Below are 57215 nucleotides of genomic sequence, written 5' to 3' on the forward strand. Positions count from 1 at the left end.
TCCACGAGAAGAAGATCAGCTCGATGAAGGACCTCCTGCCGCTGCTCGAGCAGGTGGCGCGGGCCGGCCGTCCGCTGGTGATCATCGCCGAGGACGTCGACGGCGAAGCGCTGGCCACGCTGGTCGTCAACAAGCTGCGCGGCACGCTGCAGGCCGTGGCGGTCAAGGCGCCGGGCTTCGGCGATCGCCGCAAGGCCATGCTGGAGGACATCGCGATCCTCACCGGCGGCCGGGCGATCACGGAAGACCTCGGCATCAAGCTCGAGAACATCAAGCTCGATGACCTGGGCAAGGCGAAGAAGGTCACCATCGACAAGGACAACACCACGATCGTCGAGGGCGCCGGCACGCAGAGCGCCATCGAAGGGCGGGTCAAGCAGATCCGCACCCAGGTCGAGGAGACCACCTCGGACTACGACCGCGAGAAGCTCCAGGAGCGCCTGGCGAAGCTCGTGGGGGGCGTCGCCGTCATCAAGGTCGGCGCGGCCACCGAGACCGAGATGAAGGAGAAGAAGGCGCGCGTCGAGGACGCGATGCACGCGACCAAGGCGGCCGTCGAAGAGGGGATCGTCCCCGGCGGCGGCGTGGCGCTCATCCGCGCGGGCAAGGCGCTCGACGGCGTCAAGCTCGAAGGCGATCAGAAGGTCGGCGTCGACATCATCCGCAAGTCGATCGAAGAGCCGCTCCGCTGGATCGCGACCAACGCCGGCCAGGAAGGCTCCATCGTCGTCTCGCGCGTCAAGGACGCCAAGGGTGACGAGGGCTACAACGCCGGCACCGACAAGTACGAGAACCTGGTGGCGGCCGGTGTCATCGACCCGGTGAAGGTGGTCCGCACCGCGCTGCAGAACGCGTCGTCGATCGCCTCGCTCCTGCTCACCACGGAAGCGCTCGTCAGCGAGATTCCGGAGGAGAAGAAGGAATCGGCCGGCGCGGGCCACGGCGGCCCCGGCGGCATGGGAGGCATGTACTGATTGCCGACCGGCGATTGGCGATTGCCGATCGACGGATTGGCGATTGGCGATTGGCGATTGGGCCCGCTGGAGAAATCCAGCGGGCCTTTTTCATTTGCGCGGCCTGTTGAACAGGGCACGCGCGGCGAGGAACGCCGAAAAAGTCCCCGTGACGCCGAATGTGAGCAGCGTCGATACCCAGAGGAAAGCATCGCTCGTCTGTCCGATGCGGCCGCCGGCCAGGCCTGCGCCGCGCATGTGGAGGATCGAGACGCCCGCCGCCGCGATGCCGCCGAGCAGCATGATGATCAGTCCCGACCGGCCGCTGGCGAGCGGCAGCGCTCCGAACATCCAGGCCGCCAGAATCAGCACGCCGACATAGGTCGAGACGTTTCCCGGCTCGACGCCGTGGACGATCTCGATGGTCAGGTGCAGGACCAGCATGAGGATGGTGACCAGCGACGTGATGGTCAGCGTCACGGTGTCCTTCATGTGAAGCTCTCCTTCTCCACGCGTTCGGGCTCGAACCTCAGGATGTCGCCCGGCTGGCACGCCAGCGCCTCGCAGATCGCTTCCAGCGTCGAGAAGCGGATCGCGCGGGCCTTGCCGGTCTTGAGAATCGACAGGTTCGCCAGCGTCATGCCGATGCGGCCCGCGAGCTCGGTCAGGGTCATGCGCCGCTCGTGCAGCAGATCGTCGAGCTTGACGACGATGGCCATCTACACCGTCCCTTCGAGGTCCTCGCGCATGTGCGCCCCTTCGGCGAAGACGCGGGCGAGCAGGAACGTGAGCAGCACGGCGAGCCAGCCGTTGATCGAAAACCCGGCGTCGATGTCGACCGGGTACGCGGGCGTGGAGACCGCCCTGGCGATCGCGCCGATCACGATGCCGAGCAGCTGCAGCCCGAGCAGCGCCCAGCCCATCGTCTTGAGGCGCTGCGCGTTCGCGGCGACGAACGGATCGCCGGCGCGGACCGTCTCCACGATCGCCAGCAGCCGCTGGAGGAAGACGTAGTTCAGCGGGATCACGGCAAGGCCGAGCACCGCGATCGCGCGCAGGGCCATGATCACGCGATCCGCATCCGGAGACGGGGAGAGCTTGAACGCGCGCATGATCCATTGCTCGTGCGGCAGCGCGACCAGCAGCACGACAATCGCCGCCCCCCACAGCCAGTTCAGGGCAATGAGGATCCGAAGCAGGAGCCGCGCAACCGGCAGCGCCGGCGACGACGAGGACGGGACGGGCCGGGTCATGGTCCAACCTCCAGGTTTATCGAACATCAATACACTATTTATCGATTTACGACAAGTTGTGTATCGATGTTCGATAAATCAGGCTGTCCAAACCCGCCGCCGTCCCTCGCCCCTCGAACCTCGCCCGTCAGCGGTAACTGCATCCGTGCAGGTGATCGTTCACGAGTCCCATCGCCTGCATGAACGCATACATCGTCGTCGGGCCGACGAACGTCCAGCCGCGGCGGCGCAGGTCCTTCGACAGCGCGATCGACTCGGCGCTCGTGGACATCGTTCTGAGCAGGTCCCAGGTGAGCCTCTTCGGCCGGGAACGGCGCGGCGGCTCGAACCGCCACACGTAGTTCGACAGCGAGCCGAACTCCTCGACCAGCTCCTCACAGCGCCGGGCGTTGTTGATCGTGCTCTCGATCTTGCCGCGGTGGCGGACGATGCCGGCGTCCTTCAGCAGGCGGGACACGTCGCGGGCGCCGAAGCGGGCGACCCGCTCGATCTCGAAGTTGGCGAACGCGGCGCGGAAGTTCTCCCGCTTGCGCAGGATCGTGAGCCAGCTCAGGCCGCTCTGAAATCCTTCGAGACAGATCTTCTCGAAGAGCCGGCGATCGTCATGATGGACCGGCACGCCCCACTCGGTGTCGTGGTACGCGACGTATTCGGGGGACGCGCTGCACCAGGCGCAGCGCAGCCGTCGATCGGGCCCCTTCCAGAGGCCCGCCGCCACAGAGCTCATACGTTGAACTATAGCGGCGGGAGGCCGACACGGAAAGCCGAGACCGGGACGGCCGACGGCAGCGGCCGCATGGCCGCTGCCGTGGGTACGCCTCAGTCTCGTGTTGCTACCTACCTGGTACTGACCGGGTGCCGTCCTGTGACGCGATCCCAGGCATCGCGGACGGCGGCCTTCATCTGCTCCCACGTCGAGGTGCCGCGATGTTCGTACGAGTTCCACCCTCTCGAGAGATCGGACTCGACGTCGTTCCAGTCGCGCCCGTTGTAGCGGTTGGCCGACTCGTACCCGTAACGGTACGCGCCGCGCCACTGGTCGTAATTCGACGAGCCGGACGCATACGGCCGTGACGCGTAATTGCTGCGCCAGTACGTATCTTCGTCGTCCCAGCTGTGCGGTCTGCCTTCGTGCATGTTCAACGACCTCCTGGGGGATCCGGATGCAACCCGCGATCTCCCAGCCGTTCCCCGCCTCAGCCTGCAAAAGAAAACGGCCGTGGCGGATGCCACGGCCGTTCTGTGAGGTGACGCGATTGCGATCTTACGAGCGGGATGCCGTTTCCTTGACCGCGAACGACTTCGGAATCTCGAAGCCCTTGCGGTAGCCCGTCTCGCGCGTGAGCAGCTCGTTGGCCTTCTTGTTGTCCTTCACGGTTTCGGTCTTGCCGTCGAAGGTGATCTGGTCGCCGACGCGGTACGCGACGTTCGCCAGGTGCGGCAGCGTCGACGAGAGGTGGCCTTCGAGGATGTCGCAGGTGAGGATCTTCGGATCGTTCGCGACGATCGCGTCGATGAAGTTCCGGTAATGCGGCCCCTCCTCGGTGGTGAGTCCCGTCGGCTGGGCGTTCGGATCCTTCGTCTCGGAGCCCGGTCCCTTCTCGTTCTTGTCGCCGACGGCCCCCATGTAGGACTGCCAGCGGCGGCCGGTCTCGTCGATCCAGAGCCAGCCCTTCGAGCCGAAGAAGATGTTGCCGATGCGCACGCCCCCCTCGTCGGGGGTGTGCTCGCCGCGGGTGCCGAACTCCAGGATCGCGCCGTCGGCGTACTCGAAGAGCGCCGTCTGCATGTCGGGCGTTTCCTGCGAGGTCGGCTGCTCGCCGAAGTAGCCGCCCATCGAGCTGATCTTCACCGGGTGTTCGTTCTTGCCGAGCCCCCAGCGCGCGATGTCGAACTGGTGGGGTCCCTGGTTGCCGGTGTCGCCGTTGCCGTAGGCCCAGTGCCAGTGCCAGTTGTAGTGGAAGTGGTTGCGGTTGAACGGGCGCGACGGCGCCGGGCCCAGCCACAGGTTGTAGTCGACCTTTTCGAGATACTGCGCCGTGTAGGGACCGGCGCCGCCGCCGCCCTGCGCGAGGAACGAGTGTGCCTTCTCGCCGGGCGCCTGCGGGCCGTCCGGGTACTTGCCGATGTTCAGCCGCGGCTTGAAGCACAGGCCGCGCGCCATGTAGACCTTGCCGATGCCGCCGTCCTGCATGAACTTGATCGCCGCGCGCACCGCGGGGCGGCTGCGGTTCATCGTGCCGACCTGCACGATCTTGCTGTAGGCGCGCGCCGCGTTGGTCATCAGCCGGCCTTCGAGGACGGTGTGCGACGCCGGCTTCTCGACGTAGACGTGCTTGCCGGCCTGCAGCGCCCAGATCGTCGCCAGCGCATGCCAGTGGTTCGGCGTGGCGATGATCACCGCGTCGATGTCCTTGTCGTCGAACACGCGCCGCATGTCCTGGACGAAGTTCGGCTTGAACGCCGCGATGTCCTTCAGCTGCGGGTCGTTGATCCGCTCCGGCGCGAGATTCGCGTCGATGTCGCAGAGCGTCTTGATCTCGACCCCTTTCAGCTTGGCGAAGCCGCGCTTCAGGGAATTGCCCTGACCGCGGATGCCGATGCTGGCGCAGACGACGCGATCGTTGGCGCCCTGGACGCGGCTGCCGAACGGCGCCGCGCCGACGCGCGTTCCGAACAGGTCGGCACCGACGACCACGCCGGCCGCCGCGAGACCGAGCTGCGAAGTGAAATCACGCCGTGAAATGCCGTTGCCGTCCTTCGGTTCGCTGGCCACCGGAAACCTCCCTCTCTCGCGTCCGGACAGAAGACGCCCGGACGCGCGATGGTAGCACGTTAGCGCTAAAGCTGCCCAGTTTCGCGGCCGCTTCTGCTCGAGCGAACCCGTCCGGGAGGATCAGGATGAGAGACAGCGTCGGCGCAGCTCTGCCGTTGTGCGGCGGCATCCGCGCTGCGCGCCGGTCAGCGCAGCGTGAACGTCAATTCGACGCTGACGATGACGGGGACGGGCTGACCGAATGGCGTCCCTGAACAGCCCTCGCGGCGGGCGCACGTGCCGGGACGGAAGCGCCACTGCTTCACCGCGATGATCGCCTGCTGATCGAGACCGAAGGTGGAATCGAGCGAGCGGGTGATGCGGATGCGGTTCGGATCGACGGTGCCGTCGGGCATCACGATCGCCGTCATTTCGACCACGCCCTGCAGTTTCGCGCGCATGGCGTCGCCGGTGTAATTCGGCTTCACCTCACGCACCAGCACGGGGTTGGTGATGCCGCTGCCGGGCTCGAAGGCGCCGCCGCCGAAACCGCCGCCGGTGCCCGGACCCACGCCGGAACCGGTGCCCGTGCCGATGCCGGTGCCGCGCCCGCCGCCGCCCGCGCCGACGCCGGACGCGTCGACCGGGCTCAGCGTGCCAGGCAGCGTCTCGACCGCCGCCTGTGTCTGCACCGGCACGGTGATCTGCGGCGTCGGGATGTCGACGGGCTTCGGCGTCGGAATGGGTTCCGGCGCCTTGGCGGCCTTGATCTCCGCCTTCCTCGGCGGCTCCGGATCTTTCGGACGTCCGCCACCGCCGCCGCCAGGGCCGGGCTTCGGCGGATCGAGGAAGATGAAGTCCAGCTTCTCGCTGTTGGTCACCACCTGCACGATCTGGTCGCGATGGGTGTAGGCGTAGATCAGCGCGCCGAGGATCAGCGCGTGAACGACAATGGAGACGCCAGAGCTCTGCCACCAGCTCCGTTTGAACTGAGCTGGCGCCGGCATCTCCCCCGCCAGAAAGTGCGCGTTGGGACTGAACTCTGGGTCGTCCGCCATGCCTGGAACTGCTGTCATTGTGGCCGAGCCGATGAGGAACCGCAACTGCAATAAGGGTGCTAGGTTTTCCCGTCCATATTTTAGGACGCTCGAATCGACCAGTTGGTCGCGGAGTGCATCACGGTGTGTGAGGTACGTAAGTCCGATGTCGCAATCGTCGGGGCCGGGCCGGCCGGATCCATGGCCGCGCGCGAGCTCGCCCGCGCCGGCGTCCGCGTCGCGCTGATTGACGGCAGCTATCCTCGCGAGAAGCCGTGCGGCGGCGGCGTGACCGGCAGAGCGCTCGAGCTTGCCCGCCTGGCCGCTCCCGCTGCCGCGCCCGCACGCGCCATCGACCGGGTGACGTTCGAGGCTTCGAATCGCCGGGCCGCCGTGGAACTCACGTCGCAGCACGACCTCCGGGTGTTCAGCCGCGACGGTTTCGACACTGCGCTGCTGTCGGAGGCGGCGAATGCGGGCGCCGCACTCACGCGCGCCCGCGTCAACGCGATCGCGCGTCACCACGGAGCGTGGACCATTACCGCCGGCTCGACGATCGTCCGCGCGCCATGGCTGCTCGGCGCGGACGGCGCGGGCGGCGTCGTCCGCAAGCGCGTCTTCCGGCCGTTCGCGCGCGCCCAACTGTCGGTGGCCGCCGGATCGTACGTGGACGGCGTCGAGACCAGCGAGATCGTGATCGCCTTCGTCGATCGGCCGAGTGGATACCTGTGGTCGTTCCCGCGTCCCGGGCATCTGGCGGTCGGCGCCTGCGCACAGGCGGATGAAACCACGCCCGCCGCAATGCACGCGGTCACCGATGCGTGGCTCGATCGATACGCCCCGGCCGCCGGCCGGCCGCGCCGGCGCTACGCGTGGCCGATTCCGTCGCTTCGCGCGGCGGACATCGACGCCGAACGCCCGTCGGGGGACGGCTGGATGCTGCTCGGCGACGCCGCCGGGTTGGTGGACCCGATCACCCGGGAGGGCATCTTCTTCGCGCTGCGATCGGGGCTGCTCGCGGCGCGTGCGCTGCAGTCGTCGCGCCCGGCCGGCGCGTACGCATCCGCGGTGCGCGACGAGCTGCACGGCGAACTTCGCCGCGCCGCGCGGCTCAAGGCCGGCTTTTACCGGCCGCGCTTCACGCGCCTGCTGGTGGACGCGCTCGGCGAGAGCCGCGCGGTCCGCGGGGTGATGGTCGACCTGATCGCCGGCCGCCAGCCGTACGCGGGTTTGAAGCGCCGGCTGCTCGGTACGCTGGAGATCGGACTGATGGTCAGGCTGGTGCGGGCAGGCTCGACCTGAAGGTGCGGCTGCTGGTGGATCACCTGGCCAGGTACCCGTCCCGCGCCCGCACCGTGACGCCCGGCCGATCCACGCGGACCGTGATCGTGCGCCACTGCTCCTCTCCGCTGACAATCGGCCGCGACGGCGTGTAGCCGATGAGGTACTGATGCCGCAGCTCGCTGGCGATCGTCTTCATCGTCGCATTGAGCTGCGCCGCATCCCGCGGCTGAAACGAGCGGCCGCCGGTCAGCGAGGCCAGCTCCGCGAACAGCGCCGGCCGCTCGCGTCCGAAGGCGACGGGGTAGACCATCACGTCGGAGCGACGCGCGCGATCGAGCGCCGCGCCCGCGGACGCCTTGCTGTAGCGGTCGCTGCCGTCGGACAACAGAACCAGCGCCCGCCGCCCCTTCGAGGTCTGGATCGCGTCGATCGATTCGATGATGGCGTCGTGCAGGCCGGTCGTGCCCCACGGCTTCACCGACGACAGGATCCGCTGCTGCTCCGCGCGATCGGAGGAGAGCGGCGCGAGCACTTCGATCTCGCTCCCGATTCCGACGATCATCGACTGGTCCTGCGGCCGCAGCTCGCCGAGAAACGTACGGGCGGCGCTGACGGCCACGGGCAGCTGCCTGGCGCCCATGCTGAAGCTGCGGTCGAGCGCGAGCGCGACCGACAGCGGAAAGTCCCCTTCGGCGAACGCCGTCACCGACTGGGGACGGCCGTCCTCCAGAACCGTGAAGTCCCCCTGGCGAAGCCCCGTGACCGGGTTGCCTTGCGCGTCCGTCGCCGCGGCATACACCTCGACGATGTTGACCCCGGACGTGAATTGCGGCGCCGCGGCGGGGGCGCCGGCCAGCATGCCGGCCAGAAAGACGGCCAGCGCGACGGGAGTGCTACAATCAGCCCATCTCGGAAACAGGAAAGGCTGCACCATGTTTGGCCGTCTCGGCATCCCGGAACTCATCATTATCCTCGCGATCATCATCCTGATCTTCGGGGCAAACCGCTTGCCGGAGATCGGGCGCGGGATCGGCAAGGGGATCAAGAACTTCAAGGATTCGACCCGCGAGGGTCAGAACGACGGGAAGGCCTAGAGCACGATCCGCGCGTCTCCCGTCCGCCGGGTGACGCGCTCCCGGTCCAGCCACTCCAGCAGCGGGATCGCATACTTCCGCGAGATCCCGTAGCGCTCCTTGAAGCCGGCTACGTCCACCTTCGCCGGCGCCCCCTGCGTCTTCAGCGCCCGCACGTCCTGCTTCAGCCGATCGAGCGATTCGGCATGAAACAACAGCGTATCGAGTTTCACCAGCGTCTTCTGCCGCACGAGCAGCTTCGCCATCCGATCCGCGACCGCGGCTGAGACACCGGCCGCGGCGGCCGCGCCGGCCAGGTCCGGCGGGGCCATGCCCGCTTCGCGGAACACGCGATCGAGCGCATCGCGCGCGCGCGTCTCCTCGTCGTTCAGCGACACGCCGCGCCCAGGCAGCGCCAGCCGCTCGCGTCCCGTCAGCCGGCCGCCGGCCGACAGCTCCTTGACCACGCTGTCGAACAGCGCCGCCGGAGCGAGGCCGAACACTCGCTCGCGTGCCTCCTCCCGCGGCAGTCCTTCCGACAGCGGCTGCGCCTGGTGGTGGGCCGCCACCGCCGCGACCAGACGCTCCTCGAGCGACGACACGAACGCGGCGTCGAAGACCTCGCCGCCCACGATCCGCACCTTGCCGGCCGCGGAGAGCGCGTCGGTCAGCGACCGCACTTGGGACACCGTATGGCCAAGCCGGCGCGCCAGTTCGTCCAGCGCAAGTCCGGACGCGCGCCGCTCCTCGATGAACGCCAGCGCCGCGGCAGACCCGTCGCCGGCGAGGCGGGCGAACCGCCGCGCCGCCGACTCGCTCCGTATCGGCGTCCGTGCCGGGAGCGGATCCACGACCCACCCGCCGCCGATCGTGATCGGCGGCGAGTACTGCCGCAGGATGAAGCGGTCGCCGCGGGTCAGCACCGCCGGCCCCTCGAGCCGAATGCGCGCGAACGCGCGCTGCCCCGGCCGCAGCTCCGTCAATCCCCGGGCGTCGCCCGCGGGCTGCGCGTCGGCGGAGACGGCCAGCGCCACGCGGCCGAGGCGTTCCAGCGTTCCCTGGTGAAAGCGGATCCGCGCGCCGTGACGCAGCGGCTTCGCGTCGGGCAGCAGGTCCACCAGCGCGTCGAATCGCCGCGTCACGTCGAAGGCGCCGGCGCGGGTCAGCGTCTCCCCGCGGGTCACATCCGCCGCGTCGACGCCGCCGAGATTCACCGCGACGCGCCGTCCGGCGGACGCGATCGGCTGGACCGCGCCGTGGACCTGCACGCCGCGGACCTTCACGCGCCGGTCGGCCGGCAGGAGCAGCAGCTCGTCGTCCAGCGCCAGCGACCCGCTGGTCAGCGTGCCGGTCACCACGGTGCCGAAGCCGCGCATCGAGAACACGCGATCGACGGGCAGGCGCGTCAGGCCCGTCGACGCGCGCTCGGGCACGGCGGATGCGAGGCGCTCCAGCGCGCGGCGCAGCTCGTCGAGCCCTTCGCCGGTCTTCGCCGACACCGTCAGAATCGGCGCCGACTCGAGCCGCGAGCCGGCCACCAGCTCGCGGGCGTCCAGGCGGACGATCTCGAGCGTCTCGGCATCGACGAGGTCGGCCTTCGTGAGGACGATGAGGCCGGCGGGGATCTGCAGCAGCCGGCAGATGGCAAAGTGCTCCCGCGTCTGCGGCATCACCGATTCGTCGGCCGCGATCACCAGCATGACGGCGTCGATGCCGCCGACGCCCGCCAGCATGTTCTTGACGAAGCGCTCGTGTCCCGGCACGTCGACGAACGCAAGATCGGCGTCCCCGACCCGGGCATGCGCGAACCCGAGATCGATGGTGATGCCGCGCGCCTTCTCCTCTTTCAGCCGATCCGGATCGGTCCCGGTCAGCGCCAGCACGAGCGCGCTCTTTCCGTGATCGATGTGGCCGGCGGTGCCGACGACGATGGACCGCATCGACCGATCCTGCCACGCCGCACCGCCGGGGCCAACCTCGCGCCGCTACTGCGGCGTCCGGTACTGCACGGAGACGTTCCCGCCGGCGGGCGGTTGTGCGCACAGCGCGGACACCGCGATGCCGGCGGCGAGCCGTGTTCCAGGCGCGAACGAGGCGGCAATCGGGCCGCTGTCGGCGCCGGCGCCGCTCAGCGGCAGCGCAATGGTGCCTGCCGCAGTCCCGTCCGTGACCACCAGTACCGCGCTCCGCAGACACGCCGCGGGGGCGGTCGCAAAGCGTGCTTCGATGCGCGTCACGAGGACGGCGTGATCCGGCGTGAACGTCGACAACAGCGATGCGGATGTCGTCGACGGCACGAACAGGTTCCACAACTGGCTGCCCGCTGGACCGGCGAGCCCGGGCGGCCCCGGCACCCCCTGCGGCCCCTGCGCTCCGGGCGGTCCTTGCGGACCTTGGGGCCCGGGCGGTCCCTGCGCCCCCGGGGGTCCGGCGGGCCCTTCACCTCCGTCGCAGCCGGTGCGCGCGAGGAGATGGATCTCCGCGGCGGGCGCCGCATCGCCGCGGACGACGACCTCGTCGATCGCGCCGCTGAAGAATTGATTCAGCCCGCCGGCGTTGAAGACGGTCGCGCCGATCAGGAGCGGGTTCACTGTTGTGGTGTCCGGCATGCCGCTGCCGTCGGCCTCCGCCTTCAAGACGCCGTTGACGTACAGCCGCAGCGCCGGATACGTCCAGGTCACGGCCACGTGCGTCCACGCGTGCAACGGAAATGGATCGGGATCGCTCGCCAGCGCGGCGGCCAGGCCGGGCGCGGAGTAGTACGCCTCGGCGTGACCTGTGGCGGAGAGCCAGATCCGCGGATTGAAGCTGAAGGCCGTTTCCGCCTGCGCGACAATCACGGCGTCCGCAGCGGGAACACTCGTGACGCGCACCCACGCCGTGATCGTCGAAGGGGCATTGCGCGAGAAGGTCAGCGGAGCCGCCGTCATCGCGTAGCTGTCCACCCCATTGAACGACAGCGCCGCGCCGCACCGGCCGGCCACCCAGACGCCGCCGGCGATCGCGGCGTCGTTGCCGCTCCCCGACGTGTCATGGACGATCGTTCCCTGCCCCTCGTTGAACGTGAATCGGGCCACTGTCTGGGCACTTGCGTGGCGCCCCCCTGCCGCACTCAATGCCGCGGCGAACGCGGCGGCGCGCCACCAGATCGATCGAGTCATAGGCATCACCTCGTGCGGCATCGTCAGGAGGAGGGTGAGGCCCGGCAAGCGACAAGAGGCGACACCGGTCGCGTGTCGGTCTTTGTCGCGCTACAATCCGCGCCGTGCCGCGCGATCGGCTGGATACCTGGAAGGCGATCGCGGCCCACGTCGGCCGCGATGTGCGCACCGTGCTGCGGTGGCACAAGGACCGGGGCCTTCCCGTCCACCGGGTGCCCGGCGGCAAGGGGCGCAGCGTCTTCGCCTACGCCGACGAGCTCGACGCGTGGATGGCGGGCGAAGCGCGGACCGGCGGGGACCGGGAATCGGGAAACGGGCAGCGTGAACCCGGCCGCGCGCGGCAGAGGGCCCCATTCGTCGTGCCCGCGTCCGCCGCATTGCTGACGGTGCTCATCGTCACTGCCGCGGCCCTTGTCGCCCGTGGCGCGGCAACCGGGGAGCCCGTCGAGGTGGCCGTCGTCGGCAAGTCGCTGATCGCGTTCGACGCCGCGCGTCGGGAGGTCTGGCGAGTCCCTCTGCCGCATTCCGCCTCGCTGACCGCGCGGGGCCCCTCGTTCGTCGATCTCGACGCCGATGGGCGGCGTGAGATCCTGGTTCCGCTGACCTTGAGCGAGCCGTCGGGGACGGTGGGCGGCGTGCTGTATTGCTTCGAAGCAAAGGGACGCCTGCGCTGGTCCCGCGCGATCGCCGACACGATCCGGTTCGGCGCCGGGGAGTTCGGGCCCCCCTGGTCGAGTGCCGACATCGCCGTGATCCGGCGGGGCTCGTCCGTGGCGATCGCCTACGCGGTCACGCACAGCGTCTGGTGGCCGTCGATCGTCGCGCTGCTCGACGCTCGCGGCGAAATCACCGGCCGCTTCATCCACGCCGGCTGGATCACGCGGCTCGCAGCCGGCGCGGATGGCACGGTGCTGCTTGCCGGCGGCGTGAGCAACGCCCGCGACGCGTCGATCCTGGCGGTGCTCGAGGGGGACGGCGCGTTTACCGGCGCGTGGGGGGAAACCGCCGCGGAATACCGCTGCGATTGTCCGTCCGTCCGCGTGGCGAAGTACTTCGTCTTTCCCCGATCGGAGGCGAACCGCTCGGCCGGACAGCTGGCGCTGCGCCAGTCAATCGAGGTTCAGGCCGACGGCTCGCTGCTCGTACGGGTGCCGCAGCGCGGCGATCTTCCCGCGGACGCGCTGTACGAGTTCAGCCCCTCGTTCGATCTGCGGCGCGCCGCCTTCGCGGATCTTTACTGGGACTGGCACCGGCAGCTCGAAGCCGCCGGCGTGCTGGATCATACGCGGCGCGACTGCCCTGCGCGGACGCCGTCGTTCACCGCCGCCGCTTCCCCGCTTTCTTGAACGCGCGCTCGGCCTTGCCGGGACGCTGCTTCCGCTTGCCCGCCTTCAGATGGCGCTCGGACTTGGGCTCGGCTTTGCTGCGGCGCGGACCGCGGCTGGCTTCCGCCCCGCGCACGCGATCGAGAATCTCGCTGATCCCGAGATCGATCATGCGGCGCTCCATGTCCACCTTGATCACCTGCACCGTCACGTGATCGCCAAGGCGGTAGACCCGGCCGGTATTCTCGCCGCGGAGGATGTGCTGGCGCTCGACGAAGCGGTAGTAGTCGTCGGCCATGGTCGACACGTGCACCATGCCTTCGACGAAGTGCTGGACCAGCTCGACGAACAGGCCGAAGGCGGTCACGCCGGTGACGTAGCCGTCGAACTCGTCGCCGACCTTGTCGGCCATGAAGCGGACCTTCTTCCACTGCACCAGCTCGCGCTCGGCGTCGTTGGCGCGGCGCTCCCGCTCGGACGTGTGCCGCGCGATCTCGGGCAGGTCCTCCGTCAGCTCCTCGACCCGGTCGCTCGACATCCCCTGGCGCGACTCGCGGAGCGTGCGATGGACGATCAGATCGGGGTAGCGGCGGATCGGCGAGGTGAAGTGCGTGTAGCTGCCGGCGGCGAGGCCGAAGTGCCCCATGTTCGACGGGTCGTAGCGCGCCTTCTGCATGGTGCGCAGCATCAGAAACGCGATCGGCTTCTCCTCCGGCTCGCCGGCGATCCGCTCGACCAGCTTCTGGAAGTGCCGCGGCCGCACCGCGTTGGGCGGGGCGCCGAGACTGTAGCCCATCGTCGTGACGAAGTCCTCGAATTCCTGCACCTTCAGCGGGTCCGGCTGCTCGTGGATCCGATACAGCGTCGGGACGTCGTTCTCGTCGAGATGCTCGGCGACGGTCTCGTTGGCGACGAGCATGAACTCCTCGATGATGCGGTGGGCGACGTTCCGCTCGAGCGCGATGATCTGCTCGACCAGCCCCTCGTCGTCGAGAATGAGCTCCGGCTCCTTCAGGTCGAAGTCGATCGAGCCGCGGCGCCGGCGCCGGCCGTTCAGGATCCTGAACAGCTCCTGCATGGTCTCGAACATGCCGACGAGCGGCCCGTACTTCTTCATCAGCGCCGGGTCGCGATCCGTCAGGATCGCGTTGACGTCCGTGTACGTCATCCGCGCATCGCTGTGGATCACGCCGTCGTGAATCTCGTAGCGCACCACCGTGCCGGTGCGATCGATTTCCATCAGGCAGCTCTGCACGAGACGGTCGACGTCCGGGTTCAGGCTGCACAATCCGGTCGACAGCTCCGCCGGGAACATGTGGACGGCGCGTTCCGGGAAGTACACCGAGGTCGATCGCTCGTACGCCTCCTCGTCGAGAGCGCTGCCCTCGGGGACGTAGTGCGCGACGTCCGCGATGTGGACGCCGAGCCAGTAGTGGCCGTTCGGCAGCCGCTCGATCGTGATCGCATCGTCGAAGTCGCGGGCGTGCTCGCCGTCGATCGTCACCGTGGTGAGCGGCCGGAAATCGGTGCGATCGCGGAGGTCCCGCTCGCGGACGGAGCCGCCCAGGCGCCTGGCCTCCTCGATCGCCGCCTCGCCGTGCGCGTCGGAGATGCCGTACTTGCGGATGATGATCTCGGTGTCGACGCCGGGCTCCTCGATGTCGCCGAGCACGTCGAGGACGCGGCCGAGCGCGCTGCGCGTCGCGGTCGGATACCGTGTAATCTCGACGACGACCATGTCCCCGGGCTGCGCGTCGGAGCGCTCCTCCCCCGGAATCATCACGTCCATGATCATCTTGCGGTCGAACGGCACCAGGAACCCCATCCCGGATTCGTCGATCTCGAAGCGTCCGACGATGCTGGCCGAGCCGCGCTCGAGGATGCGGAGGATCCGCCCTTCGGCCCGATCCTCGCGGGTGCGCTCGATCCGCGCGACGACGCGGTCGCCGTGCATCGCCTGGTTCAGGTTCGCGCCCGCGATATAGATGTCCCCCGCCACCCCTTCGATCGGGCGGTCGGGAACGACGAAACCGAAGCCGCGCGGATTGGTGCTGACGCGCCCGACCACCAGGTTCATGCGGTCGGGCAGCCCGAAACGGTTGCCGCGCGTCTGAATCAGGTGTCCGGCGTCGACGAGGCCGTTGAGGAGGCGCTTGAGGGTCGACCGCTGCTCGCGCGGGATCTTCAAGCGCTGCACCAGTTCGCGGGCGGTGGCAGGATGCTCCACGCGATCCCGGATGGCGGTCAGCAATTGCTCGGCATTCAACATTGAACTCATTCTACTTTTCCCAACCCGCGTGCCGGCTCAGCCCTCTATAGACCGTGTGACGGCCCTTCGACCGAGCACAGGGCAGGCCACGGAGCTTGCCCTCGACCCGGATCTGGAACTGGTCCGCCGGGCCCAGGCGGGCGACGTGGACGCGTTCGGCGACCTCGTCGAACGCAACCGCCGCGCCGTGTTCCGGGCCGCGCTGGCCGCGGTCGGGTCGGCGGTCGAGGCGGATGACGTGGCCCAGGAGGCGTTCGTGACCGCCTTCCAGAAGCTGTCGGGGTTCCGCGGCGAGTCGTCGTTCAAGACCTGGCTGCTGTCGATCACCTGGCGGAAGGCGATCGACCGGCGCAAGAGCGTCACCCGCTGGATGCAGCGCCTGGTCGCGCCGCACGCGTCGGCCGAGGGCGAGGAGTGGGATCCGATGCAGAACCTGCCGTCCGGCGCGCAGTCGCAGGAAGACGACGCGATGACGGCGGATTTGCAGCGCCGCGTGCGGCCCTTGATCGCATCGCTGCCCAGGAAGCTGCGCGACGCGCTGCTGCTGGCAGGCTCGGGCGATCACAGCTACGACGAGATCGGGAAGATGCTCGGCATCCCGACCGGGACGGTGAAGTGGCGCGTCTCGGAAGCGCGCAAGGTGCTGAAGCAGAAGATGGCGGCGATGGGGTACACGGATGTCTGAACGCGGATCGCGGCTCGGGGATCGGGGATCGCGGCTCGGGGATCGGGGACCGGGGATCGGGGATCGGGGTGCGGCACTGGACCGCGCGATCGACGGCGCGGTGCGACAAATGCTCGACGTCGAGCCGCCCGCCGGGTTCCGGACGCGCGTCCTGCGTCGCATCGACGCCGATCGGCGTGTGGCGTCCGGCCGGCACCCGCTCCTCTGGCTCGGCGCGCCGCTGGCGGCCGCGGCGGCAATCGCGATCGCCATCCTGCTGCCGACGGGTGTCGAACCGCCGCAGGCTCCCGTCGCGCGCGTCGAGACGCCGCCGGTACACGTGCCGCTCCCCGCGCCGCAGCCGTCCGCCGCGCCGGCTGCACGGACCACGACGCCACCACGGACGAGGCCGGCGGTGCGCCGCGGCCAGCGGATTGTGACCGCGGCCAGCGTCGCCGATGGCAGCGCCGACGCGCCTCTGCCAGGGTTCCCGCAAGTCCCGTCGCTCAGCGTTCCGGAGCTGAGCGTCTCCGAGATCCGGAGGGTGGCGGCGGTGTCCGCGCCCACGCAGCTTGGTGTGCAGCCAATCGCGGCGCCGGCGCCGCTCGACCTCGAACCATTGCCGTTGTCGCCGCGCGACCGGCAGGAGCAGGAGTAGTCATGCAGAGAATGAAACTCGTTGGAATTGCCGTCGTTGCTGCGCTCGCGCTTCCCGTCGCGCTCGCAGCGGCGCAGGAGAAGCCCGGCACGGCCAAACCGCCGGCGGAGACGGCGGCGCCGGCGCGAGCGGTGCCGACCGAAGGCCTGCCCGTCAACGTCCGGCTCGAGATCACGATCACCGATCAACGCGGCAACGCGGAGCCAATCGTGAAGACCGTCACCAAGACGGTCGCCGACCGCTCCTGGATCCGCATCCGCACCGGCGCGGACGTGCAGACGAGAATGGGCATGCGTCCGGTCGTCCTCAACATCGATTCGTACCCGCGCGTGATCCCGACGCCTGGCACGCAGAACCCGTCGAACAAGCTGAAGGTCGATCTCACGATCGACTACCGGCCGGTCGCCGCCGAGGCGGACTCGGAGAAGAGCACGACGCCGAGCATCAACGAATCGCTGACCATCATTCTCGAGGACGGCAAGTCGATGGTGATTTCACAGTCGGCCGATCCCGCCACCGACCGCAAGGTCAGGGTCGAAGCGAAAGCGACGATCCTGAAGTAAGGAAGATCTGCAGGTCGCCGACGTTGGTGCCGGTCGGCCCGGTGCGAACCAGATCGTCGAGCGCCTCGAAGAAACGGTACGAATCGTGGGCCTGGAGTGCGCGCGCCGCGTCCAGGCCCTTCTCGCTGGCGCGGGCCAGCGTCCGGTGGTCGACGATCGCGCCGGCCGCGTCCGTCGGACCGTCGACTCCGTCCGTCCCGAAACTGCCGAAGGCGTACGCTCCGCCGTCGAATGCCCGCGCGAACGCCAGCGCGAACTCCTGATTCCTGCCGCCCGCGCCGGAGGCGGCGGGCTCGAGCTTCACCGTCGTTTCACCCGAGGCGATGACGCAGAGGCGCGAGGGGCGCTCGCGCACCAGCGGCGAAATGCGCGACGCCAGTGCGGCGGCAGCATCACGCGCTTCGCCCAGAACCGGCCGATCGATCACCACCACGTCGTAGCCGAGACGCGCCGCCTGCTGCCGCGCCCCGTCCATCGCATCCCGCCGCGATCCGGCAAGGACGAACTGCGCGTCCGGCAGCGGCGGGTCCGCGACCGTCGGGCCGGACCCGATGACCGACGGATCGTCCTCGACCGGGGCGTGCACGTCCGAGAGCGCGAAGGTGATCGATCGTCCGGCGCGCGCCGCCAGCTTCCCTCCCTTGATCGCGGACAGCCGCTTGCGCACGGCGTTGATCTCGGCGATCGGCAGTCCGCTGCGCAGCAGCTCGCGCGTCGTCGCGATCTTCTCGTCCATCGTGACGCCGGGCGCGGGTGCGGCGAGCATCGCCGAGGCGCCGCCCGAGAGCAGCACGACCAGGGTCTCGCCGCGCGCGCGGTTGGCGTCGGCGGCGCGCAGCGCCTCCGCCCCCGCGCGGAAGCTCTCCGCATCCGGCAGCGGATGGCCGCCGCGCGACAGCACGACCTCACCGACGCGCGATCGGTAGCGCGACATGAACGCGCCGGTCATCGCGGCCGCGGCCTTGCCGGCGGCGACGACGTTCAGCGGGATTGAGCTGGAATCGAGAACGGGATGCGAGTCGAGGGCGCGAACGAGTAGATCACCAGGGTGGCACGCGCGAAGGGCGGCGCCGAGGATGTCGCGGAGGTCGGAACGAACGCTCAGTGATAGTTCTTCGGGTCGGACCAACCGGAGAGGCCGGTGACGACGTCGAACTTCCGCAGCAGCGTGGTCATCACCTTGTCGGCGTCTTCCTTCGCGCACAGGTGCTCGAGCTGGTTGAGCACGCGCGTGATGGCGCAGTCGGCGTCGGTGATGGCGCGCTCGGAGTAGTACTCGCGCTGCTGCGCGAGGCACTCGCGATGCCGGAGAAACTCTTCGCGATAGAAGTCGGCCAGGACCAGCGGGCTCGTAATCCCAATCGGACTGACGACTCGTGCCATGCGATTCCTCGCGTGGGGCATATGGGGTTGGATAGATCGAGTCTAGACGGGGCCCGGTGAGCTTGTCAACGGGATGTAAAGCTCAGCGGACGCTGCGCGCCACCACGAACCCGCCGATGCAGCCAAGCGCCATGCCGCCGACGACGAGCAGCAGGAGGATCTCGGTTGGCACGAAGGCGACACCGGTGAGCCCGATCGCCTCGGTCATCATGGTGCCGAAGCGGGCGCGAATGCCCGCAAACGTCACGAGCAGCAGGACTATGGCGGCCAGCGCCCCGAGGCCGCCCTGAACCAACCCCTCCGCGATGAAGGGGCCCCGGATGTAGGCGAACGGGGCACCGACGAGCTGCATGATCTCAATTTCGTTACGGCGCGCCATCGCCGTCAGGCGGACCACGTTCGCGACCGTTAGCGCGGCCGCGATCGCGAGCAGGAAGATGATCGCGAGGCCGACGGCGCGGATCACGCGCACGGTGGAATTCAATCGCGCGATCCACGTGCGGTCGTATCGCACGTCCGCGACGCCTCCCGCGGACGTCAGCGTCGTCGTCAGGTTCTCGATCGCCCCGGGCGCGGATTGCGCCGCCGGATTCAGCCGCACCGCGAACGACGCCGGAAACGGATTGCGCTCGAGCGCGGCCGCCGCCGACGCCAGATCCGGGAAGTCGCGTGCGAACTCCTTCCTGGCGTCCTCCTTCGACACCAGCGTGACGCTGGCGGCCAGGCCGCTCTTCGTGAGCAGTTCGTTGATCGTCGCGATCTGCTGCGGCGGCGCGTCGTCGCGCAGATAGACCGACAGCTCCGCGGCATCGCTCCAGCCGCCGATGATCCGCTGCAGGTTGGCGTTGACCATCAGGAAGAAGCCGAGCACGAACAGGCCGGCGGCGATGGTGAGCATCGAGAGCAGCGCCGCGCGCTGGCTGCGCCACAGGCTCTCGAACGCCTCGCTGAAGAAGTACTGCAGGGCGCGCATCAGGTGACCTCGACGATGCTGCCGCGGTCCAGCGTCAGGGTGCGCCGCCCGACGCGGCGAATCAGCTCGCGGTCGTGCGTCGCGACCAGCACGGTGGTCCCGCGGGCGTTGATCTCGCGGAACAGGTTCATGATCTCGAGCGAGAGATCGGGATCGAGATTGCCGGTGGGCTCGTCGGCGAGAATGATCACCGGATCGTTGACGAGCGCGCGGGCGATGGCGATGCGCTGCTGCTCGCCGCCCGACAGCTCGAGCGGAAAGGCGTTCATGCGGTGCTGCAGGCCGACCCACTTCAACACCTGGAACGTCCGGCGCTGCTGCTGCGTGGACGGCATCCCGAGCACGCGCGGCACGAAGGCGACGTTGTCGAGCACGGTCTTGTTCGGCAGCAGCTTGAAGTCCTGGAAGACGAACCCCAGCGATCGGCGGTACGCCTGGACCTGATTGGGCGACAGCTGCGCCAGATCGCGTCCGCCGACCACGAGGCGCCCTTCGGTGGGCACGTCCTGCCGCAGCAGCAGCCGCAGCAGCGTGGACTTCCCCGCGCCGCTCGGGCCGGTGAGGAAGACGAACTCCCCTTTGTCGACGCGGAGCGACAGCTCGCGAAGCGCATACACGCCGCGGCTGTACAGCTTCGAGATCCTCTGCGCCTCGATCATGGCTCCCGTTCGTTCATGGCGTCTTCTCCGCCGAGGTGCCGAGCACGCGGCGCACGCTTTCGTTGACGCGCGCCGGGTCCGCCTTTCCGGCGGTCGCCTTCATCACCTGACCGACGAGGAACCCGAACGTCTTCGTCTTGCCGGCGCGGTACTCCGCGACGGTCGCGGCGTGTCCGTCGAGCACGCCGGCGACGATGCGGTCGATCGCGGCAGGATCGTCGATCCGTCCCAGGCCTTCGGCGGCGACGATGTCCGCGGCGCGCCGGCCGGTGCCGTACATCTTCTCGAAGACCTCCTTGGCGACCGGCCCGGTGATCCGGCCGCCGTCAATCAGCGCGATCAGCTCGCCGAGCGCATCCGGCCCGATTCCGACCTGTTCGATCGCGTCCCTGGTCTCGTTCAGCTTGCGCGTGAGCTCCCCCATGACCCAGTTGCTGGCCGCCTTGGGGTTGCCGCTGGCGGCGGCGACGCGCTCGAAGTAATCGGCGAGCGCCATCGACTGGGTGAGCACGCCGGCATCGTACTCGGGCAGCTGATACTGGGTGACGAACCGCGTGCGGCGCGCTTCGGGCAGCTCCGGCAGCGTGCCGCGGATGGCCTCGATCCAGGCGACGTCGACGACCAGCGGCGGCAGATCCGGCTCGGGGAAGTAGCGGTAGTCGTCCGCTTCTTCCTTGGTGCGCATGACGGTCGTGCGCCCGGCGCCCGGATCCCACAGCCGCGTTTCCTGGACGAGCGGCACCCCTTCGCGGCGCGCGGCGGCATGCCGCTCGATCTCGTACTCGAGCGCGCGCTGGACGTGGCGGAACGAATTGAGGTTCTTCAGCTCGGTCTTCACGCCGAAGGCGGTGTCGCCGGCGGGGCGGACCGAGACATTCGCGTCGCAGCGGAGACTGCCCTCTTCCATGTTGCCGTCGTTGACGCCGACGGCGACGAGGACCTCGCGGACGCGGCTGAACGCCTCCGCCGCATCCGCCGCCGATCGCAGGTCGGGCTCGGTGACGATCTCGATCAAGGGGACGCCGCTGCGGTTGAAATCCAGATGCGTCCAGCGCGATGACTCCGGCAGCCCCTCGTGCAGCGACTTCCCCGCGTCCTCTTCCATGTGGATGCGGGTGATGCCGACGCGCACCTCCCGCCCGTCCGAGGTGAAGGCGATCGCGCCCCCCGTCGCGAGCGGCCGATCGTACTGCGAGATCTGATAGCCCTTGGGCAGGTCGGGGTAGAAGTAGTTCTTGCGCGCGAAGATCGACTCGGTGTGGACGCGGCAGCCGAGCGCGAGCGCGGCGCGCGCGGCAAGCTCCACGGCGCGGCGATTGAGCACCGGCAGCGCGCCCGGCAGCCCCGCACACACCGGGCAGAGCGCGCGGTTCGGCTCGGCGCCGAACCGGGTGGAGCAGCCGCAGAAGATCTTGGTCGCGGTCAGCAGCTGGGCATGGATCTCGAGGCCGATGACCGGTTCGAAGTCGCGCACGCGGACACGATTGTATTTGGAAATCCGCTCATTGCGGCACGATTCGCTTGAACGCCTGCACCACCGCGGCGTCGAACTGCGTGCCGGCGCAGCGCTCGAGCTCGGCCAGCGCTTCATGCTCGGTGACGGCGTCGCGGAACACCCGCGGGCGCGTCATGGTGTCGAACGCATCGGCCACGGCGATGATGCGCGCCCCCAGCGCGACGTCCGAGGCCGGGCTGCCGTTGGGATACCCCAGGCCGTCGACGCGCTCGTGCGCGTCGCGGACGAGCTCCGAGGCGGCGGCAAGATACGGCACCGGCGCGATCAGATCGGCGGCGATCTGCGGATGCTGCCGGATGACGTCCTGCTCCTCGACGCTGAGCGGCGCCGGCTTCCGCAGCACCGCTTCGGGCATCGCCAGCTTGCCGACGTCGTGCAGCAGCGCCGCCCGCTCGAGCGCCGCCAGGTCTTCCGGCGGCAGGTGCATCGCGCAGCCGACGCTCGCGGCGAGCGCCGCCACCCGATAGGCGTGCGCGTAGGCGTCGGGATCGGCCAGCGTCAAGGCAGACAGCAGCGCGTCGAGCGATGCGTCGGAATCGACGGTCAGCGACGCGAGCGCCGCCGACAGGCGCTGGCGCCTGGTCTCCACCTCGCCGTCGAGCGACGCGCGCCAGCGCCGCGATTCGCATGCCGCCCGGTGCCAGTCGAGACCGCGCAGCACCGACTCGCGCAGCCGGTCGCGGCCGAACGGCTTGGTCAGGTAATCGACGACCCCCTGGCGCAGACTGCTGACCGCGGAGCCGACGTCCTGCACGCCGGTCGCCATGATCACGGCCGTGTCGGGCGCGTCGTGGCGGATCTGCTGCGCCAGCCAGAGGCCGTCGCGTCCCGGCATGCGGATGTCGCAGAGCGCGACCGCGGGCGCACTGTCGTGCACGCGTTCGAGCGCTTCGCTGGCCGATGCCGCGGTGCGCACGACGTAGCCGCCGCTGGCGAGCCAGCGCGCGATCAACTCGCGGATGCCGGCCTCGTCGTCCACGACGAGAACCGACGGCGGCAGCGCCGGCGGCGGTGGCGCGGTGGCGTGTTCCATACTCGATCGCGCTGCAAGCCCTCCGCCATCGCGGCCCCTGCGAAAGCGGCGCGCGCCGGCGGGCGGCATCGCCGTGTGCGCCCGAAGCGCCCGCGCCGCGCACGCGTGTGCGGCGTCAGGCGCTCACGGCCTCGAGCACCGGGTCGCGCCGCCGGCTGATGGTGTCGCCGAGATCGAGCCGCTCCAGGCGGCGGTACAAGGCGCGGCGGCTGAGCCCGAGCATGCGCGCGGCCGCCTTCTTGTTGCCGCGCGCGCGCAGCAGCGCGCGCTGGATGTGTTCGCGCTCGACGTTCACCAGCAGGTCCTGCTCGTTCGCGCCGTCGTTGACCGCCGTGTGACTGAGCACGCGGACGCCCGTATAGGCCACCGGCGGCATGCTCATCGCCAGCTCCTTCTCGGTCACGAAGTCGCCGTCGGCGAGAATGCAGGCGCGCTCGAGGACGTTGCGCAGCTCTCGCACGTTGCCGTCCCAGCGCGCCGCGCCGAGCATCCGTTCGGCCCCCGGCGTGAGGCCGGCCAGCGGTTTCTGCAGCCGCTCCGCCGTCTCGCGCACGAACGCGGCGGTGAGATACGGGATGTCTTCCCGGCGATCGCGCAGCGGCGGCAGCTTCACCTCGACGATGTTGAGGCGATAGAACAGGTCGCTGCGGAACCGTCCGGCCTCGACCTCCGCCCGCAGGTCGCGGTTGGTGGCGGCGATGACGTGCACGTTCACCTTGCGCGGCTCGAGCGACCCGACGCGATGCACCTCGCCGAGCTCCAGCACGCGCAGCAGCTTCGCCTGCACCGTCAGCGGCAGCTCGCCGATCTCGTCGAGGAACAGCGTGCCGTTGTCCGCCAGCTCGAACAGCCCCGGCTTGTGCTCCGTCGCGCCGGTGAACGCGCCGCGCATGTGGCCGAACAGCTCGCTCTCGAACAGCGTCTCCACCACCGCCGAACAGTTGACCGTCACGAAGCGCCGCTCCCGCCGCGGGCCGGTGCGGTGCAGCGCCCGCGCGACCAGCTCCTTGCCGGTGCCGGTCTCGCCGGTGATCAGCGCCGTCCGCACGTGCGGCGCCAGCCGCCGGATCATGCCGAACAGCTCCTGCATCACCGGGCCGCGCCCGATCATGCCGGCGAACTCGAGCCGCCGCGCCATGTCGGACTCGGCCGCCAGCAGGCTGCGGCGGCGCTCGATGTCGTCCCGCACGTGCGCCAGCAGCTGCTCCAGGCGGGCGAAGTCGAGCGGCTTGCTCAGGTAATCCATCGCCCCCAGCTTGATCGCTTCGACCGCGGTATCGACCGAGGCGAATCCCGTCATCAGCACCGCCTGGCAGCGCGGATCGATCTCACGGATCGCCCGCAGCACGTCGAGCCCGCCGACGTCCGGCATCCGCAGGTCGACCATCACGAGGTCGGCGCGCCGCAGCTGCAGCTGCGCGATCGCGTCGCGGCCGCTGGCGCTGGTGATCGCCTCGAACCCCGCCCGCTGCGCGAAGCGTCCGACGACGTCGAGGATGCCCTGCTCGTCGTCGATGACCATGACCAGGGGCTTCTGCCCGTTCATACGCACTCCTTGGAGATTCCGCGCAGCGCCCCCCGGAGCGCCGCCAGTTCGAATGGAGGGGCCACCCCCTCGGTTCCCGAGGCTTCCGACATGAGGATCAGCGCCGCATGGCCGCCGCCGGCCGCGAACGCGTCGCGCCATCCCGCCGGATCGGCGGCGATGAAGGCGTGGTCCACCAGGGCGACGTCGCCGCTGCCCGACGCCAGCCGCCCGCGCGCGTCGTCGGCGCTCTCCGCCGTGGTCACGTCGTGCCCCCATCCGGCCAGCGCCGCGGCGACGTAATCGCGCTCCGTCGGATCGCGGTGCGCCACCAGCACACGCAGCCGATCCTCCTGGCTGCGCGCCGGCAGCAGCACCTTGAACGTCGTCCCCTGCCCGACGCGGCTCTCGACCGAGATCTGGCCGCCGTGGTCGCGGACGATGCCGTAGCAGATGCTGAGGCCGAGCCCGGTGCCCTCCCCGACCTCGCGCGTGGTGAAGAACGGATCGAAGATGCGCCGCAGGTTCTCTTCCGGAATCCCGTGGCCGGTGTCGGCAATGAAGATTTCGATCGCGTCCGCGTCGGGCACGCGGCGCGCGCCGACGCTGATGCGCCGCACCGTCCGGGCGCGCATCGCCTGCTCCGCGTTCAGCAGCAGGTTGAGCAGCGCCTGCTGCAGCTGGCCGCCGTCCCCCAGCACCGCCGGCAGGCCGCTCTCGAAGCGCGACTCGACTTCGATGGCGTTGAGGCGGAACTCGTACGCGCGCAGCGACAGCACGCGCGTCATCAGGTCGGCGACGTCCTGTTCCGAGCGCGCCGCCGACTGCCGGCGCGCGAAGGCGAGCAGGTTGCGGACGATCTTCGCGGCGCGTTCAGATTCCTCCGCGATGCGGCGGAGATCGTGGGCCAGCCCGCTCGGGGCCGGCGCCCCGGACTCGTCCGCCTCGCGCACCTCCTCCTGCAGGAGCTGCGCGTAGCCGATCACGCTGGTGAGCGGATTGTTGAGTTCGTGCGCGACGCCGGCGACGAGCTGGCCGATCGCCGAGAGCTTCTCCGCCTGCAGCAGCTGCGCCTGGGTGGCCTTCAACCGCTCGACCGTCGCGAGCAGCCGCCCGTTGGTGGCCGCCAGTTCGTCGCTCATCTGCCGCATGCGGCGCGCGGTCTGAATCTCGAGCGTGACGTCCTTCGCGATCTGCACGATCGCGGCGCCGCCCGGCGCTTCCGGCACCGGGCAGGTGGTCACGTTGTAGATCCGCTCGCCCGGACGGGTGACCTCGCCGTGCTCGCACACGCTGCCGGTCGCGTGCCCCACCGCGCAGTCGGGATACTTGCCGCCGCACAGGCCGACCGCGTCGCACGTGAGCCCGCGAAGCGCGGTGACGGGCAGCCCCAGCGCGGCGGCGAGCGCGGTATTCCCGCGCAGCAGCCGCCCCTGCTGGTTGAAGACGGCGATCGGATCGCTGATCGCGTCGAACGTCGCCTCCCACTCCTGCTTGGCCGCGCGGATGAAGGTGTGCAGCCGCGCGTTCTGGACGCCGACCGCCGCCTGGTTGGCAATGACGCAGACGACGCGCTCGTCGTCGGCGGTGAAGCGCCCCGGCTCGGGACTGGCGATGGAGAGCACGCCGATGAGGTCCTCGCCCGCGAACATCGGCACGCTCAACGCCGAACACACCGGCAGGTCCGCCGCGGTCGCCGGGTCGAGGCCGTCGTGGAGATTGCTGATGCGGACCGGCGCGCGCGTCGCCAGGACGCGATCGCTCGGCCGGGGGTTCTGCGCGGTGAACGTCGACCACTGGCGCGATACCGCCTCCGGCGCGCTGACGACGCGCAGGTCGTAGTCGCCGGTCGCCGGGTTGAGCAGGCGCGCCGCGCCGCAATCGAGGCGCATCCCGCGCATCAGCCGGCGCAGCACGCGGTGGAGCAGCTCCTCGGGTTCGAGCAGGTGGCGCAGCTCCTCGCCGACGTCGTTGATCAGTTGCTGTTCCCACAGCAGCCGCCGGTTCGACAGCACCACGCTGCGGTGCTCGAGCGCCCGCTCCACCGTGGCGAAGAGCTGATCGACCTGGAACGGCTTGGGAACGAAGGCGAAGGCATCGAGGTCGTAGGCGTCCAGCGCGGACGCCAGCGACGCGGCCCCGGAGATGACGACGATCTCGGTCTCGAGCGACTGCGCGCGGATGGCGCGGATGGCGTCGAACCCCGATTCGCCGCCGAGCATCAAATCGATGACCGCGAGCTGGAAGATCTCGCGATCGATCAGCTGCCGGGCAGCGGCGAGCGTGGCGGCGCGGCTGACCGCGTAACCGCGCTGCTGCGCCTCGAGCGACAGCATTTCGAGCAAGGCGATGTCGTCCTCGACGATCAGAACGGTGGGCGTGTTCACGGTGCCCGACGGTTGAGCAAGAGATGGACCGCAACCGCACACCGGCGGGACCGGTGGATTTGCCGGGAAATCGGCGCCGCGCCGGCCGGACGCCCGGGGGGATGTTTCAGCGCTGAAACGCGCGGTGTTTCAGATCTGGTGCTTCTTCATCAGGCGCCAGAGCGTGGTCCGGCTCACCTGCAGCTCTCGGGCGCTGGCGCCGACTTCGCCGTTGTTGCGGGCCAGCGTCGCGACGATCATCTCGCGCTCGGCGCGCTCCCGCGCGGCGGCGACCGTCCCGTCCGCCGCCGCCGCATGCGGATCCAGCGCCCGCACGGCGAACAGCTCCTCCGGCAGGTCGCCGGGCTCGAGGATCGGCCCGCGCGCGACCGCGACGGCGCGCTGCAGCACGTGTTCGAGCTGCCGCACGTTGCCGGGATAGTCGTAGGCCATCAACGCCGCGCGCGCCGCCTCGTCCACGCCGGTGACGCCGGCCGCCGGGCCGAAGCGGGCCAGGAAGAAGTCGAGCAGCTGCGCGACATCCCCCCGCCGCTCGCGCAGCGGCGGCAGGTGGATGCGATGGACGTTGAGCCGGTAGTAGAGATCGCTCCGGAACGCGCCGGCGTCCACGGCGGCCTGCAGGTCGGCGTTGGTGGCGGCGACGAAGCGGACGTCGACCCGGCGCCCCTCGTTCTCGCCGATCCGGCGGACCTCGCCCGCCTCGAGCGCGCGCAGCAGCTTGGCCTGCACCGGCGGCGGCATGGTGCCGATCTCGTCGAGGAACATGGTGCCGCCGCTCGCGTGCTCGATCAGTCCGGCGCGCGCCGCGGCGGCGCCGGTGAAGGCCCCCCGGGCGTGCCCGAACAGCTCGTTCTCGAGCAGCGAATCAGTGAGCGCGGCGCAGTTCAGCGCGACGAACGCGCGCGATGCGCGCGGACCGGCGGCGTGGATCGCGCGGGCGGCCAGTTCCTTGCCGGTGCCGGTCTCGCCGGTGATGAGCACGGTGCCGGCCGCGGCGGCGGCGCGGCCGATGAGATCCTTCACCTTGAGCATCGGCTCGCTGTCGCCGATCAGCGAATCGGTGGGGCTGCTGCCGCGGATCTGGCGCTGCAGCAGGTCGACCTGGCGCGCGAGCTGCCGGCGGTCGGCGGCGGACTTCACCCGCATCAGGAGCTCGTCGCGGAGGAACGGCTTCTGCACGAAGTCCACTGCGCCCAGCTTCATCGCTTCGACGGCGATGTCGATGGTGCCGAACCCGGTCATCACGATGAACGCCGAATCGACGCGCGCTTCGCGCAGCCGCTTCAGCACCTCCATCCCGGAGATCCCCGGCATGCGCATGTCGGAGAGGATCACGTCGAACACGTTCCCTTTCGCCGCGGTCAGCCCCTCCTCGCCGGTCGGCGCCGTGTCCACGGTGTAGCCGGCGCCGCGAAGCATGCGCGCCGTGCTGTCGCGCACGCCGTGGTCGTCGTCGATCACCAGGATGCGTGGCACGGGGGTAAGTGTATGACGAGAGGACTTGACCCGATAAGGTGATCGGGGGTGCGCGGCGTGCTGACGGTGCGAAGAGTGCTGGTGCTCGGAGTGGTCGGAATGAGCGCCTGTGTGGCTCATCCGGGGCGGGTGATGCTTCCCGGATCGGTCGCGCGGGCGACCCCCGCGTCAGTGCGGGTGCAGGTGCGCGAAGGCAAGGCCCTCGTCGTCCGCGAGGTTCCGCTCGAGCGCTATGTGATCGCGGCGGCGTTGTCGGAGGTCCATCCCGCGCCGGGCGAGGATGCGCTGGCGGCCCGCATCTACGAGGTGCAGAGCGTCATCGCCCGCAGCTATGCGGCGGCGAATCGCGGGCGCCATGCCAGGGACGGATTCGATCTCTGTTCGACCACGCATTGTCAGGTGTACGAGCCGGCGCGTCTCACCACGTCGCGCTGGGCGTCGATCGCCCGCAGTGCGGCGCAGCGGACCGAAGGCGAAGTGCTCTGGTTCGCCGACGCGCCGGCGCGGGCGGTCTTTCATGCAGACTGCGGCGGCCACACCAGCGCCGCCGGCGCCGTGTGGGGCGGTGTGGCGCCGGCCTATCTCGCGGCGCGCCAGGACGCCGTGGATCCCGGCGCGCACGCGATGTGGACCTACGAGGCGGGCGCCGACGCGCTGCGCGCCGCGCTCAACGCGGACGTCCGGACGGCGGTCGGCGCCAGGCTCGACCGCATCGAGGTCGCCGGCCGGGACGGCGCCGGACGCGCCGAGCAGATCGTGCTCCGCGGCAGCCGGACGTTCGTCGTCCGCGGCGAGGTCTTTCGGGACATCGTGACCCGCCGGCTCGGCGCGCGCTCGCTGCGCAGCACGCTGTTCTCCGTCAGCAGATCCGGCCGCACGTTCGTGTTCTCGGGCAAGGGATTCGGCCATGGCGTGGGCCTCTGCCAGGCCGGCGCGATCGCGCGTCTGCGCGCGGGCCAGAGTCCCGCCCAGGTCCTCGAGTTCTATTTCCCGGGCACGTCGCTGCATTAGGGCATCTACGCCGTCATCGCGTACACCACGATGTTCACCGCGAACTTCGTGTTGTCCTCTCGCTGGAAGCGCTTGTTGCGCCAGTCGTAGTCCCACTCGCAGCCGTAGTCCTTGTTCGAGTACAGCACGCCGATCCGACCGCGATGCTCGACGGCCCGGAGATAGTCGTGGACGATGTCGTCCCCCCAGCCGTTCAGCTCGTGGGAGGTGGTCGGCGGCCCGTCGGGAAACTGGAAGAAGCAGCGATAGAGCGCGTGCGTGCCGGGCAGCTTGGCCAGCGTTCCGGCGCCGGGAAAGATCGTGCGCATCTCCTGCTCGAAGCTCTTGGCGTAGAGCCCGTTGATGTCATGGTTGCAGTCGTCGGAGAAGAGGAAGCCCCCCTGCTGCACGAACCGCTCGAGCTGCGCGCGCTCCTCGCGCGAGAAGCGAACGAGCTTGTGGCCGGTCATGAACAGGAACGGAAAGGCCAGCAGTTCTTTGGAATCCGCCGCGATCACCACTTCCTCGCCGAACACCGGGATGGTCGTGTACTCGACCAGGGAATTGAGCACGTTCGCCGCAACCTTGGGGTTGTAGTCCCAGTCGCCCGAGTCGTAGCGGAGGCGCGCGAAGACGAACTCCGATGGCTTCGGCCGTCCCGCCTGGACGGCCGGAAACGATTCCATCCGCGTATCTTACCGCCCCGTCCTATAATGGGGCGACCGGGCCGGCACGGCTTTGGCGGTAAACGCCGGAGGCGCTGCGGCGTATTTTCATGTCAGGAACGTCACCGGCCCTCGCCGCCGCGCGTGAAGCGGATGCCGCCGCTGCCTCTGCCGTCAAGGCCTCGCAGGCTGCGGGCGAGCTGGATCGCGCGCGCGAGCGGTACGCGGAGCTGGTCGCGCGGCACCAGCGCCGCGCCGCGCGGATCGCGTATCACTACCTGCGCGATTCCGCCGAGGCGGACGAGGCGGTGCAGGACGCGTTCGTGAAGGCGTACCAGCACCTCGCGTCGTTCCGCGAAGAGCTGCCGTTCGACGTGTGGTTCACGCGCATCCTGATCAACGGGTGTCTGGATCGCATCAAGGCGCGCACCCGCCGGGAACGGTGGCTGCTGCCGATGTCGGGCAGGCCCGGAACGCGATCGGGCCAGGGCGCGGCCGGCGACCACGCGCCGGCCGACCGGGATCTGACCGACCGGGTCGCCGCCGGCGGCCTGTCGCCGGAACAGGCGCTGCTCGGACGCGAGCGCCGGCGGGCGATTGCCGCCGCGCTGTCGAGGCTGCCCGAGCGCCAGCGCTCGGTGTTCGTGCTGAGCCACGTGGAAGGTCGAACGTCGCGGGAAGTGAGCGCGCTGACGGGTCTGAACGAATCGACGGTCCGCGTGCACCTGTTTCGAGCGATTCGTAAGTTGAGGGCGCTGCTGGCGCATGACACCGCCGCCGGCGCCCCGGGGGAGCTGAAAGGAAAACGCCGTGTCACTTCTTGACCGTCTGGGACGTGGTCGTCACCTGAACGACCAGCAGTTCGCGCGTCTGTGGACGACGGGAGGGGGCCATCCGCACCTGGAGGGATGTGCGACCTGCCGCGCGCGGTTCGATGAATTCGACCGCTGGATCATGGGCGTCGGCGACGAGCTGCGCGCCGAGGCCGACGAGGCGTTCCCCGCCGACCGGCTGACCGCTCAGCAGGCGCAGATTGCGCGCCGGCTCGAGACGCTCGAGCGGCCGGCCCGCGTCATCGCGTTCCCGAAGGCGGCGCGCGCCGTCATCAGCGGGCATTCGCACGTCCGCCGCTGGGTCACGGTCGCGGCCGCCGCCAGCCTGATCATCACCGGCTTCGGGCTCGGCCAGATGGTGCCGCTCCGTCAGATCAACAAGGCCGTCACCACGGCTCCGCCCACGCTGACGCAGCCGAAGACGCAGAGCATCGCCAGCGAGTACACGCCGGCGGCGACCGCGCATCCGGAAGACGAGCTGCTGTCGGACATCCTCGCGAAGCCGCGCGTCAGCACGCTCAGCGCGCTCGACGAGATGACGCCGCACGCGCGCGACATGAAGTGAGCACGACCCAGCCGCTGATCTTCCGCAAGGGCCTCGACATGAAGCAGGCCGTTGCGGGCGAGCTCGCGGCCGCCTATCACAGCGCGCTCGTCGATCAGGTGCGCGCCGGCGGCTTCCGCCACGACTCGGGACGCCTGACGATCCACCTCGCCCGCGAGTTCGGCTTCTGCTACGGCGTCGATCGCGCCGTCGACTACGCGTATCAGGCCGTCGCCCGCTTTCCCGGACGGCAGGTCTTCCTCACCGGCGAGATCATCCACAACCCGCACGTCAACGATCGGCTGCGCGCCAACGGCATCCGCTTCCTCAGCGACCCCGGGGAACGATCGGTCGCCGACCTCGGCCCGGATGACGTCGTCATCCTGCCGGCCTTCGGCATCACCGTCGAGGAGATGCTGGCGTTCTCCGCGCGCGGCTGCACCCTCGTCGACACCACCTGCGGCTCGGTGCTGAACGTCTGGAAGAACGTCGTCCGCTACGCGCAGGACGGCTTCACGTCGATCATCCACGGCAAGGTGAAGCACGAGGAGACGCGGGCGACCGCGTCCCAGGCGCTCAAGTATCCCAACGGCCGCTATCTGGTCGTGCTCGACCGCGACGAGGCGGCGATCGTCTGCAGCTACATCCGGAACGGCGGCGATCGCGAGGCGTTCCTCACCCGGTTCGCCGGCGCCGTGTCGCCCGGTTTCGATCCCGATCGCGATCTCGTGCGCGTCGGCTGCGCCAACCAGACCACGATGCTGATGTCGGAATCGCTGGAGATTGGCGAGATGATCGGGGCGGCGATGCGCGATCGCCACGGCGAGGCGGCGCTGCCGCAGCACTTCCGCGCCTTCGACACGATCTGCAGCGCGACGCAGGAGCGGCAGGATGCCGTCGAAGCGCTGCTCGACCGCGAGCCGCTGGACCTGATGATCGTGGTCGGCGGGTACAACAGCAGCAACACCTGCAACCTGGCGCGCATCTGCGCGGCGCGGGTGCGCACGTATCACATCTCGGATCCGGGCTGTCTGCTGTCTGCCGATCGCATCCGCCATCGTCCGGTGGGCGCCCCGTCCACGGCGGCGGCGGCGGAAGTCGTCAGCGAGGGCTGGCTCGCCCGCGAGGGGCGCATCGTGGCGGGACTGACCGCGGGCGCATCGACGCCCAACAACATCGTCGGGCAAGTGATCGAGACGCTCGAGCGGTTTGCTCTCTAGCGGCGCTCGCGGGAGCATCCGGGTGACTCGGTTTCGGGTTTTACGGGTTTTACGGGTTCTACGGGTTCTTCGGGTTCTCCGGGTTCTCCCGGTTCAGGTTCTCCAGGTTCGGCTGATGCGACGGTGAACCCCGTAGAACCGTGAACCCGTAGAACCTGAACCCGGAGAACCCGAGGAACCCGAAGAACCCGTAGAACCCGTAAAACCCGTTGTGGAAGTGCCCCGGCTGACGGATGAGCCCGTGCGCCGCTCGATCAGCGGTCGATCCGCGAAAGCTGCCGCCCGTCCACCATCGTCATCGTGATCCGCACCTGGTGGCCGTTCTGGCGTGACAGGAAGCGGTGCAGCTCGGTGCCGGGCTTGGCGACCAGCGTCACGTCCTTGCCGAGGGCGAAGTAGCCCTCGTCCGTCTCGTGCTCCGCGGAGCTGACCTGGACGGTCATCGTGGTTTCATTGCCGTCGGCGGCCCGGCCCAGGCTCATGCCCAGCAGCAGCGCGGCGAGTACCATCCATCCGATCATCACGTTGCGCACCGTCCGCCTCCTGCCTTCGGCAAGGCAAGCGACGTGCCCGAAAACAACCCGTGGCGGCTCAATGATTTGCCGGAGGCCGTCGGGCGCAATGGGCAGCGGCTTACACAACGCCGGTAAACAACCCCCCGGGAGGGGTCGTAAATCACGGCAGCAATGACCAGATCACTCGGTTTCCTGTGTGCAGCCCTGCTGTTCGCAAGCGCGCGGGCGCGCGCGGCGGTGAACTGCGGCGCGACTGAACAGCGGAGTGCCGTTCAGTCGTCTCAGAAGAACGACAACGCTCAGCCGGGCAAGCCTTCCGGTCGCGAGGGCCGGAAGAAGTTCTGGATGGATCCGGGACTCCGCGCCGAACTGGGCATAACCGATCAACAATCGGCGGCGCTCGAGCAGGTGTGGCAGCGCACCTTCGCGCAGCGCATGGAACTGAACGAGCGGCTCGAGAAGGCCGACGCGATCCTGCAGAAGATGCTCCTCGACGGGGCGCCGGACGAAGCGGCGGTCGTCGCGCAGCTGGACAAGGTCGAGGCGGCCCGCAGCGAGGCCAACAAGGCGCGCGTGATCCTGCTCTATCGCATGAACAAGCTGCTCACCCAGGAGCAGCGTGCCAAGCTCGACGCCATGAGGGCGATGCGCGAGCGTGACGGCCGCCGCGGCGGCGGTCCCAGGTAACGTCGATCATTCGCAGTTCATTCCCAACGTGCTGGAGGGTTTCGTGAAGAAGAACGTTGTCATGACGGCGGCGGCCGTACTGACGCTCACCGTGTCCGCCGCGGCGGCACAGACGCCGGCGGCGCAGCCGCCCGCTCCGCAGACGCCGGCGCAGACGCCCGCGCCCGTCGTCACGACGACCCCGGCGCAGCCGACGGCCCCCTTCGTGACCGCCGGTCCGCGTGTCGATCTGACGATCGAAGACGCCGTCGCCCGCGCGCGCGAGCGCAACATCGACATCGGCGTGGCCCGCATCACGCCGAGGTTGACCGACTTCACCCTCGCCGGTCTGGAAGCGTTCTACCGGCCCAATCTCACCTCCACGGTCGGGAACCGGAGCGTCACCAACGCGGTCACCAACCAGACACAGGGCGCGACGGGCAACAGCCTGAACACGTCGACGGTCTCGTGGCAGGGCGGCTTCGCGCAGAACATGAAATGGCACGGCGGGTCGTGGAACGTCGGCTGGACCAACTCGCGCGTCAACAGCTCGAACCTGTTCGCGGTGCGCAATCCGACCTACAACTCCGGCTTGACGGCGAACATCACGCAGCCGCTCTGGCGCGGATGGCGCATCGACGCGACGCGCGCGGGGCTGCAGACCAACCGCATCAGCCAGCAGAACGACGAGATCGCGGTGCAGGCGACGACGGCGACGACCGTCGCGAACACGCGCAATGCCTACTGGGATCTGGTGTTCGCGATTCAGGCGGTCGAAGCGGCGCAGAACTCGCTCGATATCTCCAACAAGCTGGTGCAGGACAACCAGGCGCGGGTCGAGATCGGCACGCTGGCGCCGATCGACATCACCTCGGCGCAGGCCGAGGCGGCGAACCGGCGGCTCACGCTGGTGCAGGCGCAGGCCACGGTCCGCACCGCGGAACTCGCGCTCAAGCGGCTGATCGTCAGCGGTACCGACGATCCGCTCTGGACCTCCTCGATCAATCCCGTCGACCGCCCGGCCGCGGCGCCCGAGGCGCTGAACGTCGACGCGGCAGTCGCCCGCGCCTTGAGAGAGCGGACCGACGTGCAGCAATCGATGAACAACCTGCGCATCAGCGACATCAACCTGCGTCAGCAGGTCGAGCTCACCAAACCGCAGCTCGATCTGGTCGCGCAGTACGGCCTGAGCGGCGTCGGCGGGACGCAGTTCGTGCGCGGCGGCCTCGGCGGCGCGGTGACCCAGACCATTCCGTCCGGATATGCCGATGCGCTGTCGACGCTGGGCAAGTTCGACCTGCCCACCTGGAACGTGCAGATGAACTTCGCGGTGCCGCTCGGGCGAAGCACGCAGGAAGCCAACGTCGCCCGCTCGCGCCTGGCCCTCGAGCAGACCCAGGCCAACCTGAAGGCGCTGCAGCTGCAGATCGCCACCGACGTCGCCAACGCGGCGCTGACCGTGCAGAGCAGCCTGGAAGCCGTGCAGCAGTCGCGCACCGCGCGCGAGCTGGCGCAGCAGCGGCTCCAGGCGGCGCAGAGCAAGTTCGAGGTCGGCATGGCGATCAACTACGAGGTCGTCCAGGCTCAGCGCGATTTCCTCGACGCGCAGAACAACGAGTTGCGCGCCCTCCTCAACTACCGGAAGGCGCTCGTCAACTTCGAAACCGTGCAGACCGTCGGCACGCGCGGCGTCGCCGCCGTCGGCGGCGGCGGCGGACTCTAAGCGAGAGCCTTCCACAGTCATGAAAAAGCTGCTTCCCGTCGTCATCATCCTCGCCGTGCTGGGCGCCGGCGGCGCCGTGTTCTACGCCAACCGGCCCGAGAAGGAACCCACCGTCACGACGCTCCAGGTGTCGCGCGGCGACATCGTGGACGGCGTCGGCGCCACCGGCACGCTGCAGGCGGTGACCACCGTCACCGTCGGCACCCAGGTGTCGGGCATCGTCCAGGAGCTCTACGCCGACTTCAACTCGATCGTGAAGAAGGGCCAAGTGGTCGCCCGGCTCGATCCGTCGATCCTCCAGACGCAGGTCGAGACCGCGAAGGCGAATCTGAACAACGCCATGGCGAACCTCGAGCGGCAGAAAGTGACGCTCGACGACGCGCGGCAGAAGCTGGCGCGGGCGCGCGAGCTCTCCGCCCGCCAGCTCGCGACCAAGGTCGATCTCGAGAACGCCGAGCTGAACGTCAAGACCGCGGAAGCGCAGCTCAAGTCCACCGAATCGTCGATCGTTCAGGCGAAGGCGGCGGTGAACAAGGCGGAAGTGGACCTCGATCACACCGTCATCACCGCGCCGATCGACGGCATCGTGATCAAGCGCAGCGTCGATCGCGGCCAGACGGTCGCGGCGAGCATGTCGGCGCCGGAGCTGTTCATCATCGCCGCGGACCTCACCGCGATGCAGGTGAACGCCAGCATCGACGAATCCGACGTCGGCCGCATGCGCCCCGGACAGGCAGTGTCGTTCCGGGTCGACGCCTATCCGAACGAGACCTTCCACGGCAGCGTGAAGCAGGTGCGGCTGAACCCCGTCACCGTGCAGAACGTCGTCACCTACTCCACCGTCATCGACGTGCCGAACCCGGAGCTGAAGCTGAAGCCGGGCATGACCGCGCAGGTGACGATCGAGATCGCGCGCCGGCAGAACGTCCTGCGCGTGCCGAACGCGGCGCTGCGCTTCCGGCCGACGACCGACATCTTCGCGGCGTTCAACCAGCCGGTGCCGCCGGAGCTGGAGCGCGGGTTCGGCCGCGGGCGCCGCGGCGACACTGCGGGCGGACCGGGCGGCGCGCCAACGGCGGGCGGTGCCCGCGGTGGGACGCAGGGCACGCAGGGGACTGGCGGTACGGCGCCCGGAACGGCGGCGCCGGGTCAGGCGCCGCAGAATCAGCAGCGCGCACAGAACGCCCCCACGGGCGGTACCGGTCAGCGCCAGCGCCCTGAGGGTCAGCAGGCCGCCCCGGCCGACGGCCAGCGGGCGCGCGGCGAGGGGCAGGCCGCGCAGGGCGGCGCGCCGGGTCCGGGCGGCGGGCGCGGCGGCGGCTTCGCCAACATGACGCCGGAGGAGCGCGAGAAGCGCTGGCAGGAGCGTCTCGCGCAGATGTCGCCCGAGGAGCGCGCCCAGGCCGAGGAGCGCCGCCGCCAGCGCGAAGCGCAGGGCGGCCAGGGCGGCGGGCGCGGCGGTTTCGGCCCGCCCCAGGGCGGCGGTCCGGGAGAGGGCTTCGGCGGCGCCCGCAGCGGCAGCCAGACCGCCCAGGGCCCCGGCGGTCAGGGCCAGGGTGCCGGGCAGGGGCGGCGGGGGGATGCCAACGCGCCGCGAGGACAGGTGCAGGGACAGCAGGCGGCGAACTCGCGTTCGGCGGCGGTGACGTCGGCGACGACGATTGACGCGCTGTTCGGCCCGCTGGCGACGGTGGAGACGCGCGGGCGCGCCTGGCTCTTCATCAACAAGCAGCTCAAGCCGGTCGACCTGCGGCTCGGCATCAGCGACGGCACGTTCACCGAGGTGATCAACGCCGACGCGCTGCAGCCCGGCCAGGAAGTGGTAACGGCGGTCGTCACGCCGGAAATGGCGAGCCGTCCGGCCAACCAGCAGAACAACGCCAACAATCCGCTGATGCCGCAGCGCGGCCGCGGGCCCGGCGGGCCTGGCGGCGGTGGCGGCGGCCGCGGCGGCGGGCGGGGATAAAACCAGCTGATGTCTGACCTCGTTATCTCTGTTCGTGACCTGACCAAGACCTATCAGGTCGGCGACATCGAAGTGCGGGCCCTGCGGGGGGCGTCGCTCGACGTCCACCGCGGTGAGTTCGTCTGCGTCACCGGCCCGTCAGGTTCCGGCAAGTCGACGTTCATGCACATCGTCGGGTGCCTGGACCGTCCGACCAGCGGGCAGTACTTCCTCGACGGCAAGGATGTCTCGCGGATGTCGAAGGACGAACTGGCGGGGATCCGCAACACGAAAATCGGGTTCGTCTTCCAGGGGTTCAACCTGCTGTCGCGGACGACGGCGCTCGACAACGTCGAGCTGCCGCTGCTCTACAACGGCGGCAGCAAGATGAAGGCGTCCGAGCGGCACCGGCGCGCCAAGGAAGTGCTGGACATCGTGGGCCTGAGCAAGCGCATGGACCACTATCCGAACCAGCTCTCCGGCGGGCAGCAGCAGCGCGTCGCCATCGCGCGCGCGCTGATCAACAAGCCGTCGATCCTCCTGGCCGACGAGCCCACCGGCAACCTCGACACGCGCACCTCGATCGAGGTCATGGACATCTTCCAGAAGCTCAATCTCGAGCACGGCATCACGGTGCTGCTGATCACGCACGAGATGGACATCGCCGAGCACGGCACCCGGTTCGTCAAGTTCCGCGACGGCCGGATCCAGATCGACGAGCAGATCCGCCATCGCCGGCTGGCGTCGGAGGAGCTGAAGCAGCTGCCGCCGCCCGACGACGACAACTCGCACGTGCCGCCGTCGGTCGCGCAACAGCAGCAGCCCGTCGCCGGGTGAGCGAGCGAACCAGCCGGGCCCAGGTGAGGATGACATGTCGATACTAATGACCCTGCGGATCGCGCTGAAGGCGCTGAACCGCAACAAGATGCGCACCGTGCTGACGATGCTCGGGATGATCATCGGCGTCGGCGCCGTCATCACCATGGTCGGGCTCGGCACCGGCGCGCGCACGACCATCGAAGAGCGCGTCAAGTCCGCGGGCACCAACATGATCATGGTGAACGCCGGCAACTTCCAGACCGGCGGCGTGCGCATGGGCCAGGGGAACGCCACGACGATGACCCCGGAGGATGCCGCCGCGATCCGCGAGATTCCCGGTGTGCAGTACGTCGCCGCCGGCGCCAACACGCGCGGCCAGGTCATCGCCGGCACCCAGAACTGGTCGACGCAGGTCCAGGGCACCGACACCGACCTGCCGCTGATTCGCAGCTGGCCGACCAAGTACGGCGCGTTCTTCACCCAGCAGGACGTCACCGGCGCGCAGAAGGTCGCCGTGCTCGGCAGCGTCGTCTCCGACACGCTGTTCGGCCCGGAGGTCGATCCGACCGGTCAGATCATCCGCATCCGCAACCAGCCGTTCAAGGTGATCGGCGTGATGGCGTCCAAGGGACAGTCGGCGATGGGCCAGGATCAGGACGACACGATCTTCGTGCCCTACAGCACGGTGATGAAGAAGCTGCAGGGACAGCAGAACCTGAACAACATCACCGTCTCGGCGGCGACGCCGGAACAGATCCAGGACGTCGCCGAGGCGATCCGCGGCGTGCTCCGCGTCCGCCACAAGATCGTGTCCGGCGACGCCGATGACTTCATGGTGCGCACGCTCGAGGAAATGGCCAGCGTGCAGACCGAGACCACCAAGACGATGACGACGCTGCTGGCGAGCATCGCCGGCGTGTCGCTGCTCGTCGGCGGCATCGGCATCATGAACATCATGCTGGTCTCGGTCACCGAGCGGACCAGAGAGATCGGACTGCGCATGGCGATCGGCGCCCGCGGCAAGGACGTGCTGCTGCAGTTCCTCGTCGAAGCGATCGTCATCAGCCTGATCGGCGGGCTGATCGGCATCGGGCTCGGCTTCGGGCTGAGCGCCGCGGTGCAGAAGTTCATGCAGTGGCCCGCCGACATCTCCGGGGACGCGATCGCGCTCGCCTTCGGGTTCGCCGCCCTGACGGGCGTATTCTTTGGCTTCTACCCGGCTCGCAAGGCGGCGAGCCTGGATCCGATTGAGGCGCTGCGCTTCGAGTAAGCTGGCGCTTCAATGCCCGTACGTCGTTCGTCATCGTTCGTCTAGCAAAAGGAGTCAGAGCATGCAGCGGAAACTTGGATTGACGGCGGTCCTCGTCGTCGCGCTGGCCGTCGCCGGCTATGCGCAGAAACCGGATTTCTCGGGCACGTGGACGCCCGACGTCGACCCCGCGGCGGCAGCGCCGGCCGGCGGCGGCGGCGGACGCGGTATGGCGGGTCCGATGACCGTCAAGCAGACCGCGACCGAGCTGACCGTGGAGACCCAGGGCCGTCAGGGCCCGCAGACCCGCGTCTACAAGCTCGACGGGTCCGAGACGGAAATGACGATGGGCCAGATGACCGCGAAGGTCTCGGCCAAGTGGGACGGCGCCAAGCTCGTCATCACCACCAAGACCGAGCAGGGCGAGAACACGCAGACCTGGTCGCTCGCCGACGGCAAGCTGAAGATCGATCGCACCGGCGGCCGCGGCCCGTCGTCCACGACCTACAAGAAGACGACGTAGTCAGCTGCCACACTGAGCTTTGAGCTGTCAGCTCTCAGCTCTCAGTCTGGAAGGGCCGGGGCATCACCCCGGCCCTTCCTTTTTTACCGGCAGCGGTGAGGGACACGCGGAGCGCGGGCAGCTTACAGCTTCCGCCGCAACTGCCGGATGGTGAGTCCCGTCACCGGGTCGACGAGATCGGGCGCAATCTCGCAGAGCGGGTCGAGCACGAAGAGGCGGTCGCGGAAGCGTGGATGCGGCACCTGCAAATCGGGGTCGTCGAGCACCTCGTCCCCCGCCAGGATCAGATCGAGATCGAGCGTGCGCGGCGCGCCGGGGTACGGGCGGGTACGACCGGTCTGCTGCTCGATGGTGCGCAAGGCATCGAAGATCTCGCGGACCGGCAGGTCCGACTCCCCCACACCCACGGCGTTGAGATAGGGCGGATCCTCTTCGAGGCCTGGGCCAACGGGCGCCGTTTCGATGATGGAGGAAATGCGGAAGTTGCGCAGAATGCGCGCGAGCGCGGCGGCAGCCATGCGGATGTTGCCATCCCGGGACCCCAGATTCGACCCGAGCGCGACCGCTATCGCACGCACAACTGGCAACCGCTAACTGGCTACTGGTAACTGGCTACCGGCAACCGACAACTGGCTACCGGCAACCGGCAACCGGCAACTGACAACTGGCAACTGGCAACTGGCAACCGGCAACTGGCAACCGGCTATCGGCCCCCGACCCACCGGGTGGGCAACACCCTTCCCGGCGTTCCCATGCCGTCGGCGCGGCGGCCGAGGAGGTCCTGCCGCCCGGCGAGCGCCAGGTCGAAGAAGCGCTTGTGTTCCAGCACCTCCCCGAGCATCAGCCGCAGCATCGTCTTGTGGCGGGCGTTGACGATCGGCTCGATGCGATCGCGCCAGCGATCCACGAACGCCTGAGCCTGGCCGCTGTCTTCGCGGAAGATCGTCTGGGCCGCGTTCTTTCCCGAGGCCTGAATCGCCGGCTCCGGGGCATCTTCGGACGTGCCGCCGAGATCCGCGATCGCGTCGCGCAGCCACGCGAGATGCACGTCTTCGCGGTTGATGATGTACTGGTAGGTGTTGTTGAAGTTGTAGTCGCCGATCAGGCGCGCACCGGCGACGTGGCGGGCGCGAAGCGCGGACTTCTCGCGGTGGAACTCGCGGAGCAACTCGAGCAGTTCGGCGGGTTTCACGAGCTCTGTTTTTCCTTGCAGGTGATGCAGACCCGCGTCCAGGGGATCGCGTTGAGCCGGGCCGGCGCGATCTCCTCGCCGCAGTCGCGGCAGACGCCGTAGGTGCCTTTCTCGATGCGGCGCAGCGCCTCTTCGATGGCCTGGAGGATCTTGGCGTCGGTCTGTTTCAGCTTCAGCTGAATGTGGACTTCGTTGTTGCCGCTGGCCTGGTCCGCGAGATCCCCCTGGCGCGAGTTCACGTCGCTCATGGTCTCCTGCAGAGGCTTTACACCGCCGCCGGCGGCCAGGATCTCCGCACGCTTCTTGATCAGCGCTTCCTTGTAGGTCGACGTGTCCATGCCGGTCATCTCCGGGGAGCCCTAAACTCCCATCTTATCACTTGAGTGCGTGGGATTTTTCGAGCCGGGCGATCAACGCTACTCAGCCCTGAGCGTGCCCAGGGGCTTCTTGCGGAGGACGTCGTAACTGGACGTCACGCCGACGACTCCGACCAGCGCGGTCGTGACCGCGGCGCCGAGCAGCGCCAGCCCGGGCGCCGGGCGCCACGGAATGTCGAGCACGTGCCGCGACAGCGCCCACGTCAGCGCCAGCGCCGCGGCGCCGCCGACGCCGCCGGCGAGCAGTCCGAGGCCGCCGTACTCCAGCGCCAGCATCGCCGCCAGCATCCGCGTGCTGGCTCCCAGCGTCCGCAGGATCGCGGCCTCGTAGACGCGCTGGAACTTCGTCATCGCCACCGCGCCGGCGAGAATCAGCACGCCGCTCGCCAGCGCGATCCCGCCGACGATGCTGATGGCGAGCGTGACGTTGTCCACCACGGTCTTGACCGTGTTGAGGATCTCCCGGACGTCGATGGCCGACACGTTCGGGAACTGGGCGACGAGATCGCGCTGAAACCGCCCGCGCGCGACCGCGTCGCCGGGCGCCTTGAGGATGCCGATCCAGGTCTGCGGCGCCTTGTCGAGCGGGCCCGGACGGAAGACGAACATGAACCCGCCGCTGCGGGCGTCCTCCCACTCCACGTCCCGCACGCTCGTCACCTTCGCCTCGAACACGCGGCCGACGATGTCGAACCGCATCACGTCCCCGACGTTGATGCGCCAGCGCTCGTGCACGCTCTCTTCGATCGACACTTCGCCGACGGCGGTGTTCTCCGGCAGCGGCGGCTGTCCGCTCCAGAACGCGCCGTCGGTGACCGTCTCGTTCGGCTGCAGGTGATCGCGATAGGTGATCGTGTACTCGCGGCCGAGCGAGCCCTGGCGCCGGACCTCGGTGAACGATTCGAGGTTGGTGTCGCGTCCCCGCACGCCGGTGACCCGGGCGCGCATCACCGGAATCATCTGCGGCGGTCCGGCGTCCTCCGCCTTCCGCTGATCGAGGAACGCACGGACGCGATCCACCTGCGGCGGGAGGATCTCGATGAGGAACATGTCCGCGCCGCTGCTGCCCAGCTCCAGCGAGAACTGCTGCAGCAGGTTGGCCTGCAGCGAGCGGACGCCGATGACGAAGAAGCTGCCGATGCCGACCGCCAGCAGGATGACGCGGGTCTGGTTCCCGGGACGGCCGAGGCTGAGCACGGCATGCCGCAGCGGGAACCAGCGGGCGCGCGCCACCGGCCGCACGGCGCGGACGACGCCGGTGCCGACGAGATGGAGGACGAAGGCGACAACGGCGAACCCGGCGCAGACGATCGCGCCGACCTTCAGCGACGCCGCCTGCCAGCCGGCGACCGCGACCAGCGCCGCGCCGACGAGCAGCGCGGCCGCGACCTGCGCCCGATCGAGCGCCGCAATCCGCGCCCTGACGCCGGCGGGCGTCCACCACGCCGGGAACACCGGCGCGCCGCCGATGGCGCCGGCCGTCCCGCCGCGCAGCAGCAGGAGCGGCTTCACCCGCCGGACCTCGAGCAGCGGCACCAGCGAGAACAACAGGGACACGAGCATGCCGACGGCAATCCCCTGCCACACCGCCGACAGTGTCAGGGAATACGTCGTCGCCGTGCCGAGGGCGGCGCCGATGTCTTCCGGGATCGCGCCGAGCGCCACCTGGGCGAGGCCGACGCCGAGCGCGCTGCCGGCCAGGCCGAGGAATACGACCTGCAGCACGTAGGCGCCGAGCACCTGCCGCGTCGTGGCGCCGACACACTTGAGGATCGCGACGCTGCGGATCTTCTGGCGGACGAAGACGCGGGTCACGCTCCAGACCCCGATGCCGCCGAGCACCAGGATGACGAAGCCGACCAGACTCAGGTAGTTCTCGGCGCGCGCCAGGTCGTCCCCGATGCGGTCTTCGGTCGCGCGGAACGAGCTGACGCCGACGAAGCGGTCGCGGAACTCGCGGCGGAGGTCGCGCTCGAGCGCGTTGACGCCCGGTTCATCGACCTTCAGCAGGATCCGGTAGTTCGCGCGGCTGCCGAGCGAGAGCAGCCCGAGCCCCTGCAGGTCGGCGAGATCGATCATGACGCGCGACCCGAAGCTGAACGCGCCGACGCGCCGACCGGGTTCCTGCGCGATCACGCCGCGAATGGTGAACGGCTGGCCGCCGATCAGCAGTCGATCGCCGACCTGCACGCCGAGCTGCGTGAGCAGCTCCGGCCGCACGAGCACGCCCCGGTTGGCGACGAGATCGTGCGAGTACGGGCGCCCGTCCTGCAGCGCGACCCTGCCGTACAGCGGGAATCCGCGCTGCACCGCGCGCAGCTCCACCATCCGCGCCGCGGCCGTGCCGCCGTCCTCCGCGGGGCGCACCATCGTCGCCACGTCGATCATCTCCTGGCGCTCGCGGACCGGCGCGCGCGCCAGGGCGCGATCGAGATCGGCGCGCACCTCCGGCGTCCAGGGACGATTGGTCATGACCGCGACGTCGGCGGCGATCATCGCGCGCGACTCCGTTGCGAGCGTGCCGCGCACGGTCTGGATCACCGATCGCAGCAGCACGATAGCGCCGACGCCGATCGCCACGCAGACGAAGAAGAAGACCAGCCGCCGCCATGAGGCGCGGACCTCGCGGACGGCCATGAGGAGGACGAACCTCATACCACGTACCCGTCGCGCAGGGCGATCGTCTGGTCGGCGCGCGCGGCGAGCTCCGGATCGTGCGTGACCAGCACGACGGTGGTCTTGCGCGTGCGGTTCACGTCGAGCAGCAGGTCGATGATGTGATGGCCCGTGCCGCTGTCCAGGTTGCCGGTGGGTTCGTCGGCGAGGAGGATGGCGGGATCGTTCGCCAGCGCGCGCGCGATCGCCACGCGCTGCTGCTCACCGCCGGACAGCTGCGACGGATAGTGATGGCGGCGCGGCGCCAGGCCGACTTCCGCGAGCAGCGCATCCGCCCGGCGCCCGGCATCGGGCTGGCCGGCGATCTCGAGCGGCACCCGGACGTTCTCGAGCGCGGTCAGCGACGGCAGCAGATGAAAGAACTGGAACACGAACCCGATGCGCGTCCCGCGAAACCGCGCCAGGTCGTCCTCCGACATCGCGGTGATGTCCTGGCCGTCGATCAGGATGCGGCCGGTGGACGGGTTGTCGAGACCGGCGAGGAGCCCGAGCAGCGTCGACTTGCCGCTGCCCGACGGCCCGACGATCGCCGCGACGCGCCCCGCCTCGATGCGCAGATCCAGCGGGTGCAGGATCGTGAGCATCGACTCGCCGCTCGGAACTGTCTTGGAAACCCCGTGCAGCGCGATCATGTGGCGGCGTCGACCAGCGGCCGGAGCGCCTGCCAGACGGTATCCGCGACGATCGCCGTCCCCTCGACGTTGGGATGGATGCCGTCTCCCTGATTCAGCGCGGGATTGCCCGCCACCTTGTCGAGCAGGAACGGCAGGAACGGCACCTTGTGCTCTCTCGCCAACTCGCGGTACGCCTGCCGGAACGATACGGTGTACTCCGGACCGAAGTTCGGCGGCGCTTCCATGCCGACGAGCAGCACGGCGACGCCCTTCGCCTTCGCCGCCTCGATGATGCCGCCGAGGTTCTTCTTCATCTCGGCGACGGGCAGGCCGCGCAGGCCGTCGTTGGCGCCGAGCTCGAGGATCAGGATCCGGACGTCGTGCTGTCCGAGCGCCCAGTCGATGCGCTGCAGTCCGGCGGCGGAGGTGTCGCCGGAAATGCCCGCGTTGACGACTTCCCACTTGTAGCCGTCGGCAGCGAGCTTCGACTGCAGGAGCGCCGGGAACGCCTGGCTCTCGAGCAGGCCGTAGCCCGCGGTGAGACTGTCGCCCAGGGCGACGATCTTGGGCAGGCCCGAATCATCGGGCGGCGGAGGGCCGGGCGCGGGCGGCGCCGCGGGCGCGGGCGCGGCGGCAGGGGCGGCCCCGTCGCCGCCCGGCGCGGCGCCGCGGTTGCACGCTGCGAGCAGCAGGCACACAACGAGGCACACGAACGCACGCGTGCGGAGCAGGGAGTGCATGTGCCTTTATTATAGAAGGCGGATATGGCGCGCGGGTTCGAGTCGAAGATGGTCGAGTTCCAGCAGGAGGAAGCCGCACGCCGGCCGAGCGCGGCGCCGGCGCTGACCGGCGACGAGAAGGCGCGGCGGGCGCGGCGCGAGGGGCTCGAGCTCGCCCGATCGCGCGCCGCCGCCGACCTGGCCCGCGCCACCGCCCCGGCTCACCGCCAGATGCTGGAGCAGGCGATTGCGGCGCTCGACGAACAGCTGAGGCGCGTGTAAGCCCGGCCTTTCCGCCGACGCGCGGTATACGCTTTGCTCTCTCCCCTTCGGAATGCCACCGAAGGACATCGTCCGAATCGCCGCCATTGGCGACCTGCACTTCGGCCGCGCCAGCCAGCCCGGCTCCCTGCAGCCGCTGTTCTCGCAGATCAATGACGCCGCCGACATCCTGCTGCTCTGCGGCGACCTGACCGACTACGGGCTGGCCGAGGAAGCCCGCGCGTTCGTGAAGGAGCTCACGCCGGCGATCAAGATTCCGGCGGTCGCCGTGCTCGGCAACCACGACTTCGAATCGAATCAGCAGGCGGAGATCGCACACATCCTCAAGGACGCGGGCGTCACCACGCTCGACGGCGAGACCTGCGAGGTGCACGGGATCGGGTTCGCGGGGATCAAGGGCTTTGCCGGCGGCTTCGGGCGGCGCGCCCTCGGCCCGTGGGGCGAGGAGATCATCAAGCGCTTCGTGCACGAAGCGGTGGACGAAGCGCTGAAGCTGGAGTCGGCGCTGGCCCGCCTGCGCAACGATCACCTCATCGTCCTGCTCCACTACGCGCCGGTCCAGTCGACCGTCGAAGGGGAGCCGTGCGACATCTATCCGTTCCTCGGCTGCAGCCGCCTCGAGGATCCGATCACGCGCTTCCCCGTCACCGCGGTGTTTCACGGGCACGCGCATCACGGCGCGCCGGAAGGGCGGACGCGCACCAACGTCCCGGTCTACAACGTGTCGGCGTCGCTGATGCGCGAGGTGTTTCCCGATCGGCCGTTCCGCTTGATCGAGATTGGGCCGCAGCCATCGGCCGCGGCCGAACGGCGCGGCGGCGATCGGCGCGCGCCTGCGGAGGTCCATTGATGAGAGTTCGAGGATCGAGGGTCGAGGATCGAGGGTCGATCCTGATCGCATGGCTGGTCGTCGCGAGCCTCGGCGGGTTGGCCGCGCCGCTCGACGCGCAGAAACGCGGGGGGAAGGCGCCGGCGGCAGCGTCCGGGCTGAACATCACCGCCGTACAGACGCAGGTCATGCTGGATCGCGCGGGCTTCTCGCCGGGCGAGATCGACGGCGCGATCGGCACCAGCACGACGCGCGCGCTCGACGCGTTCACCAGGAACGGCGGCAAGGCGGACGCGCTGCCCGCCGACGCGGTGACCGCGTACCGCATCACCGACGAGGACGCCGCGGGGCCGTTCACCCCGGACATTCCCGAAGACATGGTGGCGAAGTCGAAGCTGCCGGCGCTTGGATACGCCAGCCTGCTGGAGGCGCTCGGCGAGCGGTTCCACGCCAGCCCGGCGCTCCTGCGCCGGATGAACCCGGGCGCGAAGTTCGCCGCGGGTGAAGAGATTCAGGTCCCCAACGTCGCTGCCGCGGTTCCCCCCGTCGGGCCGCCGCGCGGGCGTCAGTCCGATGCGGCCCCCGGCGCGGACAACCCGGCCGCCACGGTCGTCACCGTCAAGAAGAGCACGTCGGATCTCACCGTGGTGGACGGGACCGGCAAGATCCTGATGTACGCCCCGGTGACTACCGGCAGCGAACACGATCCGCTGCCGATCGGCGAGTGGAAGGTCACGGGCGTGCAGCGCGATCCGAAGTTCCACTACAACCCGGACCTGTTCTGGGACGCCGATCCCGGCCACTCGAAGGCGACCATCCCGCCGGGACCGAACAATCCCGTGGGCGTCGTGTGGGTCGACATCTCGAAACCGCATTACGGCATGCACGGCACGCCGGAGCCGGCGACCGTCGGCAAGACGGCGTCGCACGGATGCGTGCGGCTGACCAACTGGGATGCGGCGAAGCTCGCGTCGCTCGTCCGCCCCGGCACCAGGGTGGTGTTCAGCGAATGAACGCGATGCCGCCCGACCTGCGCCGACCCGCGATGCGGCATCTCGTCGCCGCCGGTCTGCTCGGTTTCGTGCTCGGCGCGTTCGTCGTCGCGTCGCTCGGCTCGGCGCGGCCGCGGCCGGACGGCGCCGTCGCGATCGTCCAGCCGCGCGGGATGGACGATACGCCGAGCGCGGTGGTCGAGGCGCCCGCGCCCACGTCGGGGCGCACCGGCGTGATCCCGGCGACCTCGCCGGAAGCCAAGGATCTCGAATCGCGCGATCTGATGATCCCGGTGCAGGGAATCGAGGCCGGCAAACTGGTGCGATCGTTCCACGACCGGCGCGGCGGCTCCCGCGAGCACGAGGCGATCGACATCCTCGCCCCGTCGGGGACGCCCGTGGTCGCGGTCGAAGACGGCACGATCGCCAAGCTGTTCGTCAGCAAGGCGGGCGGCAACACGATCTATCAGTTCGATCCCGGCAGGGAGTACTCGTACTACTACGCCCATCTGGACCGCTACGCGGAAGGCCTCAAGGAAGGCGCGCGCGTCAGCCGCGGCCAGGTGATTGGCTACGTGGGCACCTCGGGCAATGCCCCGAAAGACACGCCGCATCTGCACTTTGCCGTCTTCCGGCTGACGCCGGAGCGCCAGTGGTGGACGGGAACCCCCATCGACCCGTACGACATTCTCCGCTAGCGATTCCAACCTTCCAGTCCCGCCGATCCGTCCAAGCTCGTGTAAGGATGGAGCTTGGAGGCATTCGCGCTGCGGTCCCCGGCCGACTCCGTTCCGGCCGCTGAGCCGATTCCCGACGTGGCGCGCGCCGCGGCGGGAGACGTGCGCGCCTTCGAGGACCTCTACCGGACGCACCTGCCGCGGGTGCACGCGCTCGTCCGGCGGATGACCGGCGGACGCGAGGCGGACGAGATCACGCAGGACGTGTTCGTGCGCGCGTGGCAGAAGCTGGGCACGTTTCGCGGCGACGCCTCGTTCTCGACCTGGCTGCACCGCCTGGCGGTGAACGTCGTCATCGAGCGGTTCCGCACCGAGCAGGCGCGGCGGGCGCGGATGCACGACGGCGAGGAGATCTTCGAGACGCTGTCGGCGCCGCCGCAGACGCGCGACATCGGCATCGATTTCGAGGCGGCGCTCGAGAAGCTGCCCGACGGCGCGCGCGAGATCTTCGTGCTGCACGACGTCGAGGGCTACAAGCATCACGAGATCGCCTCGCTGCTGGAGATCTCGCCCGGCACGTCGAAAGCGCAGCTGCACCGCGCGCGGATGATGCTGCGGCGGCACCTGACGTAAGGAACGGCAATGGCTGATGTCTGGACCGATCGCCTGTCGGAATACCTGGACGACGAGTTGACGCCCGCCGCGCGGGCCGCGCTCGAATCGCATCTCGCGGCGTGCCCCGAGTGCGCGGCAACGCTGTCGGAGCTGCGGGCCGTGGTCGAGCGCGCCCGCCGTCTGCCCGGGCGGCCGCCGGCGGCGGACCTCTGGCCGGGCATCGAGACGCGGCTCGCGGGACCACGGCTGGCGCGAAGCGCCGGTCCCGCGCGGGACGTCAGGCCGGCACGCCGCTTCGCGTTCACCGCGCCGCAGCTCGTGGCCGCCGGCCTCGCGTTGATGGTGATGTCGGGCGGCGGCACGTGGGTGCTGCTCCACGGAGGACGCGCCACCTCGATGCCGCCGGTCGCGGCCAGCGATCCAGCGCGCGAGCCGGCGCGGCTCGTCAACGCCGGCGTGGCCGATCAGCGCTACGACGAGGCGATCGCGGATCTGCAGCAGGCGCTCGAATCCGGGCGATCGCAGATGGATCCGACGACGATCGCCGTTCTCGAAGCGAATCTGAAAGCAATCGACGCCGCGATCGAACAGTCGCAGCGCGCGCTCGCCCAGGATCAGGAGAACGTGTATCTCAACAATCATCTCGCCGATGCCCGCCAGCGGAAGCTCGCGCTGCTGCGCCGGGCGACGGCGCTCGCCGGAGGCAAGACCTAGATGGTGCTGACCGGAGTCATCCTCGCGCTCACGCTCACCGTGGGCCCCGTCGACGGGCTGGCGCAGCCCGCGCGGCAGCCGGCGCCGCAGACCGACGAGACGATCGCGGTCCAGCGGGGCGGGCGGCTGACGGTGAACAACTTCGCCGGCGAGGTGATCCTGCGGACGTGGGATCGCGATTCGCTGCGCGTCGTCGCGCGGCACCAGCCGCGCACGCGCATCAACATCCGTCCGACCAGCGGCGGCGTGTCGATCACGGCCAGCAGCAGCCGCGGGCCGGCGTCAGTGGACTACGAGATCACCGCTCCCGCGTGGATGCCGCTCCGGATCGAAGGCACGTACAACTTCGTGACCATCGAGGGCGCGCAGGCGGAAGTGTTCGCCGACACCGTGCAGGGAGACGTCATCGTCAAGGGCGGCACCGGCGTCATCACCGCGAAATCGGTGCAGGGAGAAGTGCAGATCTCGAACGCGCGCGGCAAGATCACCGCGACGTCGGTCAACGAGAAGGTCACCATCCGCGACAGCAGCGGCGATCTGTCGGTCGACACGGTCAACGGCGGCATCACGATGACCGGAATCGAGTCGAAGATCGTCGACGCCGCCACGGTGAACGGCACCATCGTCTACGAAGGCCGGCTGGCGGACGGCGGACACTACAGCTTCGGCACGCACAACGGGGACATCCTGCTTGGGCTGCCCGAGGGGGGAAACGCGACCTTCACGTTCCGCACGTATCAAGGGAGCGTCAGCACCGAGTTCACGCTCGAGGGCTACAACGCCGGCGAGGCGCGGCGCGGCCGGCGCGTCGTGGCGACGCTCGGCAGCGGCAGCGCGGACGTCAATCTGGAGACGTTCGGCGGGTCGATCAGGCTGCGGAAGGGGTCCGCGGTGCGGCCGCGCGCACGGTAGAGGGCGGCTGCCAGCCCTGGGCGCGGAGCGCATCCTGAAGGCGCTGCGACCGCTCGATCAGGGCGTGGGGATCGTCGAAATGCTCGACTTCCTGGCGGCCGTCGGGAAACGTGACGACAAGTTCGTAATCGTCACCATCCGCCTGCCGCCGGATCTCGTAGAGCAACCGCGAGTCGTGCCGTTCGAAAAACCAAATCATTGTTGGCTTTATCGGCCGATCGCCGCCGCAGTTTAGGCATCAGCGGCCCAGGGCGACCATCGGCTCGATCCTCGACGCACGGTACGCAGGCAAATATGCTGCCACGGCGGCCACGGCGACGAGAAGTACGGCCCCGATCCCGAACGACCACGGGTCCAACGCCTGGACGTTGAACAGCAGCGACCGCATGCTGCGTCCGGCCAGGAAGGCCAGCGGAAGGCCTATCGCGGCCCCCGCGAGCACCAGGGCCAGGGCCTCGCGGAGCACCATCCACAGCACCATGCCGCGGTCCGCACCGAGCGCCATCCTGAGCCCGAGCTCCGACACCCGGCGGCTGATCCCGTATGAAATCGTTCCATAGAGGCCCAGACTGGCAAGTAATAATGCCAGGGCGCCGAACATTGATGTCAGCCGCGCCACCATTCTGTCCTGCGACACGCCGCGCGCGATCCGGTCGTCGAGCGGCACGACCTCGACGATGGGCAGCCGCGGCTCCGCCGCCGTGAGCGTTTCCCGCACAGTGCGCGCGAGCGCTCCCGGCGCACCATCGGTGCGGACCTCGAGGTCGCTGAGCACGTCGTCGGGCGTCGCGTCGACGAGGTGATACACCATGTTGGGCGGCTGGGGGCGCACCTGCGCGTAGCGCGCGTCCTCGACGACGCCGATGATGACGAAGGCGTCCTTGTCGATGGCCTCGCCATAACCCCAGCGCTTCCCCACCGCGCTCTGCCCGGGGAAGAACCGGCGCGCCATCGTGGCGTTGACGATCGTGTTCTTTCCTCCAGCCACCGCGTCCTGCGGCCCGAACAGGCGCCCCTCGATCAACCGCAGCCCGACGGTCTCGAAGTACTCCGTCGTGACGATCTCCTCGTTGGTGCGCAGCCGATCCCCGCGGCCGACCGTCACGCCCTCGACGGAGAGACTGCTGATCCGCTGCGAGCCGCCGATCGGTCCGGTCAGCGAAAGGCTGGCGCCGCGGACGCCAGGCAGCGCGTTCACCATGTCCGTGAGGCGGCGATACAGCGCCAGCCGTTCCGGCGCCGAGTAGCCGGCGCCGCGCACGTCGAGCCGCGCGGTGAGCAGGCGATCGCGATCGAAGCCGACGTCGATCTGCGTCAGCTGGCGGAGGCTGCGGGCGAACAGGCCGGCGACGACCAGCAGCAGCAGGCAGAACGCCATCTGCGACGCGACGAGCACCTTGCCCATGAGCAGGCCGCGCCGTCCGCTGTGCGCGCCGACCGACGAGCGCGTCTGCTGCTTCAGCGATTCGGCGACCGGCAGGCTCGCCGCCCGCCACGCGGGCAGCACGCCGCAGGCGATACCGGTGAACGCCGACACGCCGAGGCAGAAGCCGAGGACGCGGAGGTCGAGCCCGGTGTCGAGATCGATCGGCGTCGTGCCGACGTTCACCATCAGCGCGAGCAGGCCGTCGCGCGCCCACACGGCAAAGGTGATTCCGAGCAGCGCCGCGCCGACGGCGAGCAGCAGGCTTTCGGCGACGAGCTGGCGGACGACGCGGCTGCGCCCCGCCCCCAGCGAGAGGCGGATCGCGATCTCGCGCTGCCGTCCGGCCGCGCGCGAGAGCAGCAGCCCGGCGACGTTGCCGCACGCGATCAACAGCAGCACGCCGACCATCGCGAGCAGGACGAACAGCGGCTGGGCCGCCGCGCGCCGCAGCGACGAGACGCCGGCGGAGGCGCTGCTGAGCGCCACGCGCCGCTGCTGCAGCGCGCTGCGATCGTCCGCCGAGGCGTTCGCCGCCAGGCGGCTGTCGCGTTCCTGCCGGTAGGCCGTGGTGAACGCATCGGACGCCAGCTTCACCGAGGTGCCGGACGGCACCCGCACGAACACGGAGAGCCATTCGATGTTGGGCTGCGGCGTCCACGGTTTGAGCAGGTCCGAGTCGTCGCTGTTGCTGGCGTTCTGCGAGTAGCGCACGTCTGCCTGCATCGCATAGGGAATCCAGGCGTCGGGCGCGCGGAGCGCGAGCGTCGTGCCGAAGAACCCCGGGCTCGCGACGCCGACGATCGTGAATGCCGCGCCGTTGATCGCGAGCTGCCGGCCGACGGCATCGGGCGCCGCGTTCAGGCGCCGCCGCCAGTAGCCGTCGCTGATGACGGCGACGGGATGACCGCCCGGATGCAGGTTGTCGGCGGCGCTCAGCAGGCGCCCGGCCTGCGGCAGCTGGCGGAGCACCGTGAAGTACTCGCCGGAGACGAGCTGCACGCTGCCGCGAACCGGATTGCCGTCGCCGGCGGGCTGAAGCTGCATGCCGGCGGGATTGGTGGCGGCAAACAGCTCGCCGGCGCCGCGCTGCGCCATCGCGTCGCGCACGGCCAGGAACGTCGGGCTCGACAGGATCTCGCCGTGGTCCTGGCCGGGCCGCTGCACCTCCGCGACGTAGAGCTGATCCGGCTCCGGCACCGGCAGCGGGCGCAGCACGATGGCGTTGACCAGCGAGAACACGGCGGTCGCGCCGCCGATGCCGAGCGCCAGCGACACGAGCGCGGTGAAGGTGAAGCCGGGGCTGCGGCGCAGCAGGCGGGCGCCGAAGCGCAGGTCCCTGAGGAATTCGGTGAGCATCATTCGCTTCTCAACGCGGTGATTGGATCGACGGCGGCGGCACGCCGCGCCGGCCGCCAGACGGCGAACGCGGCGGTCGCGGCCAGCAGCATGGGGATCAGCGTATACGTCATCGGGTCGGTGGGGCGCACTTCGAACAGCAGGCCGGCGACGACCCGCGACAGCAGCGCCGCCGCGCCGAGCCCGGCCGCGAGCCCGACGCCGGTCAGCATCAACGCCTGTCCCAGCACCATGCGCACGACTGCGCCCGGTCTCGCGCCGAGCGCGATGCGGATGCCGATCTCACGCGTGCGCTGCCCGACCACGAACGCCATCACACCATAGATCCCGATCGCCGCAAGCGTGAGCGCGAGGCCGGCGAACGCCGCGAGCAGCTGCGTCGAGAACCGGCGCGACGCGGTTGCCGCCGACACCATGTCGTCCATCGTGCGGACCGCGAAGGTCGGCAGATCCGGATCGACGGCTCGAACGGCCGCCGCGAGCGGCGCGCCCAGCCGTGACGGATCCGCCTGCGTCTTCAACGCCAGCGACAGCGCCAGGCCGCTGCGCTGCGTCAGCGGACGGTAGATCGTCGGCCGCGGCTCTTCCTCGATCCGGCGGGTGCGCATCTCGTCGACGACGCCGACGACGGTGAGCCAGGGGTTTCTGGCTTGCGGCCCGCCGAGATGCAGCCGCTTGCCGATCGGATCCTGTCCGGGCCAGCTGCGGCGCGCGATCGACTCGGTGACGATGACGACCGGCGCCGCCGCCGCGTCGTCCTGACCGGCGAACGCGCGGCCGCGGAGCAGGCGAATCCCCATGACCTCGAAGTAGCGCGGCGACGCCGACGTGTATTGGGCCGTGGGTACGCTCGACCGCTCGTCCGCTTCGGTGCCCTCGGCCGTGAAGACGACCGAGCTGCGCGTCCCGTCGAGCGGCAAGGTGTCGGCGGCCGCGGCCGCGGAGACGCCGGGCAGCGCCTCGGCCCGGCGCAGGATGTCCTGGTAGGTTGCGAGCCGCGCCTGATGACCGGTGGCGCGGTGTGAATAGCGCCCGAGGTCGGGATCGTTGGGCTGCGGCAGCCACAACTTCGCCGTCACGACGTTCGCCGGATCGAATCCGAGTTCGACCTGCTGCAGGCGCCAGAAGCTGCGAACGAGCAGCGTGGCGCCGACGAGCAGCACCACCGCGAGCGCGACTTCGACGACCACCAGCGCGGAGCGCAGCACGCCGCGCGAGGCGGTCCCGCCGCGCGTCCCCTCCTTGAGCGCGTCGTTGACGTCGACGCGGGACGACTGCAGCGACGGCAGCGCGCCGAACAGCAGCGTGGTGAGGATCGAGACGCCGGCGGTGAAACCGAGGACGGAGGCGTCGACGTGAATCTCGGCAAGGCGCGGCAGCGCGCTGGGCACGATGGCGAGCAGCAGCGTCAGCAGCCAGGTGGTGGCCACGGCGCCGACCGCCCCGCCGAGGGCCGACAGCAGCAGGCTTTCGATCAGCAGGAGCCGGGCGAGGCGCCCCCTCGAGGCGCCGAGCGCGCGGCGCACCGCCAGCTCGCGCTGGCGCGAGCCGGCGCGGACCATCAGCAGATTGGCGATGTTCACGCAGGCGATCAGCAGGACGAGTCCGACCGCGCCGAACAGAATCAGCAGCGTGGGGCGGACGCTGCCGACGAGATCCTCCTGCAGCGGCACCAGCCGCGGCGTCCAGCTCGCGCGCGCCGGATAGACCGATGGATAGGCGTCGCGAAAGCTCTGCGCAATCGGCGCCAGCCGCTGGCGCGCCTCCTCCACGCCGATGCCCGGTTTCAGCCGGGCGATCGCCCCGGTGATGAAGTAGTTGGCGCGCTGCGGCGGATCGGGAAACGGTTTGCCGACGAACGTGGTCGGCGCCCACACGTCGACTTCGGTCAGCACCGATCGTCCGGGATGGCGGAACCCCGCCGGCAGCACGCCGATCACCGTGTACCAGTCCTGATCGATCTTCAGCTTGCGGCCGATCGCCGCCGGCGAGCCGGCGAAGCGGCGCCGCCACAACGCGTCGCTGATCACGAGGACCTCGGTGATCCCCGGACCTTCGTCCTCCGGCCGGAACAACCGTCCGAGCTGCGGACGGACGCCGAGGACGTCGAAGTACGACGGGCTCGCAAGCAGCACTTCCACGCGCTCGGGCACGTCCACTTCCGTGAGGTTGGCGTTGATCGCCCAGACGCCGGCAACCGCCTCGAAGAGGCCGCTGCGATCGCGGTAGTCGAGGAACTCCGGCTGCGACAGGCCGATGTCGGTCCCCCCCAGGCCGGTGAAATCGGACGTGATCCGCACCAGCCGATCGGGCTGGGCGTAGGGCAGCGGCCGCAGCACGACCGCGTTGACGATCGTGAAGATCGCGCTGTTGGCGCCGATGCCGAGCGCGAGGGTCGCGATGGCGATCGCGGCGAAGCCTGGCGCGCGCAGCAGGCCGCGCCAGGCGAAGCGCAGGTCGTGCAGCAGTCCGTCGGTCATGCCGCTCGGGAAGCGCAAACGCCGCGCCACGGACGCCTCCGCCGGATCGCTCGTTTTCAGGCCGGTTTCGCCAATGAAAGCCGCGGCGCACTCCGCTTCCGGGACGCGACTGTGCGGAAGCGGACACCTTCCCGTCCGCCGCGAATGCATTAGGCACGTTTCGCCGTGACATTCCGTCAAACACCCTGATGGCATGCGCTTTGGACCCCCGCCCCGCCGACCCGATGGCACCCATGACGGTAACGTGTGACATGACGCCCCGGATTCTCATCGCCGACGATCAAGCGGACCTGCTCGACGCGCTCAAGCTGCTGCTCAAAGGCCAGGGGATCGAGTACGACGCCGTGACCTCGCCGGAAGCGGCGCTCAACGCGCTCGAGTCGCGCCCGTTCGATCTCGTCCTGATGGATCTGAACTACACCGGCGACACGACGTCGGGCCGCGAAGGGATCGATCTGCTGGCGCGGGTGCAGGCGCTCGATCGGCTGCTGCCGGTGATCGTCATGACGGGCTGGGGCAGCGTCGATCTCGCCGTCGAGGCGATGCGCCGCGGCGTACGCGACTTCGTGCAGAAGCCCTGGGACAACGCCCACCTGCTGGCGACGCTTCGGCAGGAGATCGAGAACGGCCGCGCCCGCCGGCGCGCGGAAGCGGCGGAACAGCGCGAGCTGGCCGAGGCGCTCAAGATCCAGAAGCGGCTGCTGCCGCAGCAGGTGCCGCAGATCGAGGGATGGGAGATTGCCGCGTCGTGGCAGCCGGCGTCGGGGGTGGGCGGCGACTGCTTCGACGCGATCCGGTTCGACGAGGCGCGGCTCGCCCTCACCATCGCCGACGTCGTCGGCAAGGGCATCCCGGCCGCGCTGCTGATGTCGAATCTGCAGGCGGCGGTGCGCGCCTTCGCCTCCGAGGCGGTCGAGCCCAACGCGCTGTGCCAGCAGGTGAACCGGATCCTGTGCGGCAACATCGCGGAAGGGCGCTTCATCAGCTTCTTCTACTGCGTGCTCGACGCCGCCGCCGGGGTGCTGAATTACACCAATGCGGGCCACTACCTGCCGATGCTCGTGCGCGCCAGCGGGTCGGTCGAGCGTCTCGGCGTCGGCGGTCCCGTGCTCGGCGTGCTCGCGGACGCGGACTACGAGCAGGCGCAGGTGGCCGCCGCGCCCGGCGATCGCGTCGTGCTCTTCACCGACGGTCTGACCGAGGCGCGCAACGGCGCCGACGAAGAGTTCGGCGAAGGCCGGCTGCTCGACGCGGCGATCGAACATCGCGCGTGCAGCGCGCCGGCGCTCCAGGCGCGGCTCGCCGAGGCCGTCGCCGCGTTCACCGGCGGCCGGCTGCAGGACGACGCGACGTTGATCGTGCTCGCGGCCGACCAGGGCTGAAGCAACGGAAATCCGTGACCAACCGCATCAGCGAGGGACGGACGAACGCCGGGTTGACGGACTTTTCGCCGCGTCCGGATACTGCTCGAATGCGGAAAGTCTGGACGCCCCCCTGGGCCTGGGTCTGCGGCGCCGTGATGGTGCTCGGCCTGTTCTCGTTCCTGCAGGCGTATCGCCAGACCCAGATCAACGCGCGGCCCGGCATGACGATCATGGCGGGCAAGCTGCTGATCCTCAACCTGGCGTTGTGGAGCATCCCGGCGCTGCTGATGCCGGCCGTGGTGTGGGCGGCGCGGCGCTTTCCGTTCGACACCGGGCACAAGCTGCGCGCCG

General features: G+C 69.6%; 57 protein-coding genes (1 of these 57 running past the window's edge). 27 read left to right on the forward strand and 30 right to left on the reverse strand.

The window, feature by feature from the left end:
- A partial coding sequence (gene groEL, locus VFK57_22470) for a chaperonin GroEL (protein ID HET7698497.1) occupies positions 1 to 974 on the forward strand: 974 nt, incomplete at its 5' end.
- Between the two features lie 90 nt (positions 975 to 1064).
- Here groEL and VFK57_22475 read toward each other — a convergent pair.
- From VFK57_22475 to VFK57_22505, 7 genes are all read right to left on the reverse strand, one after another.
- Positions 1065 to 1445 carry a hypothetical protein gene (locus VFK57_22475; protein HET7698498.1) on the reverse strand — a complete coding sequence of 127 codons (381 nt, stop codon included), beginning with the start codon at positions 1443 to 1445 and terminating at the stop codon, positions 1065 to 1067.
- Positions 1442 to 1672 carry a helix-turn-helix transcriptional regulator gene (locus VFK57_22480; protein HET7698499.1) on the reverse strand — a complete coding sequence of 77 codons (231 nt, stop codon included), beginning with the start codon at positions 1670 to 1672 and terminating at the stop codon, positions 1442 to 1444. Before VFK57_22480 ends, VFK57_22475 begins: the two co-directional genes overlap by 4 nt.
- On the reverse strand, positions 1673 to 2206 hold the full coding sequence (locus VFK57_22485) for a DUF2975 domain-containing protein (protein HET7698500.1): 534 nt from the start codon (positions 2204 to 2206) through the stop codon (positions 1673 to 1675).
- Positions 2207 to 2333: 127 nt separating this feature from the next.
- The gene (locus VFK57_22490; protein ID HET7698501.1) at positions 2334 to 2933 is read right to left on the reverse strand and encodes a DNA-3-methyladenine glycosylase I; all 600 of its coding nucleotides are present in this window, start codon (positions 2931 to 2933) and stop codon (positions 2334 to 2336) included.
- Between the two features lie 110 nt (positions 2934 to 3043).
- A complete protein-coding gene (locus VFK57_22495; GenBank protein ID HET7698502.1) occupies positions 3044 to 3343 on the reverse strand; it encodes a hypothetical protein in 300 nt (99 codons plus the stop codon).
- Between the two features lie 127 nt (positions 3344 to 3470).
- Positions 3471 to 4982, reverse strand: coding sequence for a Gfo/Idh/MocA family oxidoreductase (locus tag VFK57_22500; GenBank protein ID HET7698503.1), 1512 nt, complete (start codon positions 4980 to 4982; stop codon positions 3471 to 3473).
- 185 nt (positions 4983 to 5167) lie between these two features.
- Complete coding sequence (locus VFK57_22505) at positions 5168 to 6019, reverse strand: energy transducer TonB (protein ID HET7698504.1); 852 nt, start codon at positions 6017 to 6019, stop codon at positions 5168 to 5170.
- Positions 6020 to 6142: 123 nt separating this feature from the next.
- Between VFK57_22505 and VFK57_22510 the strand changes: the two genes are divergently transcribed.
- The gene (locus VFK57_22510; protein ID HET7698505.1) at positions 6143 to 7300 is read left to right on the forward strand and encodes an NAD(P)/FAD-dependent oxidoreductase; all 1158 of its coding nucleotides are present in this window, start codon (positions 6143 to 6145) and stop codon (positions 7298 to 7300) included.
- Positions 7301 to 7319: 19 nt separating this feature from the next.
- On the opposite strand, the gene VFK57_22515 is transcribed toward VFK57_22510, so the two are convergent.
- Complete coding sequence (locus tag VFK57_22515) at positions 7320 to 8141, reverse strand: VWA domain-containing protein (protein HET7698506.1); 822 nt, start codon at positions 8139 to 8141, stop codon at positions 7320 to 7322.
- A gap of 73 nt (positions 8142 to 8214) precedes the next feature.
- On the opposite strand from VFK57_22515, the gene tatA reads away from it, so the two are divergent.
- Positions 8215 to 8376: a twin-arginine translocase TatA/TatE family subunit gene (gene tatA, locus VFK57_22520; protein ID HET7698507.1), complete on the forward strand. Its 162-nt coding sequence runs from the start codon at positions 8215 to 8217 to the stop codon at positions 8374 to 8376.
- Here the strand turns inward: tatA and selB are convergent.
- On the reverse strand, positions 8373 to 10295 hold the full coding sequence (gene selB, locus VFK57_22525; protein ID HET7698508.1) for a selenocysteine-specific translation elongation factor: 1923 nt from the start codon (positions 10293 to 10295) through the stop codon (positions 8373 to 8375). The genes tatA and selB overlap by 4 nt on opposite strands.
- A gap of 45 nt (positions 10296 to 10340) precedes the next feature.
- On the reverse strand, positions 10341 to 11432 hold the full coding sequence (locus VFK57_22530) for a LamG domain-containing protein (protein ID HET7698509.1): 1092 nt from the start codon (positions 11430 to 11432) through the stop codon (positions 10341 to 10343).
- Between the two features lie 188 nt (positions 11433 to 11620).
- Between VFK57_22530 and VFK57_22535 the strand changes: the two genes are divergently transcribed.
- The gene (locus VFK57_22535) at positions 11621 to 12862 is read left to right on the forward strand and encodes a hypothetical protein (protein HET7698510.1); all 1242 of its coding nucleotides are present in this window, start codon (positions 11621 to 11623) and stop codon (positions 12860 to 12862) included.
- Here VFK57_22535 and rnr read toward each other — a convergent pair.
- Entirely contained in the window at positions 12834 to 15110 is a 2277-nt protein-coding gene (gene rnr / locus VFK57_22540) for a ribonuclease R (GenBank protein ID HET7698511.1), read from the reverse strand. The two genes, VFK57_22535 and rnr, sit on opposite strands and share 29 nt — an antisense overlap.
- A gap of 55 nt (positions 15111 to 15165) precedes the next feature.
- On the opposite strand from rnr, the gene VFK57_22545 reads away from it, so the two are divergent.
- The 3 genes from VFK57_22545 (at position 15166) to VFK57_22555 (ending at position 16995) form a co-directional block, all read left to right on the forward strand.
- A complete protein-coding gene (locus tag VFK57_22545) occupies positions 15166 to 15795 on the forward strand; it encodes an RNA polymerase sigma factor (GenBank protein HET7698512.1) in 630 nt (209 codons plus the stop codon).
- A gap of 100 nt (positions 15796 to 15895) precedes the next feature.
- On the forward strand, positions 15896 to 16432 hold the full coding sequence (locus VFK57_22550) for a hypothetical protein (protein ID HET7698513.1): 537 nt from the start codon (positions 15896 to 15898) through the stop codon (positions 16430 to 16432).
- Positions 16433 to 16434: 2 nt separating this feature from the next.
- Complete coding sequence (locus VFK57_22555) at positions 16435 to 16995, forward strand: hypothetical protein (protein HET7698514.1); 561 nt, start codon at positions 16435 to 16437, stop codon at positions 16993 to 16995.
- Here VFK57_22555 and VFK57_22560 read toward each other — a convergent pair.
- The 9 genes from VFK57_22560 to VFK57_22600 all read right to left on the reverse strand — a co-directional run bounded on the left by VFK57_22560 (position 16961) and on the right by VFK57_22600 (position 27947).
- Complete coding sequence (locus tag VFK57_22560; GenBank protein HET7698515.1) at positions 16961 to 18199, reverse strand: DUF4147 domain-containing protein; 1239 nt, start codon at positions 18197 to 18199, stop codon at positions 16961 to 16963. The two genes, VFK57_22555 and VFK57_22560, sit on opposite strands and share 35 nt — an antisense overlap.
- A complete protein-coding gene (locus VFK57_22565) occupies positions 18097 to 18378 on the reverse strand; it encodes a hypothetical protein (protein HET7698516.1) in 282 nt (93 codons plus the stop codon). The genes VFK57_22560 and VFK57_22565 overlap by 103 nt, the downstream gene beginning before the upstream one ends.
- Positions 18379 to 18460: 82 nt before the next feature.
- Positions 18461 to 19351 (reverse strand): ABC transporter permease, encoded by an 891-nt coding sequence (locus VFK57_22570; GenBank protein HET7698517.1) that lies wholly within the window; start codon positions 19349 to 19351, stop codon positions 18461 to 18463.
- Positions 19351 to 20010 carry a cell division ATP-binding protein FtsE gene (ftsE, locus tag VFK57_22575; GenBank protein ID HET7698518.1) on the reverse strand — a complete coding sequence of 220 codons (660 nt, stop codon included), beginning with the start codon at positions 20008 to 20010 and terminating at the stop codon, positions 19351 to 19353. The genes VFK57_22570 and ftsE overlap by 1 nt, the downstream gene beginning before the upstream one ends.
- A 13-nt stretch (positions 20011 to 20023) precedes the next feature.
- A complete protein-coding gene (gene gatB, locus VFK57_22580) occupies positions 20024 to 21484 on the reverse strand; it encodes an Asp-tRNA(Asn)/Glu-tRNA(Gln) amidotransferase subunit GatB (protein ID HET7698519.1) in 1461 nt (486 codons plus the stop codon).
- A 28-nt stretch (positions 21485 to 21512) separates the two neighbouring features.
- Positions 21513 to 22559 (reverse strand): HD domain-containing phosphohydrolase, encoded by a 1047-nt coding sequence (locus VFK57_22585; GenBank protein ID HET7698520.1) that lies wholly within the window; start codon positions 22557 to 22559, stop codon positions 21513 to 21515.
- A 115-nt stretch (positions 22560 to 22674) separates the two neighbouring features.
- Complete coding sequence (locus tag VFK57_22590; protein ID HET7698521.1) at positions 22675 to 24105, reverse strand: sigma-54 dependent transcriptional regulator; 1431 nt, start codon at positions 24103 to 24105, stop codon at positions 22675 to 22677.
- Positions 24102 to 26471, reverse strand: a complete 2370-nt coding sequence (locus VFK57_22595; protein ID HET7698522.1) for an ATP-binding protein — start codon at positions 26469 to 26471, stop codon at positions 24102 to 24104. The genes VFK57_22590 and VFK57_22595 overlap by 4 nt, the downstream gene beginning before the upstream one ends.
- A gap of 129 nt (positions 26472 to 26600) precedes the next feature.
- On the reverse strand, positions 26601 to 27947 hold the full coding sequence (locus VFK57_22600; GenBank protein HET7698523.1) for a sigma-54 dependent transcriptional regulator: 1347 nt from the start codon (positions 27945 to 27947) through the stop codon (positions 26601 to 26603).
- Between the two features lie 111 nt (positions 27948 to 28058).
- Here VFK57_22600 and VFK57_22605 point away from each other — a divergent pair, with 111 nt between their 5' ends.
- Positions 28059 to 28958, forward strand: a complete 900-nt coding sequence (locus VFK57_22605) for a SpoIID/LytB domain-containing protein (protein HET7698524.1) — start codon at positions 28059 to 28061, stop codon at positions 28956 to 28958.
- A 5-nt stretch (positions 28959 to 28963) separates the two neighbouring features.
- Here the strand turns inward: VFK57_22605 and VFK57_22610 are convergent, their stop codons facing one another.
- The gene (locus tag VFK57_22610) at positions 28964 to 29623 is read right to left on the reverse strand and encodes a DUF4159 domain-containing protein (protein ID HET7698525.1); all 660 of its coding nucleotides are present in this window, start codon (positions 29621 to 29623) and stop codon (positions 28964 to 28966) included.
- Positions 29624 to 29712: 89 nt separating this feature from the next.
- Between VFK57_22610 and VFK57_22615 the strand changes: the two genes are divergently transcribed.
- Genes VFK57_22615 through VFK57_22625 form a run of 3 tightly spaced genes read left to right on the forward strand, consistent with a single transcriptional unit; the run spans position 29713 to position 32199 of the window.
- Positions 29713 to 30426 carry a sigma-70 family RNA polymerase sigma factor gene (locus VFK57_22615; protein ID HET7698526.1) on the forward strand — a complete coding sequence of 238 codons (714 nt, stop codon included), beginning with the start codon at positions 29713 to 29715 and terminating at the stop codon, positions 30424 to 30426.
- Complete coding sequence (locus tag VFK57_22620; GenBank protein ID HET7698527.1) at positions 30413 to 31000, forward strand: hypothetical protein; 588 nt, start codon at positions 30413 to 30415, stop codon at positions 30998 to 31000. The genes VFK57_22615 and VFK57_22620 overlap by 14 nt, the downstream gene beginning before the upstream one ends.
- Positions 30997 to 32199 (forward strand): 4-hydroxy-3-methylbut-2-enyl diphosphate reductase, encoded by a 1203-nt coding sequence (locus tag VFK57_22625; GenBank protein HET7698528.1) that lies wholly within the window; start codon positions 30997 to 30999, stop codon positions 32197 to 32199. Before VFK57_22620 ends, VFK57_22625 begins: the two co-directional genes overlap by 4 nt.
- 254 nt (positions 32200 to 32453) lie before the next feature.
- On the opposite strand, the gene VFK57_22630 is transcribed toward VFK57_22625, so the two are convergent.
- Complete coding sequence (locus VFK57_22630) at positions 32454 to 32732, reverse strand: hypothetical protein (protein HET7698529.1); 279 nt, start codon at positions 32730 to 32732, stop codon at positions 32454 to 32456.
- 327 nt (positions 32733 to 33059) lie between these two features.
- On the opposite strand from VFK57_22630, the gene VFK57_22635 reads away from it, so the two are divergent.
- From VFK57_22635 to VFK57_22660, 6 genes are all read left to right on the forward strand, one after another.
- Positions 33060 to 33401, forward strand: a complete 342-nt coding sequence (locus VFK57_22635; protein ID HET7698530.1) for a Spy/CpxP family protein refolding chaperone — start codon at positions 33060 to 33062, stop codon at positions 33399 to 33401.
- 43 nt (positions 33402 to 33444) lie between these two features.
- Positions 33445 to 35103 (forward strand): TolC family protein, encoded by a 1659-nt coding sequence (locus VFK57_22640; GenBank protein HET7698531.1) that lies wholly within the window; start codon positions 33445 to 33447, stop codon positions 35101 to 35103.
- A 19-nt stretch (positions 35104 to 35122) separates the two neighbouring features.
- A complete protein-coding gene (locus VFK57_22645) occupies positions 35123 to 37069 on the forward strand; it encodes an efflux RND transporter periplasmic adaptor subunit (GenBank protein ID HET7698532.1) in 1947 nt (648 codons plus the stop codon).
- A 9-nt stretch (positions 37070 to 37078) separates the two neighbouring features.
- The gene (locus VFK57_22650) at positions 37079 to 37885 is read left to right on the forward strand and encodes an ABC transporter ATP-binding protein (protein ID HET7698533.1); all 807 of its coding nucleotides are present in this window, start codon (positions 37079 to 37081) and stop codon (positions 37883 to 37885) included.
- 34 nt (positions 37886 to 37919) lie between these two features.
- Complete coding sequence (locus VFK57_22655) at positions 37920 to 39137, forward strand: ABC transporter permease (protein ID HET7698534.1); 1218 nt, start codon at positions 37920 to 37922, stop codon at positions 39135 to 39137.
- 61 nt (positions 39138 to 39198) lie between these two features.
- Entirely contained in the window at positions 39199 to 39639 is a 441-nt protein-coding gene (locus VFK57_22660) for a hypothetical protein (GenBank protein ID HET7698535.1), read from the forward strand.
- Positions 39640 to 39761: 122 nt separating this feature from the next.
- Here VFK57_22660 and folK read toward each other — a convergent pair whose 3' ends face one another.
- The 6 genes from folK to VFK57_22690 all read right to left on the reverse strand — a co-directional run bounded on the left by folK (position 39762) and on the right by VFK57_22690 (position 45238).
- Positions 39762 to 40217 (reverse strand): 2-amino-4-hydroxy-6-hydroxymethyldihydropteridine diphosphokinase, encoded by a 456-nt coding sequence (folK, locus tag VFK57_22665; GenBank protein ID HET7698536.1) that lies wholly within the window; start codon positions 40215 to 40217, stop codon positions 39762 to 39764.
- A 125-nt stretch (positions 40218 to 40342) separates the two neighbouring features.
- Complete coding sequence (locus VFK57_22670) at positions 40343 to 40831, reverse strand: hypothetical protein (GenBank protein HET7698537.1); 489 nt, start codon at positions 40829 to 40831, stop codon at positions 40343 to 40345.
- Entirely contained in the window at positions 40828 to 41178 is a 351-nt protein-coding gene (locus VFK57_22675) for a TraR/DksA family transcriptional regulator (protein ID HET7698538.1), read from the reverse strand. Before VFK57_22675 ends, VFK57_22670 begins: the two co-directional genes overlap by 4 nt.
- Before the next feature lie 69 nt (positions 41179 to 41247).
- The gene (locus VFK57_22680) at positions 41248 to 43863 is read right to left on the reverse strand and encodes an FtsX-like permease family protein (protein HET7698539.1); all 2616 of its coding nucleotides are present in this window, start codon (positions 43861 to 43863) and stop codon (positions 41248 to 41250) included.
- Positions 43860 to 44516, reverse strand: coding sequence for an ABC transporter ATP-binding protein (locus VFK57_22685; GenBank protein ID HET7698540.1), 657 nt, complete (start codon positions 44514 to 44516; stop codon positions 43860 to 43862). Before VFK57_22685 ends, VFK57_22680 begins: the two co-directional genes overlap by 4 nt.
- A complete protein-coding gene (locus VFK57_22690; protein ID HET7698541.1) occupies positions 44513 to 45238 on the reverse strand; it encodes an arylesterase in 726 nt (241 codons plus the stop codon). Before VFK57_22690 ends, VFK57_22685 begins: the two co-directional genes overlap by 4 nt.
- 24 nt (positions 45239 to 45262) lie before the next feature.
- Between VFK57_22690 and VFK57_22695 the strand changes: the two genes are divergently transcribed.
- The 8 genes from VFK57_22695 to VFK57_22730 all read left to right on the forward strand — a co-directional run bounded on the left by VFK57_22695 (position 45263) and on the right by VFK57_22730 (position 50473).
- On the forward strand, positions 45263 to 45499 hold the full coding sequence (locus tag VFK57_22695; GenBank protein HET7698542.1) for a hypothetical protein: 237 nt from the start codon (positions 45263 to 45265) through the stop codon (positions 45497 to 45499).
- A gap of 52 nt (positions 45500 to 45551) precedes the next feature.
- The gene (locus tag VFK57_22700) at positions 45552 to 46349 is read left to right on the forward strand and encodes a metallophosphoesterase (GenBank protein HET7698543.1); all 798 of its coding nucleotides are present in this window, start codon (positions 45552 to 45554) and stop codon (positions 46347 to 46349) included.
- Positions 46349 to 47341, forward strand: a complete 993-nt coding sequence (locus tag VFK57_22705) for a L,D-transpeptidase (GenBank protein ID HET7698544.1) — start codon at positions 46349 to 46351, stop codon at positions 47339 to 47341. Before VFK57_22700 ends, VFK57_22705 begins: the two co-directional genes overlap by 1 nt.
- 5 nt (positions 47342 to 47346) lie before the next feature.
- Positions 47347 to 48018, forward strand: coding sequence for a M23 family metallopeptidase (locus VFK57_22710; GenBank protein ID HET7698545.1), 672 nt, complete (start codon positions 47347 to 47349; stop codon positions 48016 to 48018).
- Positions 48019 to 48072: 54 nt separating this feature from the next.
- Positions 48073 to 48630: an RNA polymerase sigma factor gene (locus tag VFK57_22715; GenBank protein HET7698546.1), complete on the forward strand. Its 558-nt coding sequence runs from the start codon at positions 48073 to 48075 to the stop codon at positions 48628 to 48630.
- 9 nt (positions 48631 to 48639) lie between these two features.
- Positions 48640 to 49326: a zf-HC2 domain-containing protein gene (locus tag VFK57_22720; protein HET7698547.1), complete on the forward strand. Its 687-nt coding sequence runs from the start codon at positions 48640 to 48642 to the stop codon at positions 49324 to 49326.
- Complete coding sequence (locus VFK57_22725) at positions 49327 to 50238, forward strand: hypothetical protein (protein HET7698548.1); 912 nt, start codon at positions 49327 to 49329, stop codon at positions 50236 to 50238. It abuts the gene before it with no gap.
- A 79-nt stretch (positions 50239 to 50317) separates the two neighbouring features.
- The gene (locus VFK57_22730; protein HET7698549.1) at positions 50318 to 50473 is read left to right on the forward strand and encodes a hypothetical protein; all 156 of its coding nucleotides are present in this window, start codon (positions 50318 to 50320) and stop codon (positions 50471 to 50473) included.
- A 3-nt stretch (positions 50474 to 50476) separates the two neighbouring features.
- Here the strand turns inward: VFK57_22730 and VFK57_22735 are convergent, their stop codons facing one another.
- Positions 50477 to 53020 (reverse strand): ABC transporter permease, encoded by a 2544-nt coding sequence (locus tag VFK57_22735; GenBank protein HET7698550.1) that lies wholly within the window; start codon positions 53018 to 53020, stop codon positions 50477 to 50479.
- Positions 53020 to 55530: an ABC transporter permease gene (locus VFK57_22740; protein HET7698551.1), complete on the reverse strand. Its 2511-nt coding sequence runs from the start codon at positions 55528 to 55530 to the stop codon at positions 53020 to 53022. The genes VFK57_22735 and VFK57_22740 overlap by 1 nt, the downstream gene beginning before the upstream one ends.
- 221 nt (positions 55531 to 55751) lie before the next feature.
- Here VFK57_22740 and VFK57_22745 point away from each other — a divergent pair, with 221 nt between their 5' ends.
- Positions 55752 to 56882, forward strand: coding sequence for a SpoIIE family protein phosphatase (locus VFK57_22745; protein ID HET7698552.1), 1131 nt, complete (start codon positions 55752 to 55754; stop codon positions 56880 to 56882).
- 89 nt (positions 56883 to 56971) lie between these two features.
- Positions 56972 to 57215, forward strand: partial view of a histidine kinase gene (locus tag VFK57_22750; protein ID HET7698553.1) — the beginning only. Its footprint extends 890 nt past the window's final position; the window shows 244 of its 1134 coding nt (coding positions 1–244); its start codon is at positions 56972 to 56974; the stop codon falls past the right edge of the window.

It is taken from the genome of Vicinamibacterales bacterium, assembly GCA_035699745.1.
Lineage (GTDB): Bacteria > Acidobacteriota > Vicinamibacteria > Vicinamibacterales > 2-12-FULL-66-21 > JAICSD01.

Coding starts and splice junctions, on each gene's coding strand:
- VFK57_22475 (HET7698498.1), bottom strand. CDS start 1,445: ATGAAGGACACCGTGACGCTGACCATCACGTCGCTGGTCACCATCCTC.
- VFK57_22480 (HET7698499.1), bottom strand. CDS start 1,672: ATGGCCATCGTCGTCAAGCTCGACGATCTGCTGCACGAGCGGCGCATG.
- VFK57_22485 (HET7698500.1), bottom strand. CDS start 2,206: ATGACCCGGCCCGTCCCGTCCTCGTCGTCGCCGGCGCTGCCGGTTGCG.
- VFK57_22490 (HET7698501.1), bottom strand. CDS start 2,933: ATGAGCTCTGTGGCGGCGGGCCTCTGGAAGGGGCCCGATCGACGGCTG.
- VFK57_22495 (HET7698502.1), bottom strand. CDS start 3,343: ATGCACGAAGGCAGACCGCACAGCTGGGACGACGAAGATACGTACTGG.
- VFK57_22505 (HET7698504.1), bottom strand. CDS start 6,019: ATGGCGGACGACCCAGAGTTCAGTCCCAACGCGCACTTTCTGGCGGGG.
- VFK57_22515 (HET7698506.1), bottom strand. CDS start 8,141: ATGCTGGCCGGCGCCCCCGCCGCGGCGCCGCAATTCACGTCCGGGGTC.
- tatA (HET7698507.1), top strand. CDS start 8,215: ATGTTTGGCCGTCTCGGCATCCCGGAACTCATCATTATCCTCGCGATC.
- selB (HET7698508.1), bottom strand. CDS start 10,295: ATGCGGTCCATCGTCGTCGGCACCGCCGGCCACATCGATCACGGAAAG.
- rnr (HET7698511.1), bottom strand. CDS start 15,110: ATGTTGAATGCCGAGCAATTGCTGACCGCCATCCGGGATCGCGTGGAG.
- VFK57_22555 (HET7698514.1), top strand. CDS start 16,435: ATGCAGAGAATGAAACTCGTTGGAATTGCCGTCGTTGCTGCGCTCGCG.
- VFK57_22565 (HET7698516.1), bottom strand. CDS start 18,378: ATGGCACGAGTCGTCAGTCCGATTGGGATTACGAGCCCGCTGGTCCTG.
- VFK57_22570 (HET7698517.1), bottom strand. CDS start 19,351: ATGCGCGCCCTGCAGTACTTCTTCAGCGAGGCGTTCGAGAGCCTGTGG.
- ftsE (HET7698518.1), bottom strand. CDS start 20,010: ATGATCGAGGCGCAGAGGATCTCGAAGCTGTACAGCCGCGGCGTGTAT.
- VFK57_22585 (HET7698520.1), bottom strand. CDS start 22,559: ATGGAACACGCCACCGCGCCACCGCCGCCGGCGCTGCCGCCGTCGGTT.
- VFK57_22590 (HET7698521.1), bottom strand. CDS start 24,105: ATGAACGGGCAGAAGCCCCTGGTCATGGTCATCGACGACGAGCAGGGC.
- VFK57_22610 (HET7698525.1), bottom strand. CDS start 29,623: ATGGAATCGTTTCCGGCCGTCCAGGCGGGACGGCCGAAGCCATCGGAG.
- VFK57_22615 (HET7698526.1), top strand. CDS start 29,713: ATGTCAGGAACGTCACCGGCCCTCGCCGCCGCGCGTGAAGCGGATGCC.
- VFK57_22635 (HET7698530.1), top strand. CDS start 33,060: ATGGATCCGGGACTCCGCGCCGAACTGGGCATAACCGATCAACAATCG.
- VFK57_22645 (HET7698532.1), top strand. CDS start 35,123: ATGAAAAAGCTGCTTCCCGTCGTCATCATCCTCGCCGTGCTGGGCGCC.
- VFK57_22650 (HET7698533.1), top strand. CDS start 37,079: ATGTCTGACCTCGTTATCTCTGTTCGTGACCTGACCAAGACCTATCAG.
- VFK57_22655 (HET7698534.1), top strand. CDS start 37,920: ATGTCGATACTAATGACCCTGCGGATCGCGCTGAAGGCGCTGAACCGC.
- VFK57_22660 (HET7698535.1), top strand. CDS start 39,199: ATGCAGCGGAAACTTGGATTGACGGCGGTCCTCGTCGTCGCGCTGGCC.
- VFK57_22675 (HET7698538.1), bottom strand. CDS start 41,178: ATGACCGGCATGGACACGTCGACCTACAAGGAAGCGCTGATCAAGAAG.
- VFK57_22680 (HET7698539.1), bottom strand. CDS start 43,863: ATGAGGTTCGTCCTCCTCATGGCCGTCCGCGAGGTCCGCGCCTCATGG.
- VFK57_22685 (HET7698540.1), bottom strand. CDS start 44,516: ATGATCGCGCTGCACGGGGTTTCCAAGACAGTTCCGAGCGGCGAGTCG.
- VFK57_22690 (HET7698541.1), bottom strand. CDS start 45,238: ATGCACTCCCTGCTCCGCACGCGTGCGTTCGTGTGCCTCGTTGTGTGC.
- VFK57_22695 (HET7698542.1), top strand. CDS start 45,263: ATGGCGCGCGGGTTCGAGTCGAAGATGGTCGAGTTCCAGCAGGAGGAA.
- VFK57_22700 (HET7698543.1), top strand. CDS start 45,552: ATGCCACCGAAGGACATCGTCCGAATCGCCGCCATTGGCGACCTGCAC.
- VFK57_22705 (HET7698544.1), top strand. CDS start 46,349: ATGAGAGTTCGAGGATCGAGGGTCGAGGATCGAGGGTCGATCCTGATC.
- VFK57_22710 (HET7698545.1), top strand. CDS start 47,347: ATGCCGCCCGACCTGCGCCGACCCGCGATGCGGCATCTCGTCGCCGCC.
- VFK57_22720 (HET7698547.1), top strand. CDS start 48,640: ATGGCTGATGTCTGGACCGATCGCCTGTCGGAATACCTGGACGACGAG.
- VFK57_22725 (HET7698548.1), top strand. CDS start 49,327: ATGGTGCTGACCGGAGTCATCCTCGCGCTCACGCTCACCGTGGGCCCC.
- VFK57_22730 (HET7698549.1), top strand. CDS start 50,318: ATGCTCGACTTCCTGGCGGCCGTCGGGAAACGTGACGACAAGTTCGTA.
- VFK57_22735 (HET7698550.1), bottom strand. CDS start 53,020: ATGCTCACCGAATTCCTCAGGGACCTGCGCTTCGGCGCCCGCCTGCTG.
- VFK57_22745 (HET7698552.1), top strand. CDS start 55,752: ATGACGCCCCGGATTCTCATCGCCGACGATCAAGCGGACCTGCTCGAC.